Here is a 56,053-nt window from a genome sequence, read left to right as displayed (position 1 = left end):
CGACTCCGAAGATGTCGAAGACCTTGCGCGCGCCCTGCGTGGTGAGCTGTTCTCGCGGCGCTACGGTGATGCGGTGCGTCTGGAAGTCGCCGACACCTGCCCGAAACACCTCTCGGACTACCTGCTCAAGCAGTTCAACCTGAGCGAAACCGAGCTGTATCAGGTCAACGGCCCGGTCAACCTGACCCGCCTGTTCAGCATCACCGGTCTGGACAGCCACCCGGAGCTGCAATACACGCCGTTCACCCCGCAGATCCCGAAACTGCTGCAGAACAGCGAGAACATTTTCAGTGTCGTCAGCAAGCAGGACATCCTGTTGCTGCACCCGTTCGAGTCGTTTACCCCGGTGGTCGACCTGCTGCGCCAGGCGGCGAAAGACCCACATGTATTGGCTGTGCGCCAGACCCTGTACCGCTCCGGCGCCAACTCGGAAATCGTCGATGCGCTGGTGGACGCCGCGCGCAACGGCAAGGAAGTGACGGCGGTCATCGAACTGCGTGCGCGCTTCGACGAAGAGTCCAACCTGCAACTGGCCAGCCGTCTGCAAGCGGCCGGTGCGGTGGTGATTTACGGCGTAGTCGGCTTCAAGACCCACGCCAAGATGATGCTGATCCTGCGTCGTGAGGCCGGCGAGATCGTGCGTTACGCGCACCTCGGCACCGGTAACTACCACGCCGGCAACGCCCGTCTGTACACCGACTACAGCCTGCTGACCTCCGACGATGCCCTGTGCGAAGACGTCGGCAAACTGTTCAGCCAGTTGATCGGCATGGGCAAGACGCTGCGCATGAAGAAGCTGCTGCATGCGCCGTTCACCCTGAAAAAGGGCATGCTCGACATGATTGCCCGGGAAACCCAGTTCGCCGTTGAAGGCAAGCCGGCGCACATCATCGCCAAGTTCAACTCGCTGACCGATCCGAAGATCATCCGCGCGCTGTACAAGGCCAGCCAGTCCGGCGTGCGCATCGATCTGGTGGTGCGCGGGATGTGCTGCCTGCGTCCGGGCATTGCCGGGGTTTCGCACAACATCCATGTGCGCTCGATCATCGGTCGCTTCCTTGAACACACCCGAGTGTTCTACTTCCTCAACGGCGGCGAGGAGCAGATGTTCCTCTCCAGCGCCGACTGGATGGAGCGCAACCTCGACAAGCGCGTCGAGACTTGCTTCCCGGTGGAAGGCAAGAAGCTGCTGACCCGCGTCAAGAAAGAGCTGGAGCTGTACCTGACCGACAACACCCACAGCTGGAGCCTGCAGTCGGATGGCCGTTACATCCGCAACACGCCAACCGGCAACCAGAACCCGCGCAGCGCGCAGGCGACGTTGCTGGAACGCCTGGGCAGCCCGATTTTGCCGGTGAGCAGCTAAGCCGCAAGCGCAATAAAAAAGGCGATCCCTCGGGATCGCCTTTTTTGTACCTGTCATTCACCCACCTGTGGCGAGGGAGCTTGCTCCCGCTGGACTGCGCAGCAGGCCCATGCTTTTAAAGAAAGGGCCGCTTCGCGCCCCAGCGGGAGCAAGCTCCCTCGCCACAAGGTTATCAGTGGACTGTCAGCACGATGCCCACCCGGGTCAGCCACTCGGCTTCGAGACCAAAGTCAGCCTGAGTCAGCTGATTCTCCTCCAGCCAGTGCTCTGGGAATTCCACGTCGAGGGTGTTGCCCTTGGCGTGCAGCACCACTTGCGGCATCGTTTGGGTGCCACGGATGTGGTGGAACAGGATCGCGAAGCGCAGCAGCACGCACAGGCGGATCAGCTTGTCGCCGTCGTCTCCGAATTCGGCGAACTTGTCCTTGGGAATGTTGCGGCGGTGGCCGCGCACCAGCAGGGCGAGCATTTGCTGGTCTTCGCGGGAGAACCCGGCAAGGTCCGAGTGTTCGATCAGGTAGGCTCCGTGCTTGTGGTAGTGGTAGTGCGCGATGTCGAGGCCGACTTCGTGGACCTTCGCCGCCCAACCGAGCAGTTCGCGCCAGATGCCGTCATCCAGCTCCCAGTCTGCAGCGACCTGATCAAAGGCGTGCAGCGCTTTGCGTTCGACGCGTGCCGCTTGTTCCAGGTCGACGTGATAACGCTCCATCAACGAGGTCAGGGTGCGTTCGCGCACGTCTTCGTGGTGATGGCGGCCAAGCAGGTCGTAGAGCACGCCTTCGCGCAGTGCGCCTTCGCAGTGATCCATGCGTTGCAGTTCGAGGGCGTCGAAGATCGCCTCGAGAATTGCCAGACCCGCGGGGAAGATCGCCCGGCGGTCAGGTTTGATGCCTTCGAAATCGATCTTGTCGACGTCACCCAGTTTGAACAGGCGACGCTTGAGCCAGGCCAGGCCTTCGGCATTCACTTCGCCGGTGCCATGCCCGCCGGCCTTCAGCGCCAGGCCGATGGCGCGGATGGTGCCCGAGGAGCCGATGGCTTCATCCCAGGTCAGGCGGTGCAGGGCGTGTTCGATGCTCATGATCTCCAGCCGCGCCGCCGTGTACGCCTGAGCGTAACGAGCCGGGGTGATCTTGCCGTCCTTGAAGTAGCGCTGGGTGAAGCTGACGCAGCCCATTTGCAGGCTTTCGCGCAGCAGCGGTTCAAACCGCTGCCCGATGATGAATTCGGTACTGCCGCCGCCGATGTCGGCCACCAGACGCTTGCCCGGGGTGTCGGCGAGGGTGTGTGACACGCCCAGATAAATCAGCCGCGCTTCTTCACGGCCGGAGATGACTTCCACCGGGTGACCGAGGATTTCTTCGGCGCGGTGGATGAATTCCAGACGATTGCGCGCTTCGCGCAGGGCGTTGGTGCCGACGATTCGCACGGCGCCCAGCGGCATGCCGTTGATCAGTTGGGCAAAACGCTTGAGGCAATCGAGCCCGCGCTGCATCGATTCCTCATTGAGATGGCGCTCGTCGTCGATGCCGGCGGCAAGCTGCACTTTCTCTCCGAGGCGCTCCAGAATGCGGATTTCACCGTTCTGGGCCTTGGCCACGACCATGTGGAAGCTGTTGGAGCCCAGGTCGATTGCGGCGATCAGGGACAGATTCTTGGCTTTGGATTGCGGCATGGTCAGGGGGTCTCGGTCGATAACCCCGCCATCGTGCCACGATCAAACGCTGGCGCCAACGCGCATGGTTCAAACCCTTGATCCAACACAGCTTCTGTGGCGAGGGAGCTTACTCCCGCTGGGCTGCGAAGCGGCCCTCAAGCCATTCACCTCGAGATTCAGGTAAATCGCGGTCGGCGGCTTTCACGACTGCTGCGCAGCCGAGCGGGAGCAAGCTCCCTCGCCACAGGAGCGTGCCGGCTCAGTTGGCGGCTTCAACGGTGCCAATGAAATTCGCCAGCTCCGCCGTCTGCGGATGGGCAAACAACACCTTCGGATCCCCCACTTCATGCACCTTGCCATGGTGCATGAACACCAGTTTGTCGCCGACTTCCCGGGCGAAACGCATTTCGTGGGTGACCATGATCAGCGTCATGCCTTCTTTCGCCAGCTGGCGCACCACGGCCAGCACTTCATTGACCAGTTCCGGGTCCAGCGCCGAGGTGATCTCGTCGCACAGCAGCACTTTCGGCGACATTGCCAGCGCCCGGGCAATTGCCACGCGCTGTTGCTGCCCGCCAGACAACCGATCCGGGAAGGCGTCGAACTTCTCCCCCAGGCCGACGCGTTCGAGCATCTTGCGCGCCAGTTCGGCCGCCTTGGCCTTCGGTACTTTCTGCACCACTTGCGGCGCGAGCATCACGTTCTCGCCGACGGTCAGGTGCGGGAACAGGTTGAACTGCTGGAACACCATGCCGACTTTCTGCCGCAGGCTGCGCAGGTCGGCGCGGGCGGCGTCGAGGTACTCGCCGTCGACTTCGATTACCCCGTCATTGATCGACTCCAGGCCGTTGAGCGTGCGCAGCAGGGTCGATTTGCCCGAGCCGCTGCGGCCGATGATCGCCACCACCTGGCCTTCCTCGACGCTCAGGTCGATGCCTTTGAGCACGTGGTGATCGCCGTAGTATTTATGCAGGGCGGAAATTCTAAGCAGAGGCATGCAGTCTCCTTTCCAGGTAGCGCGCACTGAGCGACAAGGGGTAGCAGAGCAGGAAGTAGCCGAGGGCGACGAGGCCGTAGACCATGAACGGTTCGAACGTGGCGTTGGCGAGCATGCCGCCGGTCTTGGTCAGCTCGGTGAAACCGATGATCGAGGTCACCGCCGTGCCTTTGACCACTTGCACCGAGAAGCCCACGGTCGGCGCCACCGCGATGCGCAACGCCTGCGGCAGGATCACGTAGCGCAGTTGCTCCAGCGGATTCAGCGCCAGGCTCGATGACGCTTCCCACTGACCGTGAGGGATCGCTTCGACGCAACCGCGCCAGATCTCCGCCAGATAGGCGCTGGTAAACAGCGTCAGGGCAATCGCCGCGGCCATCCACGGCGAAATTTCGATCCCGGCCAGCGCCACGCCGAAGAACACCAGGAACAGCTGCATCAGCAGCGGAGTGCCCTGGAACAGTTCGATCCAGGTGCGGGCAATGTTGCTCGGCAACGGGTTTTTCGAGATGCGCATGACCAGAATCAGCAACCCGACGATCCCGCCACCGATGAACGCCACCAGCGACAGCGCCAGCGTCCACTGCAGGCCGGTGAGCAGGTTGCGCAGGATGTCCCAGAAGGTGAAGTCGCTCATCGGCTGCTCCTCGCGATATAGCGGCGGCCGACCCAGTTCAGCAACTGGCGGATCAGCAGCGCCATGCACAGGTAAATCAGCGTGGTCAGCGCGTAGGTTTCAAAGGCGCGGAAGTTGCGCGACTGAATGAAGTTGGCAGCGAAGCTCAGCTCCTCGGTGGCGATCTGCGAACACACCGCCGAGCCGAGCATGACGATGATGATCTGGCTGCTCAGTGCCGGCCAGACCTTGCCCAGTGCCGGCAGCAGGACCACGTGGCGGAACGCTTCGAAACGGCTCATCGCCAGTGCGGCGGCGGCTTCCAGTTGCCCGCGCGGAATCGCCTGAATGCCCGCGCGGATGATCTCGGTCGAGTACGCGCCGAGGTTGATCACCATCGCCAGCACCGCTGCCTGCCACTCGGAAATCTGCACCCCAAGCGACGGCAGGCCGAAAAAGATGAAGAATAACTGCACCAGAAATGGCGTGTTGCGGATCAACTCGACGTAGACGCCGAAGAGTGCCGAGAACGGGCGAATGTTCCACGCCCGCACCAGCGCGCCGACGATGCCCACGCCGACGCCGAGCACTGCGCCAATGGCCGTCAGTTCCAGGGTGAACAGAGCGCCGCGCAGCAGCAGGTCGGTGTTTTGCACCACCGGCATGAAATCGAACTGATAAGCCATCAATTGTCTCCCGCGCGATCGATCAGAGATCGGCCGGCAGTGGCTCCTTGAGCCAGGTCTGCGAGTTTTTCTCCAGCGCGCCGTCGGCCTTGGCGGTGGCGAGAATCTCGTTGACCTTGCCCAGCAGCGCCGGCTCGTTCTTGTTCACGCCGACGTAGACCGGCGAATCCTTGAGCTTCACCTTCAGCGCCGGCACGCGTTTCGGGTTCTTCTCGCTGATCGCCACCATCACCACGTTGCCGCTGGCGATCAGGTCGACTTGCCCTGCGAGGTAGGCGGCGATGGTCGAGTTGTTGTCCTCGAAGCGCTTGATGGTCACGCCTTCGGGGGCGACCTTGGTCAGCTCGATGTCTTCGATCGCGCCACGGGTGACGCTGATGGTTTTGCCTTTAAGGTCGTCGAGCGTAGTGACGGCGGCATCAGGCGGGCCAAACACCGCGAGGTAGAACGGCGCGTAGGCGTGGGAGAAGTCGATGACTTTCTCGCGCTCCGGGTTCTTGCCGAGGCTGGAGATCACCAGATCGACCTTGCCGGTGGTGAGGAACGGAATGCGGTTGGTGCTGTTGACCGGGGTCAGTTCGAGTTTGACCTTGAGTTGCTCGGCCAGCAGTTTTGCCGTGTCGATGTCCAGGCCACGAGGTTTCATGTCCGGGCCGACCGAGCCGAACGGCGGGAAGTCCTGAGGCACGGCGACTTTCAGTGTGCCGCGTTTGACCACGTCTTCCAGGCCATCGGCGTGGGCGGGGGCCTGGCTCAGCATCAGGCTGGCAAATAGGGCGGTGAGGAGGGCGCTGTAACGCAGGCTCATGGCAAATCTCCGGATCGGCGGGAAGTGTTTTCTGCGATCGGACAGAGCATGCGCCGTGCCAACACCCGGTTTTATCCCCGGCAGGCCACGGGTTTGCCGGTTTTTTTCGGTCTTACTGGTCTGAACAGTCAGGTTGCTTTTCGCACCTCGATAGCGCATCGCGCCAAGGCGTCGAACCCCGCTGGGGCACGACTTGCCGGATCCGGCGAATAGCTTTACAACTAGCCGCACCTTGGCCTGGCTCGTCTGAACAACCATGAACTCGATCTCCCGCGCCGTACCCGAAGTGGCGCTGCAAGCCATACGCAAACTGATCACCGAACAGGGGTTCGGTGCGGGCGATGCGTTGCCGTCGCAGCGGGATCTGGCGGTGCAACTGGGGGTCAGCCGGGCGTCATTGCGTGAGGCGTTGTCATCGCTCAGTGCGCTGGGCGTGGTCAGCATCCAGCCGGGCAAAGGCGTGTTCGTGCAGGCACCGGTGGACATTGCGCCGGGTGACCATGCGCCGGGCTGGCCGTTCGCGGCGCAGGCTTCGCCGCTGGACATCTTTCAGTTGCGCTATGCGCTGGAGGGTTTTGCCGCCGGGCTGGCGGCGGTGACCTTGAGCACGATCGATCTGGATGCGCTGGAGGACAACGTTGCGGCGATGCGCGAGCAATTGAAGGCGGGGGACTTCGAGGCTGCGGCGAAACTCGACTTCGAATTCCACCGGCGCATTCTGTTGGCCAGCGGCAATCAGGCGATGCTGAGCATCCTCACCGCCAGCGCCGAGATCTTTCTGGAGAGCCAGAAGCTACCGTTCATCCGCGCCGAACGGGCGATGGAAACCTGGCAGGAACACCGCAAGATCCTCCGCGCACTGGCCCGCCGGGCATCCGCAGCAGCCCAGAAAGCCATGCAGGAGCACGTGCGCAACGCGGCGCTGCGCACCGGGATCGCCTTCATCGCCCCCGCCGCCGCGTGACTTGGGCTATACCCAGACTCATGGGGCGCCATAGCAAGACTCAATCAACTGCGGCTTCCTGAACAAGGGAAGGGCGGATATGATGGGCCACGTTTTTTTGCTTACAACCTGGAGAATTCCATGAGCAGCGATCTGATCAAACACGTTAGCGACGCCAGCTTCGAAGCCGACGTACTCAAGGCCGAAGGCGCTGTACTGGTCGACTACTGGGCTGAATGGTGCGGCCCTTGCAAAATGATCGCTCCGGTTCTGGACGAGATTGCCGAGACCTACAAAGGCAAGCTGACCGTTGCCAAACTGAACATCGACGAAAACCAGGAAACCCCGGCCAAGCACGGCGTGCGTGGTATCCCGACGCTGATGCTGTTCAAGAACGGCAACGTTGAAGCGACCAAAGTTGGCGCCCTGTCGAAGTCGCAACTGGCTGCTTTCCTCGACGCCAACATCTAAGCGTCGCTGTAAATCGCCGAAAAAAAGCCTCGCAATTTGCGGGGCTTTTTGCGTATTCAGGGCTAGACGCTCCGAAACTCAGGTGGTACATTCGGCCCCGCACTGGTTTCTCCACTGCCCCCTGCTAGCCGTCGCCGACGCACTCCTTTTCGAACAAGTTCGCGATCCTGTCGCCTTCTCCGCGGCGCGGCCTCATTAAGCCAAAAGCTTAATTTCCCCCCCTCCATAAATGATTACGTCATTCCTATATGAATCTGACTGAACTCAAGCAAAAGCCGATTACCGAACTGCTCGAATTGGCCGAACAGATGGGCATAGAAAATATGGCCCGTTCGCGCAAGCAGGACGTGATTTTCTCCCTGCTGAAAAAGCACGCGAAAAGCGGCGAGGAAATCTCCGGTGATGGCGTGCTGGAGATTCTCCAGGACGGCTTCGGCTTCCTGCGCTCCGCTGACGCTTCCTACCTCGCCGGCCCGGACGATATCTACGTCTCGCCGAGCCAGATCCGTCGTTTCAACTTGCGCACCGGTGACACCATCGTTGGCAAGATCCGCCCTCCAAAGGAAGGCGAGCGTTACTTCGCTCTGCTCAAGGTCGACACGATCAACTTCGATCGTCCGGAGAACGCGAAGAACAAGATTCTCTTCGAGAACCTGACCCCGCTGTTCCCGACCGTGCGCATGAAGATGGAAGCCGGTAACGGTTCCACCGAAGACTTGACCGGTCGTGTGATCGACCTGTGCGCCCCGATCGGCAAAGGCCAGCGTGGTCTGATCGTTGCACCGCCGAAGGCCGGTAAAACGATCATGCTGCAGAACATTGCCGCGAACATCGCGCGTAACAATCCTGAAGTTCACCTGATCGTGCTGTTGATCGACGAACGTCCGGAAGAAGTGACCGAAATGCAGCGCACCGTGCGCGGCGAAGTGGTTGCCTCGACCTTCGACGAACCGCCGACCCGTCACGTGCAGGTTGCCGAAATGGTGATCGAGAAGGCCAAGCGCCTGGTCGAACACAAGAAGGACGTGGTGATCCTGCTCGACTCCATCACCCGTCTGGCCCGTGCCTACAACACCGTGATCCCGAGCTCCGGCAAGGTGCTGACCGGTGGTGTCGATGCTCACGCCCTGGAGAAACCGAAACGTTTCTTCGGTGCTGCGCGCAACATCGAAGAAGGCGGCTCGCTGACCATTATCGCCACCGCGCTGGTTGAAACCGGTTCGAAGATGGACGAAGTGATCTACGAAGAGTTCAAGGGTACCGGCAACATGGAGCTGCCTCTGGATCGCAAGATCGCCGAGAAGCGTGTGTTCCCGGCTATCAACATCAACCGCTCCGGCACCCGCCGCGAAGAGTTGCTGACCGCCGATGACGAACTGCAGCGCATGTGGATCCTGCGCAAGCTGCTGCACCCGATGGACGAAGTGGCGGCCATCGAGTTCCTGGTCGACAAGCTGAAAACGACCAAGACCAACGACGAGTTCTTCCTGTCGATGAAACGCAAGTAACATCGCCTGTTGAAGCGGAAAAAGGCGCCCTCGCGGGGGCGCCTTTTTTTTGCATGAAATTTGTCCCGGCAATGAGCGATTCCTGATCTGTTAAGGTCTGTGATCGGGCAATACAACCAGCAGCGCTCGCGAGCCTCTTTTATTCAAATTCGCGCTGTACAAAAAACAACCACCTGATTGGCATTAAAGATTTTATGAGCACACTCGCTTATCGATGGGATATCGACGGCCTGCGCGCAGTCGCAGTGATCGCCGTGGTGCTGTTCCACTTTGGCGTTCCGGGGTTTACCGGCGGTTTTGTCGGCGTGGACGTGTTCTTCGTGATCTCCGGATACCTCATCACCTCGATCATCTGGAACCAGCGTCAGGCCGGGCGTTTCAGTTTCGTCGAGTTCTGGGCGCGGCGTGCGCGGCGGATTCTGCCGGCGCTGTTCGCGATGATCATTGCGGTGCTGGCGGTGGGCTGGTTCCTGCTGGCGCCCAAGGACTACGAAGAGCTGGGGCGTTCGGTGCGCTATCAGGTGACGTTTGTCTCGAACATCCTGTTCATGCGCCAGGACGGCTACTTCGACGTCGCCTCTGACCTGAAACCGCTGCTCCATACCTGGTCACTGGCGGTGGAAGAGCAGTTCTACATCTTCTTCCCGCTGCTGCTGACGTTGCTCTCGAGCCGGTTGAAACACTGGCGGCTGGCGCTGTTCGGCGTGCTGCTGGTGTCGTTCGGGCTGAGTGTGTGGGCGATCCAGCATCATCCGGAAAAGGCTTTCTTCCTGTTGCCGATGCGTGCCTGGGAGTTGCTCGCCGGGGCGATGCTGGCGATTGCGCCGAAACACGCCTGGCGTTTGAAACCGCTGGCCGCCCAGGCCTTGAGCCTGCTGGGCATGGGGTTGATCCTGCTGGCAGTGTTCGTCTACGACAAGTCGACGCCGTTCCCGGGAGCGACCGCGCTGCTGCCGGTGCTGGGCGTGGTGCTGCTGATTCTGGCCAACGGTCATCGCGAAACGCTGGTTGGTCAATTGTTGAGCAGTCGGGTGATGGTCGGCCTCGGCCTGATTTCCTATTCCTGGTACTTGTGGCACTGGCCGGTGTTCGTGTTTTCCAGCTACGCCAGCGTCGATGAGCCGGGCGCGCTCGACACGGCCGGGTTGATCCTGCTGACCCTGGTGCTGGGTTATCTGTCGTGGAAATTCGTCGAAACGCCGTTCCGCGAACGGCGTTTGCTCGCCGGTCGTCGGCAGATTCTGCTCGCCGGTTTCTGCGGCATCCTGGTGCTCGGTCTGGCCGGGCAATCGCTGCGCTGGACCGATGGCCTGCCATGGCGCCTGTCCGAGCAGGCGCTGCAATACGCCAAGGGGCGCGAGTGGCGGCCGGAGCTGATGGCGTGTCTGGCGGATGACAAGACCCCGGACGACAAGCTGTTCTGCCATTACGGCATGACGGACCTGCCGAGCCGCGCCATGGTCTGGGGCGACAGTCACGCCACGGCGCTGATCCCGGTGTTCGATGACGGTGCCAAAGCTCACGGTGTCAGCGTGATTCTGGCCAGTTCTCCGGGTTGCATTCCGGTCGATGGGCTGGAGCATGACGGGGTTTGTGCACGCTTCAACAAGCGGGTCGAGCAGGGGCTGAAAACCCAGGCGATCAGCGATGTAGTGCTGGTCGCGCGTTGGAGTCTGTATTTGTACGGTGACGCCAAGGGCGATCTGGGCCATGTGCTGCGAACGCCCGATGGCCGCTATGATCGTGCCGATGCCGAGCGGCGCTTTGCCGAGGGGCTGCATGCGCGGGTCACACAATTGCGGGCGGCCGGGCATCGCGTATGGCTGGTGAAAGAGGCGCCGTTGCAGGCGTTCAGCCCGCCGTATCGGCTGACGCGGCTGGCGATGCTCGATCGTCCGGTGGATGACGTCGGACTGGCCGTCGAGGCGCACCACAAGCGTCAGGTGTTCATCAGTCAGTTGTTCGCGCAGTTGGCGCAGGAGGATCCGGCGGTGCGCGTGGTCGATCCGGCGCCGCGACTGTGTGATGAAAACGGCCTGTGCCACGCCGAACTCGGCGGCTACTCGCTGTACACCGATGACAATCACCTGTCCGAAGTCGGTGCGCGGTTTGTGGCGCCGATCCTTGAGCCGCTGTTTATCGGCCTGCAAGCCCGGGAAAACCTTGGCAAAGCGCAGACGAATGCAGCCAAGTAAGCAGCGACAGGCTGCCACAGGGCTGCATAGCAGGTAGGATGTACGCCTATTTTGAGGGTGCCATCGTCAATGAAATTCAAGGATCTTCGGGATTTCGTGCAGCAGCTTGAGCAGCGCGGAGAGTTGAAACGCATCCAGATTCCCGTCTCGCCGGTGCTGGAAATGACTGAAGTGTGCGACCGCACACTGCGGGCCAAGGGCCCGGCCCTGCTGTTCGAGAAACCCACCGGCTACGACATTCCGGTGCTCGGCAACCTGTTCGGCACCCCTGAGCGGGTGGCGATGGGCATGGGGGCCGAGTCGGTCAGCGAACTGCGCGAAATCGGCAAGCTGCTGGCCTTCCTCAAGGAGCCGGAGCCGCCGAAGGGCTTGAAGGACGCGTGGTCGAAGCTGCCGATCTTCCGCAAGATCATTTCGATGGCACCGAAAGTCGTCAAGGACGCGGTGTGCCAGGAAGTGGTTATCGAAGGTGACGACGTCGACCTGGCGATGCTGCCGGTGCAGACCTGCTGGCCCGGCGACGTCGGTCCGCTGATCACCTGGGGCCTGACCGTCACCAAGGGCCCGAACAAGGAGCGCCAGAACCTCGGTATTTACCGTCAGCAAGTGATCGGCCGCAACAAGGTGATCATGCGCTGGCTCAGCCACCGTGGCGGTGCGCTGGACTTCCGTGAGTGGTGCGAGAAGCATCCGGGCCAGCCGTTCCCGGTCTCCGTGGCGCTGGGCGCCGACCCTGCGACCATTCTCGGCGCCGTGACGCCGGTGCCGGACAGTCTCTCCGAATACGCTTTCGCCGGCCTGTTGCGCGGCAATCGCACCGAGCTGGTCAAGTGCCGTGGCAACGACCTGCAAGTGCCGGCCACTGCCGAAATCATCCTCGAAGGCGTGATCCATCCGGGCGAAATGGCCGATGAAGGCCCGTACGGCGACCACACCGGTTACTACAACGAAGTCGACAGCTTCCCGGTGTTCACCGTCGAGCGCATCACCCACCGGATCAAACCGATCTACCACAGCACCTACACCGGCCGTCCACCGGATGAACCGGCAATTCTCGGCGTGGCGCTGAATGAAGTGTTCGTGCCGATCCTGCAAAAGCAATTCCCGGAGATCACCGACTTCTACCTGCCGCCGGAAGGCTGCTCGTACCGCATGGCCGTGGTGACGATGAAGAAGTCGTATCCGGGGCATGCCAAGCGCGTGATGCTCGGTGTCTGGTCGTTTTTGCGACAGTTCATGTACACCAAGTTCGTTATCGTCACTGACGACGATATCAATGCCCGCGACTGGAACGACGTGATCTGGGCCATCACCACGCGCATGGACCCCAAGCGCGACACGGTGATGATCGACAACACGCCGATCGACTACCTCGACTTCGCCTCGCCGGTCTCGGGCCTGGGCTCGAAAATGGGCCTGGATGCCACCCACAAGTGGCCGGGCGAAACCACTCGCGAGTGGGGCCGCGTAATCGTCAAGGACGACGCCGTCACCCAGCGGATCGATGCCATCTGGAATCAGTTAGGAATAGATTGATGCGTGTAACCCTGCAGCCCTCCGGAGCGGTGCTTGAGATACGGCCCGGTGAGCGGATTCTCGATGGTGCGCGGCGCCTGGGCTACGACTGCCCGCAAAGCTGCCGCAACGGCAATTGCCACGTGTGTGCGGCGCTGCTGGTGGAAGGCCGGGTCGAACAGGCCGGCAAGGTGCAGGACCACGGCGAGTTCTACACTTGCATAGCCGAGCCGCTGGAAGACTGCGTCCTGCTGTGGGATGGCGTGCTCGCGCTGGGAGAACTGCCGGTGCGCAGCCTGTCGTGTCAGGTCATCGAATGCCGGGACGTCGGCGGCGACACCTGGCGCGTGCGCCTGCGTGCGCCGGCCGGCAAGCCACCGCGTTATCACGCCGGGCAGTACCTGATGATCGAGCGCGAGAACGGTGAAAAGTCAGCGTTCTCCATGGCCTCGGCACCGCACGGCGGACGGGATCTGGAAATCCACGTGCTGGCCCGTGAGGCCAGTGCGCTGAGCCTGATCGAGCAACTGCAGCGCAACCCGCTGGTGCGCGTCGAACTGCCGTTCGGCGACACCCACCTCGCCGAATTGCCTGACGGGCCGCTGGTGCTGATCGCCGCCGGCACCGGCATGGGCCAGATTCACAGCCTGATCGAACACTGCCGCGCCAACGGCTTCAAGCACCCGGTGCATCTGTACTGGGGTGTGCGCCGCCCGGAAGATTTCTACGACATCGAGCATTGGGACGAATGGCTGAAGCTGCCCAATCTGTTCCTGCACAAAGTGGTCAGCGACCAGTGCGGTTGGGAAGGGCGCTGCGGGATGTTGCACCAGGCCGTGTGCGAGGACTTCGCCGATCTGAAGGCCCTGCACGTCTACGCCAGCGGCTCGCCGGCGATGGTCTACGGCACGCTGGATGCGCTGGTGGAAGCGGGCATGGATGCGCACCAGATGCGCGCGGACGTATTTGCCTACGCGCCGCGATCTTGAGCCCCGTCCCTAGAAACGTACACCGCTAGTCACCATCGCCGCATTGGCGCCGAGAAACACCAGCTCGGCAGCCAATGGGCCGTAGTGAGTCCCGACGGACGGAATGATCACTGGCGCAACGCCATAGCGGTTCAACGGGATCTTGTCCTTGTAATCACCGCGATAACCCTGCAACAGCCCGCCCGTGACTTTCAAATACACCGGATACTCAGGGCTGTCATAGCGCTTGCCGGCATAGGCGTAGTTCGAGCGCTGGCGGAACGAGTTACGGAAAGTTGCCCCGCCAAAGACCCAGCCCGAAGCCTGATTGCGTTCGATGCCGATCAAGTCCTGATGATTATTGTGCTCGGGGTCAGGCGAATAATGTCGGGTGTAGACGCTGGTCTGGGCATACCAGAAGCCCGTGTCCTGCGCATCGTCCGCGGCCAAAGCATGGCCGGTCTGAGTCATCAGCAATACGGTCAGAAGTCTTGGGATGTTCATTGTGCAGCCTCGGTTAAACGGGATGGCTTGCGCCAGAGGAAGGCCGTTATACGTAGGCGTTCAGCGACGGAGAAGAAAGAAAGTCCGACATTCTAGTAGGAAGTTTCCCGCGCCTTCATGAACGAAACCTGAACAAGCGAAGGCTTATGCATATTTCATTCGGGTATTTAAGATATTGCTGCAAGGGTATTAGGCTATATAAAACCGGATAACCGGGCAGATGATCCCGCATTATCGTTGTCAGGCGGGTCATACATCCTTTAGCACTTTTCGTTTTACAGTTACTGCTATATGTTCTATCAAGCGAATTGTGCTTACATCTTGTAATACTTGCGGGGCCGAACACTTCCGTCATGACAGCCATTGAATCTGCTTTTGTGAATCTGGCTTACCCTCCGCGGCTCGATCTGGGGCCGCAGCTGACCCACGAACAACTTCTCGTCTCGATGCAATCGACCATGGCGCGCCACAAGGGTGGGCCGGTGTGGCTGTTTGCTTACGGCTCGCTGATCTGGCGCCCGGAGTGCACGGCGGTAGAGCGGGTGCGCGGGCGAGTCCACGGTTACCATCGCGGCTTGTACCTGTGGTCGCATGAGCATCGTGGAACGCCGGAAATGCCCGGGCTGGTGTTCGGTCTGGATCGTGGCGGTTCATGCAGCGGCTTCGCCTATCGGCTGCCGGAAGAGAATCTCGACGCTGCGCTGTACGCGCTGTGGAAACGCGAGATGCCGTTCCCGTCCTATCGCCCGCACTGGCTGAACTGCCGGCTCGAAGATGGCAGTCAGGTTCAGGCGTTGGGGTTTGTTCTGGAGCGACACCTGCCCAGCTATGCCGGCAACTTGCCGGATCATGTGCTGAGTCAGGTGTTCGAAAGCGCTTGCGGGCGCTACGGCACCACTCGCGATTATGTCGAGCAGACCGCCCACGCCCTGCGCAGCCACGCCATGCCGGATCGAAATCTGGAGGCGCGGCTCAAGCGCTGTCAGGCAAAAGCCGATCAGGCGACGGCTTCGCGACTCTGACTGGCGACTTGCTTGTGCCATAGCGTCGGGGCCAGGAAGGCCATCGACAGCAGGCAAGCGCCCACCAGCAGGACAAAACCACCGTCCCAGCCGAAGTGGTCAACGGTATAGCCCATCGCCGCACTCGCCGCGACCGAACCGCCCAGATAGCCGAACAGACCGGTGAAGCCTGCTGCCGTCCCGGCGGCTTTCTTCGGTGCCAGCTCCAGCGCCTGCAGACCGATCAGCATCACCGGGCCGTAGATCAGAAAACCGATCGAGAACAGCGCGATCATGTCCACGGTCGGGTTGCCGGCCGGGTTCAGCCAGTACACCAGCGTCGCCACGGTCACGAGTGCCATGAACACCATGCCGGTCAGGCCGCGGTTGCCACGGAAGATCTTGTCCGACATCCAGCCGCACAGCAGCGTGCCCGGAATGCCCGCCCACTCGTAGAAGAAGTAAGCCCACGAAGTCTTGTCGACGTCGAAGTGCTTGGCTTCTTTCAGGTAGGTCGGCGCCCAGTCCAGTACGCCGTAGCGCAGCAGGTAGACGAAGACGTTGGCCATGGCGATGTACCAGAGCATTTTGTTGCGCAGCACGTATTTGACGAAGATTTCCTTGGCGCTGAATTCGTCTTCGTGGCTGGCGTCGTAGCCTTCCGGGTAATCGTTCTTGTACTTCTCGATCGGCGGCAGACCGACCGATTGCGGGGTGTCGCGCATGGTGATGAAGGCAAACACCGCTACGCCCAGCGCTACCGCTGCCGGGACGTAGAACGCTGCGTGCCAGTCATTGAACAGGCCCATGCCGATCAGGAACAGCGGGCCGATCAGACCGCCGCCGACGTTATGCGCCACGTTCCACACCGAGACCACGCCGCCCCGTTCCTTCTGCGACCACCAGTGCACCATGGTGCGCCCGCTCGGCGGCCAGCCCATGCCCTGGGCCCAGCCGTTGATGAACAGCAGGATGAACATCATGGTCACGCTGGACGTCGCCCACGGCGCGAAACCGAAAATGAACATCACCCCGGCCGACACCAGCAAGCCGAACGGCAGGAAATAACGCGGGTTGGAACGGTCGGAGACCAGGCCCATCAGGAACTTCGACAGACCGTAGGCGATGGCAATGGCCGACATCGCCAGACCCAGATCGCCACGGCTGTAGCCCTCGTCGATCAGGTACGGCATGGCCAGCGAGAAGTTTTTGCGCAGCAGGTAGTAACCCGCGTAGCCAAAGAAAATACCGGCGAAGATCTGCCAGCGCAGGCGTCGGTAAGTGCTGTCTATTTTTTCTTCAGGCAATGGAGCCTGATGTGCGGCAGGACGAAAGAAAGCAAACATTCAAGAGCTCCAGATTTCTTGTTTTGACTGCGGATGCGAATGTTACAGTTTCGTTACCGAAAATAGCACCGGTTCGCATCGGCAAAACAGCGGAAAATGTTGGAAGTCGCATGTTCTTTTACGAACCTGTCGCTCAGCTGTAAAAACAGGACGTTTTCACCACTTATCAACAGGGTGTGGCATAGACTCGCGGCCCGTTCAGCCAATTGATCAGCAGAGATAGGAAATGGCCCTGAAGGTTCGCATGTTGGTGCCGAGGTTCTTGGTGGCGGCGGGGCTCGCCGTTGTGCTGCTGACATTGATCGTCACCGATCATCCTTCCCATTCCGGCCTGCGCAACGCTACGGTGCTGATCATCCGTCATGCGGAAAAACCGGATACAGGATCGGTGCTCAATGCCCGAGGCGAGCAACGCGCGGCCGCCTACGTCGACTATTTCAATCCGCTGAAACTCGACGGCCAGACACTCACGCCCCAGCGTTTGATCGCTGCCGGCGACACCCCGGAGAGTTCGCGCTCGCGCCTGACCCTGACCCCGCTGGCCCAACGCCTGAACCTCGCGATCGAGCAGCCCTACGTCAATGGCGATCTGCATCAATTGGTCAAACTGTTGCGCAAGAGCAATCAGGCGCAAACGGTGCTGATCGCCTGGCACCACGGCCACATCAATAAACTGCTCAAGGCCTTTGGTGGCGATCCCACAGCGCTGATGGGCCAGGAAAAATGGCCGGATGAGGTCTTCGACTGGCTGATCGTTTTGCGCTTCGATGACAAGGGACGGCTGATTCCGTCTCGCAGCCTGAAGGTGCAGGAACATCTGTTGCCGGGCGACGCGGCAGCGACCAGCGGCGGCTAAACATCCGTCAGAAAATGTACCTGAAGCCCGTTGCGCAGGGCGTTCGCCTGTTTTCTTGTCAGGATCAGGAAATGTCCTGCATTCAATAGCGAAGCTGCGCCATTCAGTTAACAGGCAGTGCTCCGTAACCTTTCTGTTGTTGCCGGACAGGCATCTCAATCGGGAAGGGGCGAGATCATGCGGTGGTTCTTTGCTGGGCTTTTATTGACGATCTTCAGTCTTGCGCTGGCAGCGGAAGGGTTACTCATACCGGAAAACAATCCCAAGCCAATTTACCCGAAGCTGTTGCACAGGGCCGGGGTCGAAGGCGAAGTCAGGGTCAGTTTTGTCGTCAAGGCGGATGGTTCGGTCAGCGCGATCAGCATTGTGCAAAGTGATCACCCTGATCTGGCTGAGGCGGTCAAAGACGCGATAACACAGTGGCGCTTCAAGCCCTGGACGGCTGAAGACGGGCGGCCTGCAGAACAGCCCGTGGTGGCACCGATGCTCTTTCGACTGGGCCGGGACGAGCCGATCCACCTCAATCAGTGGCTGAAGTCAGTGAAGTGTCATGTCATCAATGGCAGTTTCAGGAACATGCCTGAGTACGCCTGGGTCGACGCGGACGTGTTTCATTACACCCGCGCTTACCTTTCGAACGCGATCCACAAGAGTCAGTTGGCCGATGATCAACGGCTGGCAATCATCGCCAGGATGAATCGGCGCGTACCGATGATCGTCAGAGGCTGCCGGGAGGCCCCCATGCGGAGATACATGAGTTTTCTGCCGGGAGAGGTTCGTGAGTTGCTTTGATAACCAGCGCCACTGAGAGTGAAGCTGTGTTGCTGCCTGGCGCAATCCGGGCCGGCTCCAAGGGGCGCCGGCCGGGAAAAACTCAGCGCACCTGCACCACCACCTTGCCCACCGCCTTGCGCTGCCCCAGATCGTTGATCGCCTGCGCCGCGTTGCTCAGCGGGTACACCTGCGACACCAGCGGTTTCAGCTTGCCTTCGGCGAACCAGCCGAACAGTTGCTGGAAGTTCGCTGCGTTGTCCTGTGGCTGGCGCTGGGCGAAGGAGCCCCAGAACACGCCGAGCACGGCTGCACCTTTGAGCAGCGCGAGGTTGACCGGCAGTTCGGGGATGCGTCCGCTGGCGAAGCCGACCACCAGCAGGCGGCCGTTCCAGGCGATGGCGCGAATGGCCTGGTCAAACAGGTCGCCGCCGACCGGGTCGTAGATCACGTCGGCGCCCTGGCCGTCGGTGAGGCGTTTGATTTCGTCCTTGAGGCTGGTTTCGCTGTAGTTGATCAGTTCATCGGCACCGGCGGCCTTGGCCACGGCGAGTTTTTCCGCGCTGCTGGCGGCGGCAATGACCCGGGCGCCCATGGCTTTGCCGATCTCCACTGCCGCCAGGCCGACGCCGCCCGAAGCGCCGAGTACCAGCAAGGTCTCGCCCGGTTGCAGGTTCCCCCGTTGCTTGAGGGCGTGCATCGAAGTGCCGTAGGTCATGCTGAACGCGGCGGCGGTGTTGAAATCCATCGACGGCGGGATCGGCAGCACGTTGTAGCCCGGCACCGCGACCTGTTCGGCGAAACTGCCCCAGCCGGTCAGGGCCATGACCCGGTCGCCCACTTTCAGATGGCTGACCTTTTCACCGACAGCACTGACCACCCCAGCCGCTTCGCCCCCGGGGGAAAACGGGAACGGCGGCTTGAACTGGTACTTGCCCTCGATGATCAGCGTGTCCGGGAAGTTGACCCCGGCGGCGTGCACCTCCAGCAAGATTTCGTTCTTCTTCGCGACAGGACTGGCGACGTCTTCCAGCACCAGCGATTCGGCAGGGCCGAAGGCTTTGCACAGCACGGCTTTCATCAGGGCTATTCCTTTGGGAGTGATGGCCGATAAGTGTAGGTATGTCAGTCAACGGGTCAACGAGCATGCCCGGCCCTGATAGTCAGCCATAAGCTTGTGCTTGCGCGGCGGGTCGTTATGCTAGGCCGCAAACCGGATAAGGAGCGAATTGTGAAAGCGTGGATCATGTTGTTGCTGGCCCTGTCTCTGCCTGTGGCAGCGCTGGCCGAAGAAGCCAAAGAAGGCGAGGCGCCGAAAGTCAATTACATCACCCTGAGCCCGCCGTTCGTGGGCAATTACGGGCTGGACGGCACGCCGAAGCTGAAGGTCTACAAGGCCGACGTGGCGCTGCGTGTGACCGGTGAAGAGGCGACCAAACTGGTCAAGGCCAACGAGCCGCTGATCCGCAATCAACTGGTGGCGCTGTTCACTCAGCAGACCACCGAGGCGATGGGCAGCATCGAAGGCAAGGAAAAGCTGCGTCAGGAAGCCCTGAAGCAGACCCAGCAAGTGATGAATGACGAGACCGGCAAGCCGGTGGTTGAAGATCTGCTGTTCAACAACCTGATCATTCAGTAACCACGCTGGCGGCTGTTCAGGACGCCAGGCTCTTGCGAAAGCGTGCCAGCGCAATGAGGAAGAACAGCAGGCCGATGGCCGTCAGCGCCAGCAAGTCCGGCCAGACCACGCTCAGCCCGGCGTCGCGAAACAGAATCGCGGCGCTGAGGCTGACAAAATGCGTGGACGGCGAGCCCTGCATCACCCACTGCAACCATTGCGGCATGCTGTCCAGCGGTGTGCTGCCGCCCGACAGCAGCAACATCGGGATGATCACTGGAATCGCCAGCAGGCCGAACTGCGGCGTCGAACGCGCCAGCGTCGCCAGAAAGATGCCCAGCGCGGTGCTGGCAAACAGATAAACCGCGGTCACCAGCAAAAACAGGCTCATCGAGCCAGCCAACGGCACATCCAGCAGGCCTTTGACCACCACTTCCAGCGACAACCAGGTGCACAGCACCACCACCAGCAGGTTGCTCCAGATTTTCGCCAGCATGATTTCCAGCGCCGTCAGCGGCAGCACCAGCAAATGGTCGAGCGTGCCGTGTTCGCGTTCGCGCAGCAGCGCCGTGCCGGTGAGGATGATCGCCAGAATGGTGATGTTGTTGACGATCTGAATCACCGCCAGAAACCAGCCACCCTCCAGATTGGTGTTGAACAGCGCGCGAGTAGTCAGTAGCAGCGGCGCCTTGGTCGCTGCTTCACCCTGACCTGCATAGTCGAGTAACTCGCGTTGAAAGATCCGGCCAATGTAGCCAGCGCCCATGAATGCCTGGCTCATGGCCGTGGCGTCGACATTGACCTGAATCGCCGGTTGCCGCGCCGCCAGCAGATCGGTTTGAAAGCCCGCCGGGATGTTGATGACGAAGGTGTATTGACCGCTGTCCATCACCTGGTCCAGCTGAGGGTAAGGCAACAGCACCGGCGTCTGGAACTCCGGCGGCTGCAGGGCTTGGGCCAACTGGCGCGAGAGGGCGCTGTGGTCTTCGTCAACGATCGCCACGCTGGCGTTGTGCACGCCGATCACCGAGCCGGCGGCGGGCATGTAAATCGCCACGGTGAAGGCGTAGAACAGGAACAGCAGCAACACGCTGTCATGGCGCAGGCTGGTCAGTTCCTTGAGGCCCAGGCGCAGGATGTGCGCGAACTTGTGCATCAGGCCTCCTGCTTTTTCAGCATGATCAGGCTCAGCCCGGTGAACCCGACAAAGAACCCGAACAGCGCCAGGCACTGCGGCCACAGCTGACGCACGTCCAGCGCTTTGGTGAACGTGCCCACCGCGATGTCGAGGAAGTGCCCCGCGGGAAACAGCATACCCATCACCGCAGCCGCACCCTCCAGCGACGAGCGCGGCACGATCAGCCCGGAGAACTGGATGGTCGGCAAGCTGGTGATGATCATGGTGCCGAGGATCGCGGCGATTTGTGTGCGGGTGAACGCCGAAATCAGCAGGCCCATGCTGGTGGTCGCCAGCACGTACAGCAGGCCGCCGAATGCCAGCGTCAGCAGGCTGCCCTTGAACGGCACGCCGAACAACCAGCGATTCATCGCCACCAGCACCGCGAGGTTGACCAGACTGACCAGCAGGTACGGCGCCTGCTTGCCCAGCAGAAACTCCAAACGGGTCAGGGGCGTGGCGTAGAAATTGGTGATCGAGCCCAACTCCTTTTCGCGCACGATGCCCAACGCCGTCAGCATCGCTGGAATGAAGGCGAGGATCAGCGCCATGACCCCGGGGCCGATGGCGTTGACGCTGACCACGTCCTGGTTGTAGCGAAAGCGGGTTTGCAGACTGGCGGCCGCCGGGTGGGCCAGTGCGGGGCTGCTTTGCTCGGCCAGTTGTTGCAGATTGGCCAGGTGCACGGCTTCAACATAGTTGCGGCTGGTTTCGGCGCGAAACGGCATGCCGCCATCCAGCCACGCCGCCACAGCGGGTTGGCGCCCGGCGTACAAATCGCGGCCGAATCCGGGGGGGATTTCCAGTGCCAGTTTGATTTCCGAGCGTTGCAGGCGCCGGTGCAGCTCCTGTGGATCGTGAATGGCCGGCTGTTCGTCGAAGTAGCGGGAGCCGCGAAACGCCTCAAGATAAGCCCGGCTCTGCGGCGTCTGATCCTGGTCGTACACGGCGAACGCGAGGTTTTCCACGTCCAGGGAAATCCCGTAGCCGAAAATCACCATCATGAAAATCGCCCCCGCCAGTGCGAACGCCATGCGCACCTTGTCGCGCAGCAGTTCCTTGCCTTCGCGACGGGCCACCGCCAGCAGGCGACCGAGGCTGAAACCGTGGCGGGGCAGCGGGGTTGTCGCTGCGGTCGGCGGCGCCATCTGCGGCTCGGTTAAAGGCGCCGATGCCTGAGCGCCCTGAGCCTGTTCCAGGCAGGTGACGAAGGCCGCTTCCAGCGTCTCTCCAGCGAACTGGCGTTGCAGTGCCGCCGGGGTATCGCACGCGAGAACCTTGCCGGCGTGCATCAGTGAGATGCGGTCGCAGCGCTGCGCTTCGTTCATGAAGTGCGTGGAGAGGAAGATCGTCACGCCTTGTTCACGGGACAACTCGATCAACAGTCGCCAGAAGTCATCGCGGGCTGCCGGATCGACGCCGGAGGTCGGCTCGTCGAGGATCAGCACTTCCGGGCGGTGCAGCACTGCCACCGCCAGCGACAGACGCTGGCGCAGGCCCAATGGCAATGCCCCGGATGGCTGGTCGGCGACCGCGAGCAGATTGAAGCGCTGAATCAATGCCTCGATGCGCTGTGCGCTCTCGGTTTTGGGCAGGTCGAACAGCCGCGCGTGCAGTTCGAGGTTCTGTCGCACACTGAGTTCGCCATACAGCGAAAAGCTCTGCGACATGAACCCGACCCGCTTGCGCGTGGCCAGATCCTTGGCGTTCACCGGGTTGCCGAGCAGCGTTGCACTGCCTTCACTGGCCGGCATCAGCCCGGTCAGGACTTTCATGGTGGTGGTCTTGCCGCAGCCGTTGGAGCCAAGAAAACCGAAAATCTCGCCACGCCCAATGGCAAAACTGACGTGATCCACGGCGGTGAAATCGCCGAAGCGCAGCGTCAGGTCGTGGGCTTGAATGGCGATGTCGTTGCTGTTGCCGGTGCGCGGTGGAATCACCAGCGGTTGAGCGTCGTGCTGGCTGTCACCCTGGAAATGGGTAAAGGCGTCATCGAGTTTGCCGCTGGGGGTGACGGCCGCCAGCTCGCGGCTCAGGCCGGTGGCGATCAACTGGCCGGCGTCGAGCATCAGGCAATGCTCGAATTGCTCGGCTTCTTCCATATACGCCGTGGCGACCAGCAGCGTCAGTTGCGGGCGCTGGCTGCGCACATCGTCGACCAGCTCCCAGAAACGCCGGCGCGAGAGCGGGTCGACGCCAGTAGTCGGCTCATCGAGGATCAACAGGTCGGGCTCATGGATCAGCGCGCAGCACAGCCCGAGTTTCTGCTTCATGCCGCCGGACAACTTGCCGGCGGGGCGCTCGGCAAATTTCAGCAGATCCGTGGCGAGCAGCAGGCTGTGCATGCGTTGCTCGCTTTCAGCCCTGGACAGGCCGAACAGCGTCGAGAAGAACTGGATGTTCTCGCGGATCGACAGCTCGGGGTACAGGTTGCCGCCCAGGCCCTGCGGCATGAAGGCGATGCGTGCATAGAGTGTGTCGCGATGCCGGCGATCCTGGATCGCGCCTCCGAGCACTTGCAGTTGCCCTTGTTGCAGGGTTTTCACGCCGGCGATCAACCCCAGCAGGCTGGACTTGCCCGCGCCATCGGGGCCGATCAACCCGCAGCGGGTTCCGGCGGGCAGGCTGAAGGCGATCTCCTTCAGCGCTTGCTGTTTGCCGTAGCGGTGGGCGATACCGTTCGCTTGAACCGCAAGGCTGCTCATTGCAGATTGGCCGGCCATTCGACAGGTGCGATCCGCACATAGCCGGCGCCGGGCATGCCGGGCTTGGCCTGTGGCACGGCGCTGGGCTGGGTCAGGCGCAACTTGACGCGGAACACCAGTTTTTGTCGCTCGTCGCGGGTCTCGACTTCTTTGGGGGTGAATTGCGATTTGGCCGCGACGAAACTGATTTTTGCCGGCAGCGGTTTATCGGGCAAGGCATCAAGCAACACGCGCGCCTCGTCGCCCACGGCCAGGCGCCCGGCCACCGCAGCTGACAGATAGAGGTTCATGTACTGGTCGTTGGGATCGATCAGCAACAAGACCCGGCCGCCGGCACCCAGCACTTCGCCGGGTTCGGCCATGCGTAGCTGGATCACGCCATCAATCGGCGCGCGCAGAAGGCTGTCGTCGATTTCGCTGGTCAGCTGCGCCACCTGCGCCTGCGCTGCGCCGATTGTTGCGCTGACGGCAGATACCTGGGCGCGGGCTGCGGTCACCGCAGCGTTGCCGGTGCCAATTCGCGACTGCAGTTGATCGATGATCTGCGCGCTGACGTAACCGTGCTTGAACAGTGACTGCGAGCGGCCGAGCTCTTGCTGGGCCAGCAGCAGCTCACTCTGACGCAACTGCACATTGGCCTGAGCGGCGTTGAGATTCTCCCGGGCGCGCAGGACTTCGGCTTCGGCCTGATTGCGCTGGGCTTCGAGGGTGCGGGTGTCCATGCGCGCCAGCAGTTGTCCTTTGCTGACCTTGTCGCCTTCATCCACCAGCACCTCGGCCAGGCGCCCGGGCGTCTTGCTGGCGATCTGCACCTCGGTGGCTTCCAGGCGCCCGTTGCCCATCGACAACCCCTCGACCAGCCGGCTGCTGATCGACATCCAGTAACCGAGGCCACCCGCGGCGGCGAGTAACACCAGGAGCGAACCGGCATATAGAAGTGAAGAACGGCTGTGCGTCGACATGGGGGCATCCTGCGGCTGTGGCGTCCAGTCTGACTGTTCAAGCGTTTCACTCGCTTGATGTCAGTCAAATGAGCGCCAAGCCTAGCCCTTTTTTCGGATAAAAAACCGTGACCGGAGAGTTCTCAGCGCAAACCGAGCACGACGGCCCACTGTTCGGCGGTTACCGGCATGACCGAAAGACGGCTGCCTTTTTGCACCAGCGGCATCTCGGCCAATGCGGTCTGCTGCTTCAGATAATCCAGTTTCAGCACCCGGACAAAGGTCTCGACGTGTGCCACATCGATTGCACTCCAGGCGTTTTTCTCGGGCGTGGCTTTCGGGTCGAAGTAATGGCTTTCGGGGTCCAGTGCGGTGGGATCCGGGTACGCTGCCTGAATAATCCTGCCGATCCCGGCAATCCCCGGCTCCGGGCAACTGGAGTGGTAGAAAAAGAACTCATCCCCGACCGCCATCGCCCGCAGGAAATTGCGCGCCTGATAGTTGCGAACCCCGTCCCAGCGCGCTTTCCCGAGTGTCTCCAGGCCTTTGATCGAGAGTTCGTCCGGCTCGGATTTCATCAGCCAATAGGCCATGTCTTTTGCTCCTCAAGCGGTGATTGGACAGGTTGTCGGGCAATTTTATGACAAACCGACGGTCGGTTGACGTCAGCATTTGCGCCCGGGTTCACGTTGTCGCAAAATGCCGGCCTTTAAAGCTTGACGCTGCTGCACGGCCTACGAACGGAAACCGCTGCTGTCATCGTGATGATGTGCCTTGAGGGGGGCAATCGATGAAACGCAAACCGGATTTGCTATGGACTTTGGTTATTTTGTTCGGCCTCGGCGTCGTAACCACCGGTTATGCGCAAAGTCTGTGGACGAGCAAGACCGATGCACCGATTGAAGTCGCGCAACAGGTCCAACAGTCGACCGCGTTCAAACGCTGAAACAGCCTTCCCGACGCCGCTGACCTGCGCGGCGTCTATCCTGCGAAATACCACGCCTTATCGGTGACCGTGCCCTGCAACGGTACATCCCAGCTGGCCTGTGCCAGGCGTTCGACCTTCTGACATTCATGGGCCAGCCCCAGCAACGTCGGCTTGCGCCAGTTTTTGCGCCGGGCCAGGTAGGCCAGACTGCGGTCGTAGAATCCGCCGCCCATCCCCAGCCGTCCGCCGACATCGTCAAACCCAACCAGTGGCAACAGCACCAGATCCAGGGTCCAGATCCTGCGTTGCTGAGCCAGATTGGCCCGTGGTTCGAGAATGCGGAAGCGATTGGGATTGAGCTTTTCTCCGGGGCGAATCCGCTGGAACACCATTTTGGTTCGCGGCCAGGCACTGAGCACCGGCAGGTAGGTGGCCTTGCCGCGCCGCTGGGCTTCACGCAGCAGCAAACGCGGGTCGATTTCACCGTCGGTGGGCAAGTACAGGGAAATGTGTCTGGCCCGGCGAAAGTGCGGGTCTTGCGCCAGTTGGCGGAACAGGCCTTTGGCGGCCTGGCGTTGTTCGCCCGGGGTCAATGCGCGGCGCGCCTTGCGCAGCAGGCGACGGAGTTGCGGGCGGGGCAGCAGCGCAGGTTCGGTCATGGTTCGGCTTCGGCAGGTGAGGGCGAAAACGCACGCATAAAAAATCCGATGCCGGCAAAAACCGGCATCGGATTCGAATCAGGCTCCCCGGATGAACCGCTGTCAACTTAGCCCTTGAACCCGAAAGTTCAAGGTGGAGGATGCAGTAGACTTTAAGGCTTTCCGTCTGGCGGACATGCACACCAGCCCAACGTGCAACCTCCAGGGTAGTGCAAATCGGCTCAGGGACATCGTCAACTGGCAAGCACCCCAGGGAGTGCCGCGAGTATACCTCAAGCGGCCCGGCGAATCAGCCCTTGGTGACGTCCGGATCGGTCGCCAGCACCAGATCGACACGATCGAGCAAGTCGCGCACCTGTTCACGGGTCGAGCCGCTGGCCTGGATGTCCGGGCGCTCTTCTTTGTGCAAGAGGTCGTGGGTGATATTCAGCGCGGCCATCACGGCGATACGGTCGGCGCCGATGACTTTGCCGCTGCTGCGGATCTCGCGCATCTTGCCGTCCAGGTAGCGGGCGGCGCTGACCAGATTGCTGCGTTCTTCCTGGGGGCAGATGATCGAATATTCTTTATCGAGGATCTGCACGGTAACGCTATTGCTTGAACTCATGAGTCTTGCTCCAGGGCCTTGAGGCGCGAAATCATCGATTCGACCTTACGCCGGGCGATTTCGTTTTTTTCAATGAGGTGAGCGCGTTCCTCGCGCCAGGTCTTTTCCTGAGCTAGTAAGAGTGCGTTTTGACTCTTAAGTTGCTCCACTCGACTAATCAGCAGTTCGAGTCTGGCCATCAGCGCTTGCAGGTCGGTGTCTTCCATTGTGTCCACTGAGTCGGAGTCTGTCTGATGGGATAGCTGGCGGACAGCCTTTAATAGTCTTGGCGAGTCTGTCGATGTAGGATACAAGGCCTTCATTCTAGACATAGCGCCGTCTGGCGCCTAGCTGCCCATGACCATTGCGAATTCCCCGTACCAAGCCTTTGCCACCCTGCTGACTGCCAGCGGCCACAACGTCTCGCCTGCCGAACTGCATGGCCTGCTGCTCGGCCGCAGCTGCGCCGGCGCCGGCTTCGATAACGAAGGCTGGTTGATCGACGCCGCCGAACTGCTCGAAGGCGATATCCAGGACAACGTCCGCAACGCCCTGATCGGCCTGCAAGAAATGGTCAAGGGTGAGTTGACCGGCAGCGACGTGACCGTCGTCCTGCTGCTGCCGACCGATGACGCGCCGCTGGCCGACCGCGCTGCTGCACTGGGCCAATGGTGCCAGGGCTTCCTCAGCGGTTTCGGCCTGAACTGCCGCGACAGCAGCATGCTCAGCACCGAAGCTACCGAAGTGCTGCAGGATCTGGCGGCGATTTCCCAGGTGCAAGATGCCCTGGAAGAGTCCGAAGACGGCGAAACCGACTACATGGAAGTCATGGAGTACCTGCGCGTCGCGCCGCTGCTGCTGTTCTCGGAAACCAAAAAAGCCGACGTGCCGCCAGCCGCCAAGCCGTCGCTGCATTAATCGCGTGCCAGGGAAAGCCATCTGCCCATGACCCATATCCCCAAAGCGGAATACAGCCGTCGCCGCAAGGCCCTGATGGCGCAGATGGAACCCAACAGCATCGCGATCCTGCCCGCCGCCGCGGTGGCGATCCGCAACCGCGACGTCGAGCATGTCTATCGTCAGGACAGCGACTTTCAGTACCTCAGCGGTTTCCCCGAACCGCAGGCGGTCATCGTCCTGATGCCCGGCCGCGAGCATGGCGAGTACGTGCTGTTCTGCCGTGAACGCAACGCCGAGCGCGAGTTGTGGGACGGTCTGCGCGCCGGGCAGGAAGGTGCAATCCGTGATTACGGCGCGGACGACGCGTTCCCGATTACCGACATCGACGACATCCTGCCGGGCCTGATCGAAGGCCGCGATCGGGTGTATTCGGCGATGGGCAGCAACCCGGAGTTCGACCGGCACCTGATGGACTGGATCAACGTGATCCGCTCCAAGGCGCACCTCGGCGCTCAGCCGCCGAACGAATTCGTTGCCCTGGATCACCTGCTGCACGACATGCGCCTGTATAAATCGGCGGCAGAAGTGAAGGTGATGCGCGAAGCCGCACGGATCTCCGCTCAGGCCCACATCCGGGCGATGCAGGCCAGCCGGCCGGGTTTGTACGAGTACAGCCTTGAAGCCGAACTCGATTACGAATTCCGCAAGGGCGGGGCGAAGATGCCGGCTTACGGCTCGATTGTCGCCGCCGGACGCAACAGCTGCATCCTGCATTACCAGCAGAATGACGCGCTGCTCAAGGACGGCGATCTGGTATTGATCGACGCCGGTTGCGAAATCGACTGCTACGCCAGCGACATCACTCGCACCTGGCCGGTCAACGGCAAGTTCTCGCCAGAGCAAAAAGCGATTTACGAGTTGGTGCTGGCCTCGCAGGAAGCCGCATTCGCTGAAATCGCCCCGAACAAAAACTGGAATCAGGCGCACGAAGCCACGGTTCGGGTGATTACCACGGGGCTGGTAAAACTTGGATTGCTGCAAGGCGAGGTCGACGAATTGATCGCGACCGAAGCTTACAAAGCGTTTTACATGCACCGTGCCGGGCACTGGCTGGGCATGGATGTACACGACGTCGGCGAATACAAGGTCGGCGGCGAATGGCGGGTGCTGGAGGTCGGCATGGCGCTGACCGTGGAGCCGGGGATCTACATCGCCCCGGACAACCAGAACGTAGCAAAGAAATGGCGCGGCATTGGCGTGCGCATCGAGGATGACGTGGTAGTGACCAAGACCGGTTGTGAAATATTGACCAGCGGCGTACCGAAAACCGTCGCCGAGATCGAAGCGCTGATGGCGCAAGCACGGACCCACGCGGCATGAGTCGAGTCAATCTGGCAATCATCGGCGGCGGTCTGGTCGGCGCCAGTCTGGCGTTGGCCTTGCAGGTCGGGGCCAAGGCGCGCGGCTGGAAAATCGTCCTGATCGAACCGTTCGCCCCCGGCGACAGTTGGCAGCCTAGCTACGACGCCCGTTCATCGGCGCTGTCCTTCGGTTCACGGCAGATCTATCAGCGGCTGGGCGTGTGGCAGGAGATTTCCCGCCGCGCCGAGCCGATCAAACAGATTCACGTCTCCGATCGGGGTCGCTTCTCCACCGCCCGTCTGTCGGCGATGGAAGAGGGCGTGCCGGCGCTCGGTTATGTGGTGGAGAACGCCTGGCTCGGCCAGTGCCTGTGGCAGCATCTGGATAAAGACGTGATCAGTTGGCGTTGCCCGGCGGAGGTTACGCGCATGGAGCCGCTGCCCGACGGTTATCGCCTGACCCTCAACGATGAAACCAGCATCGAGTGCGATCTGGCCGTGCTCGCCGATGGTGGCCGTTCCGGTTTGCGCGAACAACTGGGCATCAACGTGCGCAAGCGTCCGTACAACCAGAGCGCGCTGATCGCCAACATCACCCCGAGCGAAGCGCACAACGGCATGGCCTTCGAGCGTTTCACCGACGAAGGGCCGATGGCCTTGCTGCCGCTTCCGGACAACCGCTGTGCGCTGGTCTGGACCCGCCTGGGCATGGACGCGCAGCGTTTGGCAGACTTGAGCGAGCGCGATTTCCTCAGCGAACTGCAGGGCGTGTTCGGCTACCGCCTCGGCACCTTGAAACAGGTCGGTGCGCGGCATCTGTACCCGCTGTCGCTGGTCGAGGCCGAGGAGCAAGTGCGCTCGCATCTGGCGGTGCTCGGCAACGCTGCACACAGCCTGCACCCGATTGCCGGGCAGGGTTTCAACCTGTCCTTGCGCGATGCCGATGCATTGGCCGCCGCACTGCTCGCCAGTGACCAGCCGCTGGGCGACTTCGCCACGTTGCAGGCCTATCGCGAGCGCCAGCGCCTCGATCAGGAACTCACCGTGGGCTTCTCCGATCAGGTCACCCGCCTGTTCGGCAGCACCCAGCCGCTGGTGTCGCTGGGACGCAACATTGGCTTGCTCGGTCTCGATCTGCTGCCACCGGCCAAGCGCTGGTTTGCCCGTCAGGCCATGGGGCTGGGGACGCGGCCGGATGCTTGAGCGGCGGGTCGGCACTTTCACTTTCAGCAGCGCGCCGCTAACTGGCGCGCTCGCTAAAACCCTTTACGGGCGGCGCATGCCGCCAGCGAGACAGGCTTAAAGCATGGAAATGCGCGCAGATCTGCTGATTGTCGGAGCCGGAATGGTCGGCAGCGCCCTCGCGTTGGCGCTGCAGGACAGTGGCCTGGAAGTGTTGCTGCTCGACGGCAGCCCGCTGAGCGTCAAACCGTTCGATGCCGCCGCGCCGTTCGAGCCGCGAGTGAGCGCCTTGTCGGCGGCCAGCCAGCGGATTCTCGAACGCCTTGGCGTCTGGGACGGCATCGCCAAACGCCGCAGCAGCCCCTACACCGACATGCATGTGTGGGACGGTAGCGGCACCGGGCAGATTCATTTTTCGGCGAGCAGTGTGCACGCCGATGCGCTGGGGCATATCGTCGAAAACCGTGTGGTGCAGGATGCCTTGCTCGATCGTTTGCACGATTGCGATCTTGGTATGCTGGCCAACGCACGGCTGGAACAGATGCGCCGCTCCGGTGACGACTGGCTGCTGACCCTGGCCGACGGTCGCCAGTTGCGTGCGCCGCTGGTGATCGCGGCGGATGGCGCCCATTCGGCGGTGCGCCGGCTGACCGGCGTTGCCACCCGAGAGTGGGATTACCTGCACCACGCCATCGTCACCAGCGTGCGCAGCAGCAAGCCGCACCGGATGACCGCGTGGCAGCGTTTCACCGATCACGGGCCGCTGGCGTTTCTGCCGCTGGAGCGTGACGGGCAGCAAGACTGGTGCTCGATCGTCTGGTCGACCACGCCGAGTGAAGCCGAACGCCTGATGGCGCTGGATGAAGGCGCGTTCTGCCGTGAGCTGGAACGTGCGTTCGAAGGTTGCCTGGGCGAGGTGATCAGCGCTGATCCGCGCCTGTGCGTGCCGTTGCGTCAACGCCACGCCAAACGTTACGTGGCCGAAGGCCTGGCACTGATCGGCGATGCGGCGCACACCATTCACCCGTTGGCCGGGCAGGGTGTGAACCTTGGTTTCCTCGATGCGGCGGTGCTGGCTGAAGTGCTACTGCAAGCCGCGGAACGCGGCGAGCGCCTGGCGGACGTGAAGGTGCTGAGCCGTTACGAGCGTCGACGCATGCCGCACAACCTCGCGTTGATGGCGGCGATGGAGGGCTTCGAACGCTTGTTCCAGGCCGACCCGTTGCCGGTACGCTGGTTGCGCAACGCCGGGTTGAAGCTGGTGGAGCAGATGCCGGAGGCCAAGGCTTTGTTTGTGCGTGAGGCCCTAGGCCTGACGGGCGACCTCCCGGCCTTGGCCAAACCCTGAAGGCAATTATTTCTTTGTGGCGAGGGAGCTTGCCCCCGCTGGGCTGCGAAGCGGCCCCAAAAGCCATTTTGGCAGAATTGGGAGTCCTTCGGCCTCCAGCGGGAGCAAGCTCCCTCGCCACAGATGCCAGCAATTTAGAGGTCGTGCAACATCTGGTAACTCCTTGGAAAAGAGTTCGATTGAGGTGGTAAATGTGAGTCCTTATCATTTGGCCCACATTTTCCGACCGAGAGATCACTCCCATGTTGGCACCCAAGCGTCTTCTGACCGCACTGGCCCTGACCCTGATCGGCAGCACCACTGCCCAGGCCGCCGACGAGGTGGTGGTCTACTCATCGCGTATCGACGAGCTGATCAAACCGGTGTTCGACGCCTACACCGCGAAAACCGGGGTGAAGATCAAGTTCATCACCGACAAGGAAGCGCCGCTGATGCAGCGGATCAAGGCCGAAGGCGAAAACGCCACCGCCGACCTGCTGCTGACCGTCGATGCCGGCAACCTCTGGCAGGCCGAGCAGATGGGCATTCTGCAGCCGTTCACCTCGAAGACCATCGACGCCAACATTCCTGCGCAATATCGCTCCTCGACCCACGCCTGGACCGGCCTGAGCCTGCGCGCGCGGACCATCGCCTATTCCACCGAAAGGGTTAAACCGGGCGAGTTGACCACCTACGAAGCGCTGGCCGACAAGAACTGGGAAGGACGCCTGTGTCTACGCACGGCGAAGAAGGTCTACAACCAGTCGCTGACCGCGACCATGATCGAAGTGCACGGCGCCGAGAAGACCGAGAAGATCCTCAAGGGCTGGGTCAACAACCTGTCCACCGATGTGTTCTCCGACGACGTCGCGGTGCTGGAAGCGATCAACGCCGGGCAGTGCGACGTCGGCATCGTCAACACCTACTACTACGGTCGCCTGCACAAGCAGAAACCGGACCTGCCAGTGAAACTGTTCTGGCCGAATCAGGCCGATCGCGGCGTGCATGTCAACCTGTCCGGTATCGGCCTGACCCAACATGCACCGCACCCGGAGGCAGCCAAGGCGCTGGTCGAATGGATGACCACACCTGAAGCACAGAAAATCTTCGCCGACGTGAACCAGGAGTTCCCGGCCAACCCGGCGGTGGCACCTTCGGAAGAAGTGGCAGCGTGGGGCAAGTTCGTCGCTGACACCTTGCCGGTGGAAGTGGCGGGCAAGCGACAGGCTGAAGCGATCCGCATGATGGATCGGGCGGGCTGGAACTGAGTCTGTAATTTTCCAGGCCATAGTGGCGAGGGAGCTTGCTCCCGCTGGGGCGCGAAGCGGCCCCATGGCGCCCTTGTGTCTGGCATGAATTGATCTGGTAACCTCCTGCGACTGCTTCGCAGCCGAGCGGGAGCAAGCTCCCTCGCCACAAAATGTGCTCGACGTCGAATGGGCGTTGGCCCACTTCCAGAGAACCCCCTTGGCCCACCCCGCCCAACGCCGCTGGTACCCCATCGTCCTCGCCATTGCCGCGCTGGTGCTGTTGCCCCTGAGTGTCCTGCTGCTGTCGTGGCAGACCATTGATCAGCAGATCTGGTCGCACCTGTGGCAAACCCAGATGCCGCGCCTGCTCGGCAACACCCTGACGCTGGTGCTGGGCGTCGGCGTCGGCGTGACACTGCTCGGTGTCAGCCTGGCGTGGCTCACCAGCCTCTGCGAATTCCCCGGGCGGCGCTGGCTCGACTGGGCGCTGATGCTGCCGTTCGCCATCCCGGCCTACGTGCTGGCGTTCGTCTTCGTCGGTCTGCTGGACTTCGCCGGCCCGGTGCAAACCCTGTTGCGTGAGTGGTTCGGCAGCGGCCTGCGCCTGCCGCGCGTGCGCTCCACCGGCGGGGTGATTGTGGTGCTGGTGCTGGTGTTTTATCCCTACGTTTATCTGTTGGCGCGCACCGCGTTTCTCGCGCAGGGCAAAGGCCTGATGGAAGCGGCGCGGGTACTCGGGCAATCGCCCTGGCAGGCATTCTGGCGGGTGGCGTTGCCGATGGCGCGGCCGGCGATTGGTGCCGGTGTGGCGCTGGCGCTGATGGAGACATTGGCGGATTTCGGCGCGGTGTCGGTGTTCAATTTCGACACCTTCACCACCGCCATCTACAAGACCTGGTACGGCTTCTTCAGCCTGCCCAGCGCGGCGCAACTGGCCAGTCTGTTGCTGCTGGTGGTGATGCTGGTGCTGTACGGCGAGCGGCGCGCGCGCGGCGCCAACCGGACGAGCAACGAGCGGCCCCGGGTCAAGGCGTTGTATCACCTGCGCGGGATCAAGGCGTTCGCGGCGACCGGCTGGTGCGCTTTGGTGTTTGCCTGCGCATTCGTGATTCCAGTCCTGCAACTGATTGTCTGGTTCTGGCAGCGCGGGCGCTTCGATCTCGATGAGCGTTACGCCGGGCTGATCCTGCACACCCTGTATCTGGGCGGCACGGCGGCGTTAATCACCGTCAGCGTCGCATTGCTGCTGGCCTTCGCCCGACGACTGGCGCCGACCCCGGCGATCCGTTCCGGGGTCAGTCTGGCCAATCTCGGTTATGCATTGCCCGGCTCGGTGTTGGCAGTGTCGATCATGCTGGCGTTCAGTTATCTCGACCGCGAACTGGTGATCCCGCTCTCAGGCTGGCTCGGCGGCGCCGGCAAGCCGCTGCTGCTGGGCAGTCTGGCGGCGTTGCTGATGGCCTATCTGGTGCGTTTCATCGCGGTGGCGTACGGGCCGCTGGAAAACAGTCTGGCGCGTATACGGCCTTCATTGCCCGAAGCAGCACGTAGTCTGGGGGTCAGTGGGCCGCGACTGTTTTTCAAAGTGTATCTGCCGCTGTTGCTGCCCGGCACGCTGAGTGCGGCGCTGCTGGTGTTCGTCGATGTGCTCAAGGAAATGCCCGCGACCCTGCTGATGCGCCCGTTTGGCTGGGACACGCTGGCGGTGCGGATCTTCGAAATGACCAGTGAGGGCGAGTGGGCGCGGGCGTCGCTGCCGGCGCTGACCCTGGTATTGGTCGGTCTGTTGCCGGTCATCGGCCTGATCCGCCGCTCGGCGCACCGAAACACTTAGTAGTGAGAGCTGAATCATGCGGCTACAATGCGCGGCATTCGGTGCGGTTCGTCTGACAGACCCGTTCGCTGAAATCGGCTGAAAGCCTTCTATTTAGCGGCTTTCACCCCGTGCAGCGGCTGTCCGCACCTTCGCCACGCCCGGAAGGAGAAACCCATGGGACAGCGTACGCCTCTGTATGACCTGCATCTCGCCCTCGGCGCGAAGATGGTCGATTTTGGCGGTTGGGACATGCCACTGCATTACGGCTCGCAGGTCGAGGAACACCATGAGGTGCGCCGCGATTGCGGGGTGTTCGATGTTTCCCACATGACCGTGATCGATGTCACCGGTGTCCAGGCCAAGGCCTGGCTGCAGCATTTGCTGGCCAATGACGTCGAGCGCCTGCACCGCCCCGGCCGCGCGCTCTACAGCACGATGCTCAACGAGCGTGGCGGCATCGTCGACGACATGATCGTCTATCGCCTCGAAGACCGTTATCGTCTGGTATTCAACGCCTCCACTCGCGACCAGGATCTGGCCTGGATGCAGGCGCAGGTTGCCGGTTACGACGTGCAATTGCATGAGCGTCAGGATCTGGCGATGCTCGCCATTCAAGGCCCGCAGGCCCGGCAGAAAATTGCCGAGCTGGTGACCCAGTCCCGCGCCGAACTGATCAAACATCTCAAACCGTTCGAAGCTCACGTCGATGGCGATTGGTTCATTGCGCGCACTGGCTACACCGGTGAGGATGGCCTGGAAATCGCCTTGCCGGCCGAGCAGGCGCCGGGATTTTTCAACGATCTGGTCGGTGCCGGCATTTCGCCGATCGGCCTCGGCGCCCGCGATACGTTGCGGGTCGAGGCCGGGATGAACCTCTACGGCCAGGACATTCATCAGGATGTCTCGCCGCTGGCATCCAATATGGCCTGGAGCATTGCCTGGGAACCGACCTCGCGGCAGTTCATCGGGCGTGCTGCGCTGGAAGCGGAAAAAGCCGCCGGCGTTGCGCACAAACTGGTGGGACTGGTGCTTGAGGAGCGCGGTGTTTTACGTGCCCATCAGGTGGTTCGTATCGCCGATGTTGGCGAAGGAGAGATCACCAGTGGTAGTTTCTCTCCTACGCTAAGTAAATCGATTGCCCTGGCGCGTGTACCGATGGCCACCGCCGACCGCGCCGAAGTGGAAATCCGTGGCAAGTGGTATCCGGTACGAGTGGTCAAACCGACCTTCGTGCGCCATGGCAAAACCTTGATCTGACCTTTTCCGGCGGGCCTGACCGCTGACAATTTCTTGAGGACACCGAGCATGAGCAATATCCCCGCTGAACTGCGTTTTGCCGAAAGTCATGAGTGGGCGCGTCTGGAAGCCGACGGCACCGTTACCGTGGGCATCAGCGATCACGCGCAGGAAGCGCTGGGCGATGTGGTGTTTGTCGAGTTGACTGAAGTGGGCAAGGTGTTTGCTGCTGAGGATCAAGCTGGCGTGGTTGAGTCGGTGAAAGCGGCCTCCGATATCTACTCGCCGATTGCCGGCGAAGTCATCGCCGTCAACGAAGAGCTGAGCGGCTCGCCGGAACTGCTGAACTCCGATCCGTACGGGGCGTGGATCTTCAAGCTCAAGCCAGCCAACGCTGCTGATCTGGACAAGCTGCTGGACGCCGCCGGCTACAAGGCTGCAATCGGCGAATAATCTTCGCCCCTGTAGGAGCTGCCGCAGGCTGCGATCTTTTGACTTTGTTCTTAAAGACAAGATCAAAAGATCGCAGCCTGCGGCAGCTCCTACATTAAGAGCGCTTCAGGGCTTCAATACTGCTTTCACCGCCGCCACCGACCGCTCGACATCTTCCTTGGTCATGGTGTTGAACATCGGCAACGACACAATCAGTCGCCCGACGCGCTCGGCCACCGGCAACATCCCTTCCTTGAAACCGCGCTCGCGGTACAGACTCAGCAAATGAATCGGCGGGTAGTGATAGCCGATGCCGATGCCGTGTGCCTGCATCTGTTCCATGAACGTAGCGCGGGCCGGCAAGCCGTCCTTGCGCTCCGGCAGGACCAGCTGAAACAGGTGCCAGTTGCTGTGAGTGAAATCCGCGGGCGGCAATTGCGCGCCATAGATCGCTTCGAAGTCATCGCCAAAACATTTGAAGTAATGACGGGCCAGTTCCTGACGATGGGCGGTCAGCGCCTCGATATGGGCGAATTGACCCAGACCGATGGTCGCGGCGACGTCGGTCATGTTGAACTTGCCGCCGAGCACATCAACGTCGAGACCGTCGAAGCCGTTGCGGGTCACGCCTTGCAGGCGATATTTCTCCGCCAGCCGCGCTTCTTCCGCAGTATTCAGCACCAGACAGCCGCCCTCGGAACAGGTCACGTTCTTGTTGGCCTGGAAACTGAACGACACGAAGTCGCCAGTGGCGCCGATGCGCTGGCCATTCCAGCTCGAACCCAACGCCTGCGCGGCGTCTTCGACGATGCGCAGATTGTGTTTGTGCGCGATGGCATATAGCCGATCCATGTCCACCGGCAGGCCGGCGAGGTACACCGGAATCAGCGCTTTGGTGCGTGGGGTGATCGCTGCCTCGAGCTTGTCCAGATCAATGTTGCGGGTCACCGGGTCGATATCGGCGAACACCGGAGTGGCGCCGACTTCGAGGATCACGTTGGCGGTGGCGACCCAGGAAATCGGCGTGGTGATCACTTCGTCACCCGGGCCGATACCGGCGATGCGCAGGGCGATTTCCATGGTGCAGGTGCCGGAGTTGAAGGTGCGCACCGGGCGCCCGCCGAAATATTCCGACAACTGCGCTTCAAAGGCCTGGACCTTCGGCCCGCTGGTGATCCAGCCGGAGCGCAGCACATCGCCGACGGCGGCAATCGTGGCTTCATCAATGACAGGTTTGGAAAACGGCAGGAACGGCAGTTGGCTCATGAGGGTTCGATCATCCGAAAGTGGGACGCCTGATGCAGGTGCTACAGCATGCCCCGGAACCCCGCTGCCGCCAAGCCGTGCGCGTCGGTATCGGCTGCTATGCTGGTTTGACCGTGTTGCATTGACGCCGAGCAGCCAAGAGAGAGCCCGTCATGTCCCAGTTGCCATCCTTGAGCCAGTTACGTGACCCCGAAGCCTTCCTGCGCCGCCATTTGGGGCCCGACGCTGCCGAGCAACAGGCGATGCTCGACAGCCTCGGTCTCGGCAGCCGGGTCGAACTGATCGAGCAGACGGTGCCGCCGGGCATTCGGTTGAACCGGGCGCTGGATTTGCCGCCGGCCCTTGATGAGCAAGCGGCGCTGGCCAAGCTGCGCGGTTATGCCGAGCAGAACCAAGTGTGGACCAGCCTGATCGGCATGGGTTACCACGGCACGCTGACGCCCACGGTCATCTTGCGCAATGTGCTGGAAAATCCCGGCTGGTACACCGCCTACACCCCGTATCAACCGGAGATCGCTCAGGGCCGTCTCGAAGCGCTGCTGAATTTTCAGCAACTGACCATCGACCTCACCGGACTGGAGCTTGCCAATGCTTCGTTGCTCGACGAGGCAACGGCTGCGGCGGAGGCCATGGCGCTGGCCAAACGTGTGGCGAAGTCGAAGAGCAATCTGTTTTTCGTCGATGAGAACTGTCATCCACAGACTCTTTCCGTGGTGCAGACCCGCGCCGAAGGCTTCGGCTTTGAGCTGATCATCGACGCTGTGGATAACCTCGGCCAGCATCAGGTATTCGGCGCATTGCTGCAGTATCCCGACACCCACGGCGAGATTCGTGATTTGCGTCCGGTCATCGATCAACTGCACGCGCAGCAGGCGCTGGCCTGCGTGGCCACGGATCTGCTGAGCCTGTTGCTGCTGACGCCACCGGGTGAACTGGGCGCGGATGTGGTGTTCGGTTCGTCCCAGCGCTTTGGCGTACCGATGGGCTACGGTGGCCCGCATGCGGCGTTTTTTGCCAGCCGCGAAGAGTACAAACGAGCGATTCCGGGGCGGATCATCGGCGTGTCGAAAGACGCTCGTGGCAATGTCGCGTTGCGCATGGCCCTGCAAACCCGCGAGCAACATATTCGCCGCGAGAAGGCCAATTCGAACATCTGCACCGCGCAGGTGCTGCTGGCCAACATCGCCAGTTGCTACGCGGTGTATCACGGGCCGCAAGGCTTGAAACGCATCGCCCAGCGCGTGCACCGCTTGACCTGCATCCTGGCGGCGGGCCTTGAGCGCCATGGTATTGCGCGGGTTAACGGGCAGTTTTTCGACACCCTCACGCTGGAGGTTGGCGGCGCGCAGAGCGCGATCATCGACAGCGCCAAGGCTGCGCAGATCAACCTGCGGATTCTCGGCCGTGGTCGAGTCGGGTTGAGTCTTGACGAGACGTGCGATGAAAGCACGGTGGCCAAACTGTTCGACGTGCTGCTCGGTGCCGATCATGGTTTGAACGTCGAGCAACTCGATACAGAAACGTTGGTTTCAGGCATCCCCGACAGCCTCCAGCGCAAGACGCCTTACTTGCGCCATCCGGTGTTCAACGCGCATCACAGCGAAACCGAGATGCTGCGCTACCTCAAGCAACTGGAGAACAAGGATCTGGCGCTCAACCAGTCGATGATCCCGTTGGGTTCCTGCACCATGAAGCTCAACGCCACCAGCGAGATGATCCCCATCACCTGGCCGCAGTTCGCCAACCTGCACCCGTTCGCGCCTCGGGAGCAGGCAGTCGGTTACACCTTGATGATTGAAGAACTGGAGCGCTGGCTGTGCGCGATCACCGGGTTCGATGCGATCTGCATGCAGCCCAACTCCGGGGCTCAGGGCGAGTACGCCGGGCTGCTGGCGATTCGCAAATATCACGAGAGCCGGCATCAGGGCGCGCGGGATATCTGCCTGATCCCGTCCTCGGCCCACGGCACCAACCCGGCCTCGGCGCAGATGGCCGGGATGCGCGTGGTGATCGTCGAATGCGACGAGGCCGGCAACGTCGATCTGGACGACCTGAAAACCAGGGCGGCCGAGGCGGGGGACAAATTGTCGTGCCTGATGGCGACCTATCCGTCGACCCATGGTGTTTACGAGGAGGGCATCAGCGAAATCTGCGAAGTTATCCACCAGCACGGCGGGCAGGTGTACATGGACGGCGCCAATCTGAATGCGCAGGTCGGGCTGGCGCGGCCGGCGGACATCGGCGCCGACGTGTCGCACATGAACCTGCACAAGACGTTCTGCATTCCCCACGGCGGCGGCGGGCCGGGCATGGGGCCGATCGGCATACGCGCGCACCTGGCGCCGTTCGTCGCCAATCATCCGGTCGTGCCGATTGACGGCCCGCTGCCGCAGAACGGCGCGGTCAGCGCGGCGCCGTGGGGCAGTGCGAGCATTTTGCCGATCAGCTGGATGTACATCGCGATGATGGGGCCGCAACTGGCGGATGCCAGTGAGGTGGCGATCCTCGCCGCGAACTATCTGGCGCAGCATTTATCCGGCGCATTTCCGGTGCTGTATACCGGGCGCAACGGGCGGGTGGCCCATGAATGCATTCTCGATCTGCGGCCGTTGAAGGCGCAGACCGGGATCAGCGAAGAAGACGTCGCCAAGCGCCTGATGGACTACGGTTTCCATGCGCCAACCATGTCTTTTCCGGTGCCGGGGACGTTGATGGTCGAGCCGACCGAGAGCGAATCCAAGGCCGAACTGGACCGGTTTATCGGCGCCATGCTGAGCATCCGTGCGGAAATCACCGAAGTGCAGAACGGCAACTGGCCGGCGGAAGACAACCCGCTCAAGCGTGCTCCACATACCCTGGCGGATGTCACCGGAGTCTGGGAGCGGCCTTACAGCATCGAGCAGGGCATCACCCCGGATGCGCACACCAAGGCGCACAAGTATTGGCCGGCGGTGAATCGGGTGGATAACGTTTATGGGGATCGCAATCTGTTTTGTGCTTGCGTCCCGGTGGACGATTACCGCTGAAGAGCAAAAGATCGCAGCCTTCGGCAGCTCCTACACTGATCCCTGTAGGAGCTGCCGAAGGCTGCGATCTTTTGCTTTTTGCTTAAAAAATGCCGCTCGATCGAGCGGCATTTTTGTTGGCGCCTGGCTTACTCGGAGGCCACTGCGTTCTTCGCCAGAATCGCATTCGCCAGTTCCATGTCCGTGGCCTGCAGGCCCGGATTGTCGGCGCGGACTTTCTGCATCGCTGCTTCCAGGTACGGCCCACGGATGCCGCCATCGCTGGCAACGAAGCTGCCGGCATCGTCCTGTGCGGCAACGATCAGCTTGTGATCCTTGAAGGTCAGGTAGGTCGAACCGGTGGTGGCGCCGGACGAAATGACGTTACGCCAAAAGCTGTCGGCCATCGCTGAACCAACGGGAAGGGACAGCAAGGCAAGGGTGGCGACAGCAAGTTTGAGACGCATGATTGAGTGACTCCTGGGGGTTAACTACGGCGTTGGATAACGATTCGCCAATCCGGTTCCGTAGTGGCCTATTTCTGCTCGCTTTGCGGCGTCACCCGCAGCACTTCTTCGAGGGTGGTCAGCCCCGCCGCGACCTTCTGCGCACCCGACAGGCGCAGGCTGCGCATGCCTTCCTTGAAGGCTTGCCGTCGGATGGCGGTAAGGTCGGTGTCCGGGGTGATGAGGGTTTTGAGGCTGTCGCTCAGTTGCATGATTTCGTAAACCCCGGCGCGCCCGCGATAACCGGTGTCGCGGCACTCCAGGCAGCCGATCGCCCGTTGCGCATTGCCCGGCAGCGGCGCCTGCCAGGGGCGGGTTAGTGTCTGCCAGTCCTCCTCTTCCAGCGTCAGCGGCGCCTTGCAGTGCGGGCACAAGGTACGCACCAGACGCTGGGCCATGACCCCGAGCACCGTGGCCTTGATCAGGTAGTGCGGCACGCCGAGTTCGAGTAACCGGCTGATAGCGCTGGGGGCATCGTTGGTGTGCAGGGTCGACAGCACCAGGTGGCCGGTGAGCGCCGCCTGAATCGCCATTTCCGCGGTTTCCAGGTCGCGAATCTCGCCGATCATGATGATGTCCGGGTCCTGTCGCATCAACGCACGCACCCCAGCGGCGAAACTCAGCTCGATGTTGTGCTGCACCTGCATCTGATTGAAGGCCGGCTCGACCATTTCGATCGGGTCTTCGATGGTGCAGAGGTTGATCTCCGGCGTCGCCAGTTTCTTCAGCGTGGTGTAGAGCGTGGTGGTCTTGCCCGAACCGGTCGGCCCGGTGACCAGGATGATGCCGTTGGGCTGGCGGGTCATGTCCTGCCAGCGGCGCAGGTCATCGGCGGAAAAGCCCAACTGATCGAAGTCCTTGAGCAGCACTTCCGGGTCAAAAATCCGCATGACCATTTTTTCGCCAAACGCGGTGGGTAGCGTTGAAAGCCGCAACTCGACTTCGCCACCGTCCGGGGTTTTGGTTTTGACCCGGCCGTCCTGGGGTTTGCGCTTCTCGGCGACGTTCATCCGCCCGAGGCTTTTCAGGCGGCTGACGATCGCCATGGTCACTTGCGGCGGGAATTGATAGACGTTGTGCAGCACGCCGTCGATGCGGAAACGCACGGTGCCCTGTTCGCGGCGCGGTTCGATGTGGATATCGCTGGCGCGCTGCTGGAAGGCGTACTGGAACAGCCAGTCGACGATGTTGACGATGTGCGCATCGTTGGCGTCCGGCTCCTGATCGCTGGCGCCGAGGTTGAGCAGTTGTTCGAAGTTGCCGAGGTTGCCGCTTTGCTGATCGGCATTGCTGGCGCCGCTGACCGATTTGGCCAGGCGGAAGAACTCGACGCTGAAGCGCTGGATGTCCACCGGGTTAGCGACCACCCGTTTGATCGGCAGCTTCAGCACGTGAGTCAGGTCGGCTTCCCAAGCGGTGACGTAGGGCTGGGCACTGGCCACGACCACGGCGTCGCGGTCGACCGCCACCGCAAGAATCCTGTGCCGCTGGGCAAAGGCGTAGGACATCAGCGGGGTGATGGCGGCGACGTTGATCTTCAACGGGTCGATGCGCATGTACGGTTGGCCGGCCTGCTGCGCCAGCCACAGGGTCAGGCTTTCCAGATCCAGATGTTTACCCGGACGGCTGAGGTCATCCAGTTGCTGGCTGGCGATGAACTCCAGCGGATGTTGCTGGCCGTGGGTCGCATGGCGGCGCCGGGCGTTGAGCGCCTGCTCCGCCGAGTCCTGGCTGATAAAGCCTTGGGCGACCAGCTCACGCAACACATCGTTGAGATCCAGCCAGCGGTCCTGAGTGGCGAGTTGAACGGACATGCGGGCTCCTTTTGAACGACTGTGCGCAAAGGATAGTCGTGGCCCCGCAGACCGTTGGGCCACTACCCGACAAAGCCGTTGCCGGATTTTTCAGCCAACCGCTTGCGCGGGCGTATCCCACGCCGCGTCGGCGTTTTGCAGGTTGACCGAGCAGACGCTGATCAGGTTACGAAGTTTTTCCGCAATCACCTGGGCGCGATGCCAGCTCAGACCATCAATGACGATATCGATCGACAGCAGATCGTCGAGCCGCTCGACGTGGACCTGTTGCGGCGTGAGGAATTGCAGCGCAAACAAATTCAGCACCCGCACCAACAGATCCGGCTCGGCTTCGGCGAGGATCTGATACTGCGCCAGGCAATGGCTGTTGTTGACGTTCCAGACATCGGCCCGGGTTGGAGCGGTATTCACGGCTTCGAGGTGCGGCATGGCGAGTCTCCAAAAAACACTGGAGAAATTTTTACATTCGGTGCCGGGCATTTCTTGGCTAAGATCGATGTTATTGGCGAATGATCGACCGGTTTGATTCGCATGAATTCATATTTGAGGTTTTTCTATGCACAGCGAGCTGGACAGCTACGACCGCAGGATTCTCGCCCTGCTGCAAGAGGACGCTTCCTTGTCCAGCGCACAGATCGCCGAGCAGGTGGGCCTGTCGCAGTCACCGTGCTGGCGGCGCATTCAGCGGATGAAGGAGGAGGGCATCATTCGCGGTCAGGTGACCTTGCTTGATCGCAAGAAGATCGGCCTGAACACGCAGATCTTCGCCGAGATCAAGCTCAACGCCCACGGGCGTTCGAACTTTACCGAATTCACCGAGGCGATTCGCGGTTTTCCGGAAGTGCTGGAGTGTTATGTGTTGATGGGCGCGGTGGACTTTCTGTTGCGCATTGTCGCGGCGGACATCGAGGCGTATGAGCGATTCTTCTTCGAAAAGCTGTCGCTGGTGCCGGGGATCCAGGAAGTGAATTCGATTGTGGCGCTGTCGGAGATCAAGTCCACCACCAGCCTGCCGGTCTAGCGCGGATGGCCTTTGTGGCGAGGGAGCTTGCTCCCGCTGGGCTGCGAAGCGGCCCCAAAATCCGCAATTGCAGGAATTGGGAGTCCATCGGCCTCCAGCGGGAGCAAGCTCCCTCGCCACAGTTTTCAGGTATTGCTGAGCATCACATGCGCAGCAGCATTTTCCACGCACGATTCTGATAAACCGCAATCGCCTGCTGCTTGCGCGCATCGAGCAGTTCGTCAGTGATGGTCGGTTCGTTGGCCAGTTGCGCCAGTTTGTTCAGCTCGCCGTACAGGCGATCCATTTCCGCAATCTCCAGCACGTTGCGCGCGTGGTGCAGCCAGACCTGGATGCGCTCGATGCGCGGCAGTTGCTCGGCCAGATCTTCCGGTTGCTGCTGATAGCGCTGCAATTGCAGGGACGTGGCTTCCTCGCCCAGCAGGCGCGGCAGCCAGCTGTGCAGTTGCGCGGCGCCTTGGCGGTTGCCGCGGGTGTTGCGCTCGGCGGTCCAGGCGCGGGCCAGCAGCCAGCGTGATGCGGTCAGCGAGAACAGGCCCCAGCGCGGGTCTTCCAGTTCTTCGAGGAATTGCTCCGGCGCCGCCTTGCGCACGTCTTCGTCTTCGATGCCGACCTGAACCAGCGGGCGCCAGTCTTCGAGCAATGCGTCCAGCGCCACGCGCAGGTCGTGAGTGGCCGGACGCGGTGCCGCCTGGCCGAGGCTGCTGAGCAGGGCGCGCATTTCCGCGAGGTTCTCGACCCAGTCCTGAAGTAGGCGCCAGTGGCCATTGAAGCGATATTGTTCGGCCAGACGCTGGCTGCTGCCGAGCAAGTGCCAGGCTAGAGCGGCAAAGGCGTCATCGAGTTGGGTTTCCGGGGTCAGTTGCGGCGCCGGCAGGCTCAGCGAGTAGCTGTTGGCGTCGTACAGACGGTAGCCGCGCTCGGCCTTGCTGATGTCGCACGGCATCAGGGCCAGGGTTTCGGCCAGTTCGGCGGCCAGTTCCAGCAGTGCGGCCGGCTCGCCTTCGCGCAGCTCCAGTTCCAGCTCGCAGATTTCTTCTTTCTGTTTGCCGACCACCACGTGACCGAGGTCCAGCGCAGCTTCGATGACCACTTTGGCCTTGCCGCGGCCCCAGGCGATTTCCGCACGCTCGCGGACGAAATCGGTGGTGAAGATCGGTTTCAGGGTTTTCTTGTCCAGCTCGGCCAGCGACTCGGGCCAGCATTCGCCGTCGAGTTTCTTCACGTCGAGCTTGGCTTTGGGCAACTTCCAGTCGTACTCGTTACGCTCGGACAGACCGGCAACGCTCTGGCCGCGGGTCTTGAGGGTCTGAATCACTTCGTCACCGTCCTTGCGCAGGCGCAGGGCGACTTTGGCTTGGGCCAGGTCGCGCTCGGGGGTGTCGAAGTACTGGTTCATCAACTCACGGCGTTCCCAGCCATTTTTGTTGCGTTTTTTCAGTAGCGGGTGCTCGCGCAGGGCAGCGAGGGTTTCGCGGCTGACGCGGAGTTTGATTTCGGTTTCTTTCTGCATGGCCGGAAAATCCAGGATCGGGAGCGCAGCCGGGGGAATGTGTGGCTGCCAAGGCCGTGCAGTGTACAGGACTCAAACTTCCTACGCCCTGCGGCGGTTTATTCCTGGCGCCGGATGGCTCTATGATGGACTTCAAATCGGAGTTGGAGTCAGCGATGCCTTTGCCGTCCATGCAAGACCAGTTCGCTGCACTGATCGCCGCACCGTCGGTCAGTTGCACCCAACCGGGCCTGGATCAGTCCAACCGGGCGGTGATCGATTTGCTCGCCGGATGGCTGGGTGATCTGGGCTTCAGCTGCGATATCCAGCAGGTCAGCCCCGGCAAATTCAACCTGCTCGCCAGTTACGGCAGCGGCCCCGGCGGTCTGGTGCTGGCCGGGCACAGCGATACCGTGCCTTATGACGATGCGCTGTGGCAGACCGATCCGCTGAAGCTTACCGAAGTTGACGGCCGCTGGGTCGGGCTGGGCAGTTGCGACATGAAGGGCTTTTTCGCGCTGATCATCGAGGCCGTGCAGCCGCTGCTCGACCAACCGTTCAAGCAACCGCTGCTGATTCTCGCCACCTGTGATGAAGAAAGTTCGATGTCCGGTGCTCGTGCGCTGGCCGAGGCCGGCAAGCCGCTGGGCCGTGCGGCGGTGATCGGCGAGCCGACCGGGCTCAAGCCGATCCGCATGCACAAGGGCATCATGATGGAGCGCATCGATATCCTCGGGCAGAGCGGCCATTCGTCGGATCCGCGTCTGGGCCACAGCGCCCTCGAGGCGATGCACGATGCCATCGGCGAGCTGCGCGGTTTGCGCCTGCTGTGGCAGCGTGAATTCAACAATCCGCAGTTCAGCGTGCCGCAACCGACGATGAACTTCGGCTGTATTCATGGCGGAGATAACCCCAACCGCATCTGCGGCCAGTGTTCGCTGGAGTTCGACCTGCGCCCGCTGCCGGGCATGGACCCGAAAGTCCTGCGCGCGGAAATCCTGCGCAAGCTCAACCCGGTGGCTGAGCGGCATCAGGTGAAGATCGATTACAAACCGTTGTTCCCGGAAGTGCCGCCGTTCGAACAGGCCGAAGACGCCGAATTGGTGCGCATCGCAGAAAAGCTCACCGGCCATCGTGCTGAAGCAGTGGCGTTTGGCACCGAAGCGCCTTATCTTCAGCGCCTTGGCTGCGAAACCATCGTGCTCGGCCCCGGCGACATCGCCTGTGCCCACCAGCCCGGCGAATACCTCGAAATGTCACGTTTGCAGCCTACCGTGCACCTATTGCGGCAGTTGATTGAACATTACTGCCTGACAGCTGACGAACGATGATCAACCCCTGTGGGAGCGAGCCTGCTCGCGAAAGCGCCATTCCAGACACCTCAATGTCGACAGATATACCGCTTTCGCGAGCAGGCTCGCTCCCACAGGAGGTATGTGTTTTATCTGATCAAACGCTGTAAATTGCCAGCATCCCAACCCGTATTCATGAGGAGAGCGCGCGTGTCGCCAAGCCTGTTCCGACGATAACCATCAGCCCGCTGTGCGTTTTCCGTTTCGCCCTTTTTTCCGGCTGCTATTTATTACAGGCCCAGGTTCATGCCCGAATACGTCAATTGGCTTCGTCACGCGTCCCCTTACATCAACGCTCACCGCGACTGCACGTTCGTCGTCATGCTGCCCGGCGACGGCGTGGAGCATCCGAACTTCGGCAACATCGTCCACGACCTGGTGCTGTTGCACAGCCTCGGCGTGCGCCTGGTGCTGGTCCACGGTTCGCGCCCGCAGATTGAAACCCGCCTCGCTGCGCGCGGCCTGACCCCGCACTACCACCACGGCATGCGCATCACTGATGCGGCGACGCTGGAGTGCGTGATCGACGCGGTCGGTCAGCTGCGCATCGCTATCGAAGCACGGCTGTCGATGGACATGGCCTCGTCGCCGATGCAGGGCTCGCGTCTGCGGGTGGCCAGCGGCAACCTCGTGACCGCGCGGCCGATCGGCGTGCTCGAAGGCGTCGACTATCACCACACCGGCGAAGTGCGTCGGGTCGACCGCAAAGGCATCAATCGTCTGCTCGACGAGCGTTCGATCGTGCTGCTGTCGCCGCTGGGCTACTCGCCGACCGGGGAAATCTTCAACCTCGCCTGCGAAGACGTCGCCACCCGCGCTGCCATCGACCTCGGTGCCGACAAACTGTTGCTGTTCGGCGCTGACCTCGGTCTGATCGACGAAAACGGCAAACTGGTGCGCGAACTGCGGCCACAACAGGTGCCTGCGCATCTGGCGCGTCTGGGCAACAACTATCAGGCCGAACTGCTGGATGCCGCCGCCGAGGCTTGCCGTGGCGGTGTCGCGCGCAGCCATATCGTTAGCTACGCCGAAGACGGCGCGCTGCTGACCGAACTGTTCACCCGCGATGGTGGCGGTACGCTGGTGGCTCAGGAGCAATTCGAATTGGTGCGCGAGGCGGCGATTGAAGACGTCGGCGGTTTGCTCGACCTGATCAGCCCGCTGGAAGAACAGGGGATTCTGGTGCGTCGCTCGCGTGAAGTGCTGGAGCGCGAGATCGAGCAGTTCAGTGTGGTTGAGCGTGAAGGGATGATCATTGCCTGTGCGGCGCTGTACCAGATTGCCGATTCGGACGCCGGTGAGCTGGCGTGCCTGGCGGTGAATCCGGAGTACCGCCATGGTGGTCGCGGCGATGAACTGCTGGAGCGCATCGAGACCCGTGCCCGGGCGCAAGGGTTGAAAACCCTGTTCGTCCTCACCACCCGTACCGCGCACTGGTTCCGCGAACGTGGCTTCGAGCCTAGCAGCGTCGAGCGCCTGCCGGCGGCGCGGGCGTCGCTGTACAACTATCAGCGCAATTCGAAGATCTTCGAAAAGACTCTCTGAAGATTAGCGGGTGATTCTTGTGGTGAGGGAGCTTGCTCCCGCTGGGCTGCGAAGCGACCCAAACCGGTGTTTGCCGGAATTGGGAGTCCTTCGGCCTCCAGCGGGAGCAAGCTCCCTCGCCACCTATGTATCTTTATTCGGTTACAAACTTCGCGCTGACGTACGGCGAATAATCCGGCAGCACCGTCTCGACCTTGCCCTGTTCCTTCAAAAACTTCGCCGTCTCACCTATCGCCTTGGCCGTGCCGCCATCCAGCAGTGAGGTGGTTTGCTGCGCCTTGGCATCCGGGAAGGCCGAACCGGCCAGCAGCTCCGGCACGTCGGCCGCATTGGCACCGGTCAATTTGGCGATTTTCTGCACCGGCGCCGAGTCCGCCGTCCAGCTGTCTTTATGGCTGGCGTAATCGGCAAATGCGTCTAGAGTGACCTTGGCAAACTTGGCCACCACCTCAGGATGCTTCTCGGCGTAGTCCTTGCGCGCGACCCAGACTTCGAAGGTCGGTGCGCCCCATTGGCCGACTTGTGCGGCATCGGTCAGGGTCTTGCCGGTCTTGCGGATTTCCCCCAGCGCCGGCGACCAGACAAACGCGCCGTCGATGTCCCCACGCTTCCACGCCGCTGCGATTTCTGCGGGCTGCAGGTTCACCACTTTGACTTTCGAGGTGTCCAGGCCCCAGTGCTTGAGTGCGCCGAGCAAGCTGTAGTGGGAGGTGGAAACGAAAGGCGTGGCGATGGTCTTGCCGACCAGGTCCTGCGGGGTATTGATCCCGCTGCCATTGCGCACCACCAGCGCCTCGGCGGCGTTGATCTGCGCTGAAACAATGAAAGCGACGATCGGCAGATTGCGAGAAGCGGCCGCTGCCAGAGGGCTGGAGCCAAGGTTGCCGATCTGTACGTCGCCCGATGCAAGGGCTGTCACAACTTCCGGGCCGCTATTGAAGCGACGCCAGTCGATTTTCTCGCCGATGATCTTCTCGTAGACGCCGTCGGCCTGAGGGACTTTGCTCGGGTCGATACCGGTTTGATAGCCAACGGTGAGGTTGGCGGCATGGACGGAAAAAGAAATCAGCGCTGATACACAAACTGTAACAAATTGACTAGATAGTGCGCGTTTGGCCATCATGGCGTCGCCTTTTCGATAGGGTTTGACGAATCGGGGTTGCGCCAAAGCTAATCGATATAAAAAAAGGCTAACAAATACCATTTAGGAATGAGCTTAGTCGCCGATACGCTGTTTCCCGGCGGAGGTGGCACGATACTGGCCATATTTCGAAATGATATGAAAAAGAATGAATAAATTCTTTTTGGGTTTATTAGGAAATCTTTACTCTGCACGGACCAAATCACTGCGATTAGACCTTGGTCGTAGACACACAAGGTTACGATTGACTTGTCAGTCACGGTCTGGCGCTAATCGCGCATCTTAGGATCCAGGGCATCAGACCCCGGGCCAGGAACACAAGAATTAGAAACGAGAGGAGCTTTACATGAACAAGTCCACCTTGGCCCTGGCTGTGGCCGTAGGGGTTTTGGCGCAGCAGGCAGGCGCCGCCGGTTTCATCGAAGACAGCAAGGCCACCTTGGGGCTGCGTAACTTCTACATCAACACCGACAACCGTGATGGCGCTGGTGCGAACAAGAACGAAGAGTGGGGCCAAGGCTTCGATCTGCGTTTCATCTCCGGCTACACCCAAGGCACCGTGCAGTTCGGTGTTGACGCGATCGGCCTGTACGGCGTGCGTCTGGATTCCAGCCCGGCCACCAGTGGCAACTCCGCCGGTACCGCGTCGGGCGGCACCGTGTTCCCAAGCGATGGCAACCGTGCCGTGCATGACTTCGCCAGCCTGGGCGTGACCGGCAAGGTCAAGATCTCTCAGACCGAACTGAAAGTCGGTACCCTGATGCCGAACAACCCGGTCATCAAGTACAACGACGGCCGTCTGCTGCCGCAAACTTTCCAGGGTGAAGCGATCACCTCGAACGAGTTCAAGGATCTGACCCTGACTGCCGGTCAGGTCGAGGCCGTGAAAGGTCGTAACTCCAGCAACAACGAGAACATGTCGATTGCCGGTGCGAACGCTGGTTCGAACTATGACAAAGGCGTGTTCAGCAACAAGTTCTACTACGGTGGTGCGGACTACAAGGTCACCAAAGACCTGACCGCTTCGTACTACTACGGTGAGCTGAAAGACTTCTACTCGCAGAACTTCCTGGGTCTGGTACACAACTGGGCAATCGGCCCGGGCGTACTGAAAAGCGACCTGCGTTACTACCGCAGCCGCGACAACGGTGCCAACGGCGATACCGCTGCCTACTACACCAGCGGTTACTACGGTGGCAAAACCGTCAAGGGCAAAGTCGACAACGATCTGTACAGCTACCTGGCCCTGTACTCGGTTGAAGGTCACACCTTCGGTGCCGGTTACCAGTACACCAAAGGCGACAGCGACTTCCCTTGGCTGAACCAGGGTGACGGCTCGTCGAACAGCACCATCACCGACATGCAGATCCAGAAGTTCGCCCGTGCTGGCGAGCGTACCTGGCAGGCTCGCTACGGCTACGATTTCGCCAAGATCGGCGTTCCTGGCCTGACCGCCAACGTGATCTACCTGCGTGGCAACAACATCGACACTCCGCTGGGCGAAAAAACCGAGTGGGAACGTGACCTGACCATCGGTTACGTGATTCCGGAAGGTCCGCTGAAGAACCTCGGCGTTGCCTGGAAAAACGCGATGTGGCGTACCGACCTGGCGAACACCCGTTCCCAGGACGAAAACCGCCTGATCGTCAGCTACTCGATCCCGCTGCTGTAATAGCGCGCTCAAGCGGCTGATGTAAAAAAGCCCCGTCCGGCATTGCGCCGGACGGGGCTTTTGCATTTTCGGGTCAGTCTCACCCCCGTAAGCCTGTCCCGAAATTTCCCTCTTTTGCAGCTACTCAAGGCCTTCTCGAACCTTGGGGTCGATGTTCGTCGCGATGGCGGCGAGCGTCCAGTGAACGATGTTTAATATTCCTCTAGGTGCTAGATATCTAGTTATTTATTCTTTTTCATGATGGCAAATCCCAAGCTACAGTTGAGTTCTCCAACAACTCATCAGGAGCAGCACCATGAGCCTCAGACTCGGCGACATCGCCCCCGATTTCGAACAGGATTCCAGCGCCGGCAAGATTCGTTTTCACGAGTGGCTGGGCGATAGCTGGGGTGTGTTGTTCTCCCACCCGGCCGACTTCACCCCGGTGTGCACCACCGAGCTGGGCTTCACCGCCAAGCTCAAGGATGAGTTCAGCAAGCGCGGCGTCAAAGCCATTGCGCTGTCGGTGGACCCGGTGGACTCGCACCACAAGTGGATCGAAGACATCAACGAAACCCAGAACACCATCGTCAACTTCCCGATCCTGGCCGATGCCGATCGCAAGGTGTCCGATCTCTATGATCTGATCCACCCGAACGCCAACGACACGCTGACCGTGCGTTCGCTGTTCGTCATCGATCCGAACAAGAAGATCCGCCTGACCATCACCTACCCGGCGAGCACCGGACGCAACTTCCACGAGATCCTGCGGGTGATCGATTCGCTGCAGCTTACCGACAACTACAAGGTGGCCACCCCGGCCAACTGGCAGGACGGTGAGGAGGTGGTGATCGTGCCGTCGCTCAAGGATGAGGAAGAGATCAAGCGGCGCTTCCCCAAAGGCTATCGTGCGGTGAAACCCTACCTGCGCCTGACGCCGCAGCCGAATAAGTGAATCCAGTGAGATATTTCTTGTAGCTACCGGCGCTTTCGTCGGAACGCCGCCCGGAGCAGGCTCGCTCCCACATTTGAAATGCAGTCTCCCTGTGGGAGCGAGCCTGCTCGCGAAGGCGTCAGTCCGGGCAGTACAGAATTCAGAACCACAAAGCAGGGGATTTCAGGCCGTTTTCACGGCCTGTTTTTTTGCCCGGAACAAAGCAAACCTCATATCTCTTAAATGCATAACCAAATGAATAAATATGATTTATGGATATATAAATCAGCTGGTAAGGTCACTCCATCGAAGCGAGATCGCAACCCGCGAATCGCCTGTAACGCGCAAGGAATTGTCTGAATGCTGGTCGTCTCACTCGGTGGCAGTCCCAGCCAGCGCTCCCGTTCCGGGGTGTTGCTGGAGCGCTCGCAACGCTGGTTGCAGGAGCAGGGGGTGGAAGTGGTGAGTTATCAGGTGCGGGACTTCCCGGCCGAAGACTTGCTTCACGCCCGCTTCGATAGCCCGAAGGTGCTCGACCTGCTGGCGCAGATTGAAAACGCCGACGGTCTGCTGATCGCCACGCCGGTGTACAAGGCGTCGTTTTCCGGCGCACTGAAGACCGTGCTCGATCTGCTCCCGGAACGCGCCCTGAACCACAAGATTGTGCTGCCGATGGCCACGGGCGGCAGCATCGCCCACATGCTGGTGGTCGATTACGCCCTCAAGCCCGTGCTGTCGGCATTGAAAGCCCAGGAAATGCTCCAGGGCATTTTCGCCGAGGACAGCCAGATCGCTTACGGCGAAGGCAGCGCCCAGGCGCAACTGGCGCCAGCGCTGGAACAGCGTCTGCATGAAGCACTGGATCAGTTTGTCAGTGCCATGGCCCGCCGGCCGAAACCGCTGGAGCCGGGGCTGTTGAATGAACGTTTGTTGAGTGCTCGCTGGAGCATTTAAGCCTTACCCGAATTTGCTCCACTCACCTTACTCAGCCGCTAACGGCCAAGCAGGTGCAGCCAAAACCCAACAGCAAAAAGGAGAGCGCTATGCGCACTGTATTTTTGCGTCGTGGTCTGGTCGCTCTGTTTGCTGCGGCTGTGTCCTTCGGCGCCATTACTCAAGCTCAGGCCGAGACTCTACGGATCGGTTATCAAAAATACGGCACGCTGGTGCTGCTCAAAGCCAAAGGCACTCTGGAAAAGCGTCTGGCCGCGCAAGGCGTGGACGTGCAATGGACTGAATTCCCCGGCGGCCCGCAACTGCTCGAAGGCCTGAACGTCGGCTCGATCGACTTCGGTGTTACCGGCGAGACCCCACCGGTATTCGCTCAGGCTGCCGGTGCTGACCTGCTCTATGTCGCCTACGAGCCGCCAGCGCCGAACAGCGAAGCGATCCTCGTACCGAAAGACTCGCCGATCAAATCGGTCGCCGATCTGAAGGGCAAGAAAGTCGCGCTGAACAAAGGCTCCAACGTGCACTACCTGCTGGTGCGCGCCCTTGAAGATGCCGGCCTCAAATACGCTGATATCCAGACCGTATTCCTGCCGCCGGCCGATGCCCGCGCCGCGTTCGAACGCGGCAGCGTCGACGCCTGGGTAATCTGGGATCCGTACCAGGCTGCTGCCGAGCAACAGCTGCAAGCGCACACCCTGCGTGACGGCAAAGGCATCGTCGACAACCATCAGTTCTACCTCGCGACCAAACCCTACGCGCAGAAAAATCCCGAGGTGATCAAGACCCTCGTCGAAGAAGTGCGCGCCGTGGGCGAGTGGTCCAAAGCCAATCCTGAAGACGTGACCCAACAGGTCGCGCCACTGCTCGGCCTGCCGGCGGACATCACCCTGACCTCGGTGAAACGCCAGGGCTACGGAGCGCTGTTCCTGACCCCGGAAGTGGTCGCCGCGCAACAGAAAATCGCCGACACCTTCTACCAGCTCAAGCTGATTCCCAAGCCGTTGAGCATCAAGGATGTGATCTGGACCCCACCGGCCGCTGTGGCCCAGAGCTCGGTTACCCAAGCCCAGTAAATCGAATCCCCAAGGAGACCACTCCATGAGCCTCAACATCTTCTGGTTCCTGCCTACCCACGGCGACGGCCATTACCTTGGCACCGCCGAAGGCGCCCGCGCCGTTGACCACGGTTATCTGCAACAGGTCGCGCAAGCGGCGGATCGTCTGGGTTTTGGCGGCGTGCTGATTCCCACCGGCCGTTCGTGCGAAGACTCGTGGCTGGTGGCCGCGTCGCTGATCCCGGTGACCCAGCGTCTGAAATTCCTTGTCGCCCTGCGCCCCGGGATCATTTCCCCGACAGTGGCGGCGCGGCAGGCAGCGACCCTGGATCGTCTGTCCGGCGGTCGCGCGCTGTTCAACCTGGTGACCGGTGGCGACCCGGAAGAGTTGGCCGGTGATGGTCTGTTCCTCAACCACGAAGAGCGTTATCAAGCCTCGGTGGAATTCACCCGCATCTGGCGTCGTGTGCTGGAAGGCGAAACCGTTGATTACGACGGCGAACACATCAGCGTGAAGGGCGCCAAGTTGCTCTATCCGCCGATCCAGCAACCGCGTCCGCCGCTGTACTTCGGTGGCTCTTCGGAAGCAGCGCAGGATCTGGCTGCCGAACAGGTCGAGATGGTCCTGACCTGGGGCGAGCCGCCAGCGGCGGTGGCCGAGAAGATTGAGCAGGTGCGCGCCAAAGCCGCCAGGCTCGGACGTACCGTGCGATTCGGTATTCGTCTGCATGTGATCGTGCGCGAAACCAACGCCGAAGCCTGGCAAGCAGCCGACCGGCTGATCTCGCATCTGGACGACGACACCATCAAACGTGCGCAAGCATCGCTGGCGCGCTTCGACTCGGTTGGTCAGCAACGCATGGCCGCGCTGCACGGCGGCAGTCGCGACAACCTCGAAGTCAGCCCGAACCTGTGGGCCGGCGTCGGTCTGGTGCGCGGCGGCGCCGGTACCGCGCTGGTCGGCGATGGTCCGACCGTGGCCGCCCGCGTGAAGGAGTACGCGGATTTGGGGATCGATACGTTCATCTTCTCCGGTTATCCACACCTCGAAGAGTCGTACCGCGTCGCTGAGCTGCTGTTCCCGCACCTCGACATCGAGCGTCCGGAGCTGCCGAAAAGCGCCGGTTATGTCAGCCCGTTCGGCGAGATGGTGGCTAACGACATTCTTCCCAAAGCCGCGTCGCAGAGCTGAGGCGCGCCATGAAGAAACTTATCCACAACCTCGCGCCCTGGGCGTTGCCGGTGCTGTTGCTGGCGGTGTGGCAGTTGTCGGTGTCGGCCGGTTGGTTGTCGACGCGGATTCTGCCTGCACCGGTGGCGGTGATCGAGGCCGGTGTCAGCCTGGTGCGCAGCGGCGAAATCTGGACGCACCTGGCAATCAGCGGCTGGCGCGCGGCGCTGGGTTTCACCATCGGCGGCAGCATCGGCCTGGTGCTGGGCTTCATCACCGGCCTGTCGAAGTGGGGCGAACGCCTGCTCGACAGTTCGGTGCAGATGATTCGCAACGTGCCGCACCTGGCGCTGATTCCGCTGGTGATCCTGTGGTTCGGCATCGACGAGTCGGCGAAGATTTTCCTGGTGGCGTTGGGCACGTTGTTCCCGATCTACCTCAACACTTATCACGGCATCCGCAACGTCGATCCGGCGTTGGTGGAGATGGCGCGCAGTTATGGCTTGAGCGGTTTCAGCCTGTTCTGGCAGGTGATTTTGCCGGGCGCGCTGCCTTCGATTCTGGTCGGCGTGCGCTTTGCGCTGGGCTTCATGTGGTTGACGCTGATCGTTGCCGAAACCATTTCCGCCAGCTCCGGCATCGGCTATCTGGCGATGAATGCCCGGGAGTTTTTGCAGACCGATGTGGTGGTGCTGGCGATTCTGCTTTACGCGGTGCTCGGCAAACTCGCCGACCTCGCGGCCCGTGGACTTGAACGTGTGTGGTTGCGCTGGCACCCGGCTTATCAGGTTGCCAAGGGAGGTGCGGCATGACTGCTCAACAA

Annotated in this window: 52 protein-coding genes and 1 other RNA gene (2 of these 53 running past the window's edge); 31 read left to right on the top strand and 22 right to left on the bottom strand. The window is 61.5% G+C overall.

Going from position 1 to position 56,053, the window contains the following annotated elements; translation table 11 throughout:
* Nucleotides 1-1,366, top strand: the 3' portion of a protein-coding gene (gene ppk1 / locus B1722_RS10135) for a polyphosphate kinase 1 (protein ID WP_041072035.1). It extends 860 nt beyond the left edge of the window; the window shows 1,366 of its 2,226 coding nt (coding positions 861-2,226); the start codon falls outside the window, past its left edge; the stop codon is at nt 1,364-1,366.
* A gap of 172 nt (nt 1,367-1,538) precedes the next feature.
* On the opposite strand, the gene ppx is transcribed toward ppk1, so the two are convergent.
* From ppx to B1722_RS10110, 5 genes are all read right to left on the bottom strand, one after another.
* Nucleotides 1,539-3,041, bottom strand: a complete 1,503-nt coding sequence (gene ppx / locus B1722_RS10130; RefSeq protein ID WP_086792372.1) for an exopolyphosphatase — start codon at nt 3,039-3,041, stop codon at nt 1,539-1,541.
* Between the two features lie 241 nt (nt 3,042-3,282).
* Complete coding sequence (locus B1722_RS10125; RefSeq protein ID WP_007968440.1) at nt 3,283-4,020, bottom strand: amino acid ABC transporter ATP-binding protein; 738 nt, start codon at nt 4,018-4,020, stop codon at nt 3,283-3,285.
* Nucleotides 4,007-4,657 (bottom strand): amino acid ABC transporter permease, encoded by a 651-nt coding sequence (locus B1722_RS10120; protein WP_041072041.1) that lies wholly within the window; start codon nt 4,655-4,657, stop codon nt 4,007-4,009. Before B1722_RS10120 ends, B1722_RS10125 begins: the two co-directional genes overlap by 14 nt.
* On the bottom strand, nt 4,654-5,322 hold the full coding sequence (locus B1722_RS10115; RefSeq protein ID WP_041072042.1) for an amino acid ABC transporter permease: 669 nt from the start codon (nt 5,320-5,322) through the stop codon (nt 4,654-4,656). Before B1722_RS10115 ends, B1722_RS10120 begins: the two co-directional genes overlap by 4 nt.
* Nucleotides 5,323-5,344: 22 nt before the next feature.
* Nucleotides 5,345-6,130 (bottom strand): transporter substrate-binding domain-containing protein, encoded by a 786-nt coding sequence (locus tag B1722_RS10110; RefSeq protein WP_086792370.1) that lies wholly within the window; start codon nt 6,128-6,130, stop codon nt 5,345-5,347.
* 256 nt (nt 6,131-6,386) lie between these two features.
* On the opposite strand from B1722_RS10110, the gene B1722_RS10105 reads away from it, so the two are divergent.
* The 6 genes from B1722_RS10105 (at nt 6,387) to B1722_RS10080 (ending at nt 13,751) form a co-directional block, all read left to right on the top strand.
* Nucleotides 6,387-7,094 (top strand): FadR/GntR family transcriptional regulator, encoded by a 708-nt coding sequence (locus B1722_RS10105; protein WP_041072046.1) that lies wholly within the window; start codon nt 6,387-6,389, stop codon nt 7,092-7,094.
* Nucleotides 7,095-7,214: 120 nt separating this feature from the next.
* Complete coding sequence (gene trxA, locus B1722_RS10100; protein WP_003206727.1) at nt 7,215-7,544, top strand: thioredoxin TrxA; 330 nt, start codon at nt 7,215-7,217, stop codon at nt 7,542-7,544.
* Between the two features lie 248 nt (nt 7,545-7,792).
* A complete protein-coding gene (gene rho, locus B1722_RS10095; RefSeq protein WP_003229334.1) occupies nt 7,793-9,052 on the top strand; it encodes a transcription termination factor Rho in 1,260 nt (419 codons plus the stop codon).
* A 194-nt stretch (nt 9,053-9,246) separates the two neighbouring features.
* Nucleotides 9,247-11,247 carry an acyltransferase family protein gene (locus B1722_RS10090; protein ID WP_086792368.1) on the top strand — a complete coding sequence of 667 codons (2,001 nt, stop codon included), beginning with the start codon at nt 9,247-9,249 and terminating at the stop codon, nt 11,245-11,247.
* Between the two features lie 69 nt (nt 11,248-11,316).
* A complete protein-coding gene (gene ubiD, locus B1722_RS10085; protein WP_007968427.1) occupies nt 11,317-12,783 on the top strand; it encodes a 4-hydroxy-3-polyprenylbenzoate decarboxylase in 1,467 nt (488 codons plus the stop codon).
* Entirely contained in the window at nt 12,783-13,751 is a 969-nt protein-coding gene (locus B1722_RS10080; RefSeq protein WP_041072054.1) for a CDP-6-deoxy-delta-3,4-glucoseen reductase, read from the top strand. Before ubiD ends, B1722_RS10080 begins: the two co-directional genes overlap by 1 nt.
* 9 nt (nt 13,752-13,760) lie before the next feature.
* On the opposite strand, the gene B1722_RS10075 is transcribed toward B1722_RS10080, so the two are convergent.
* Nucleotides 13,761-14,234, bottom strand: a complete 474-nt coding sequence (locus tag B1722_RS10075) for a hypothetical protein (RefSeq protein WP_041072056.1) — start codon at nt 14,232-14,234, stop codon at nt 13,761-13,763.
* 353 nt (nt 14,235-14,587) lie between these two features.
* Here B1722_RS10075 and B1722_RS10070 point away from each other — a divergent pair, with 353 nt between their 5' ends.
* Entirely contained in the window at nt 14,588-15,256 is a 669-nt protein-coding gene (locus B1722_RS10070) for a gamma-glutamylcyclotransferase (RefSeq protein WP_041072057.1), read from the top strand.
* Here B1722_RS10070 and glpT read toward each other — a convergent pair.
* Nucleotides 15,232-16,581: a glycerol-3-phosphate transporter gene (gene glpT, locus B1722_RS10065; protein ID WP_003229323.1), complete on the bottom strand. Its 1,350-nt coding sequence runs from the start codon at nt 16,579-16,581 to the stop codon at nt 15,232-15,234. The two genes, B1722_RS10070 and glpT, sit on opposite strands and share 25 nt — an antisense overlap.
* 226 nt (nt 16,582-16,807) lie before the next feature.
* On the opposite strand from glpT, the gene B1722_RS10060 reads away from it, so the two are divergent.
* Nucleotides 16,808-17,437, top strand: coding sequence for a flagellar basal body-associated protein FliL (locus tag B1722_RS10060; RefSeq protein WP_086792366.1), 630 nt, complete (start codon nt 16,808-16,810; stop codon nt 17,435-17,437).
* A 177-nt stretch (nt 17,438-17,614) separates the two neighbouring features.
* On the top strand, nt 17,615-18,229 hold the full coding sequence (locus B1722_RS10055; RefSeq protein WP_086792365.1) for an energy transducer TonB: 615 nt from the start codon (nt 17,615-17,617) through the stop codon (nt 18,227-18,229).
* Between the two features lie 82 nt (nt 18,230-18,311).
* On the opposite strand, the gene B1722_RS10050 is transcribed toward B1722_RS10055, so the two are convergent.
* Nucleotides 18,312-19,289 carry an NADPH:quinone oxidoreductase family protein gene (locus B1722_RS10050; protein WP_086792362.1) on the bottom strand — a complete coding sequence of 326 codons (978 nt, stop codon included), beginning with the start codon at nt 19,287-19,289 and terminating at the stop codon, nt 18,312-18,314.
* Nucleotides 19,290-19,439: 150 nt separating this feature from the next.
* Here B1722_RS10050 and B1722_RS10045 point away from each other — a divergent pair, with 150 nt between their 5' ends.
* Nucleotides 19,440-19,847 (top strand): flagellar basal body-associated protein FliL, encoded by a 408-nt coding sequence (locus B1722_RS10045; protein ID WP_027610485.1) that lies wholly within the window; start codon nt 19,440-19,442, stop codon nt 19,845-19,847.
* Nucleotides 19,848-19,863: 16 nt separating this feature from the next.
* Here B1722_RS10045 and B1722_RS10040 read toward each other — a convergent pair whose 3' ends face one another.
* The 4 genes from B1722_RS10040 to B1722_RS10025 all read right to left on the bottom strand — a co-directional run bounded on the left by B1722_RS10040 (nt 19,864) and on the right by B1722_RS10025 (nt 25,242).
* The gene (locus B1722_RS10040) at nt 19,864-20,982 is read right to left on the bottom strand and encodes an ABC transporter permease (RefSeq protein WP_041072065.1); all 1,119 of its coding nucleotides are present in this window, start codon (nt 20,980-20,982) and stop codon (nt 19,864-19,866) included.
* Nucleotides 20,982-23,708, bottom strand: coding sequence for a ribosome-associated ATPase/putative transporter RbbA (rbbA, locus tag B1722_RS10035; protein ID WP_041072067.1), 2,727 nt, complete (start codon nt 23,706-23,708; stop codon nt 20,982-20,984). The genes B1722_RS10040 and rbbA overlap by 1 nt, the downstream gene beginning before the upstream one ends.
* Nucleotides 23,705-24,670 (bottom strand): HlyD family secretion protein, encoded by a 966-nt coding sequence (locus B1722_RS10030; RefSeq protein WP_041072069.1) that lies wholly within the window; start codon nt 24,668-24,670, stop codon nt 23,705-23,707. Before B1722_RS10030 ends, rbbA begins: the two co-directional genes overlap by 4 nt.
* Before the next feature lie 122 nt (nt 24,671-24,792).
* Nucleotides 24,793-25,242 carry an EVE domain-containing protein gene (locus B1722_RS10025; protein WP_041072071.1) on the bottom strand — a complete coding sequence of 150 codons (450 nt, stop codon included), beginning with the start codon at nt 25,240-25,242 and terminating at the stop codon, nt 24,793-24,795.
* A 197-nt stretch (nt 25,243-25,439) separates the two neighbouring features.
* Between B1722_RS10025 and B1722_RS29570 the strand changes: the two genes are divergently transcribed.
* Nucleotides 25,440-25,595 (top strand): hypothetical protein, encoded by a 156-nt coding sequence (locus B1722_RS29570; protein ID WP_086792358.1) that lies wholly within the window; start codon nt 25,440-25,442, stop codon nt 25,593-25,595.
* Nucleotides 25,596-25,630: 35 nt separating this feature from the next.
* Here B1722_RS29570 and B1722_RS10015 read toward each other — a convergent pair whose 3' ends face one another.
* The 4 genes from B1722_RS10015 to B1722_RS10000 form a co-directional block, all read right to left on the bottom strand.
* Nucleotides 25,631-26,236, bottom strand: a complete 606-nt coding sequence (locus tag B1722_RS10015; protein WP_041072073.1) for a 5-formyltetrahydrofolate cyclo-ligase — start codon at nt 26,234-26,236, stop codon at nt 25,631-25,633.
* 80 nt (nt 26,237-26,316) lie between these two features.
* Nucleotides 26,317-26,495, bottom strand: a non-coding RNA gene (ssrS, locus tag B1722_RS10010) — 6S RNA.
* Nucleotides 26,496-26,525: 30 nt separating this feature from the next.
* The gene (locus tag B1722_RS10005) at nt 26,526-26,843 is read right to left on the bottom strand and encodes a cell division protein ZapA (RefSeq protein ID WP_008055229.1); all 318 of its coding nucleotides are present in this window, start codon (nt 26,841-26,843) and stop codon (nt 26,526-26,528) included.
* Entirely contained in the window at nt 26,840-27,049 is a 210-nt protein-coding gene (locus B1722_RS10000; RefSeq protein WP_025112001.1) for a TIGR02449 family protein, read from the bottom strand. The genes B1722_RS10005 and B1722_RS10000 overlap by 4 nt, the downstream gene beginning before the upstream one ends.
* 130 nt (nt 27,050-27,179) lie before the next feature.
* Between B1722_RS10000 and B1722_RS09995 the strand changes: the two genes are divergently transcribed.
* The 8 genes from B1722_RS09995 (at nt 27,180) to gcvH (ending at nt 36,347) form a co-directional block, all read left to right on the top strand.
* On the top strand, nt 27,180-27,740 hold the full coding sequence (locus B1722_RS09995; protein WP_041072076.1) for a YecA family protein: 561 nt from the start codon (nt 27,180-27,182) through the stop codon (nt 27,738-27,740).
* A 27-nt stretch (nt 27,741-27,767) separates the two neighbouring features.
* On the top strand, nt 27,768-29,102 hold the full coding sequence (gene pepP / locus B1722_RS09990) for a Xaa-Pro aminopeptidase (RefSeq protein ID WP_041072078.1): 1,335 nt from the start codon (nt 27,768-27,770) through the stop codon (nt 29,100-29,102).
* Nucleotides 29,099-30,286 carry a 2-octaprenyl-6-methoxyphenyl hydroxylase gene (gene ubiH / locus B1722_RS09985; protein WP_086792356.1) on the top strand — a complete coding sequence of 396 codons (1,188 nt, stop codon included), beginning with the start codon at nt 29,099-29,101 and terminating at the stop codon, nt 30,284-30,286. Before pepP ends, ubiH begins: the two co-directional genes overlap by 4 nt.
* A gap of 109 nt (nt 30,287-30,395) precedes the next feature.
* Entirely contained in the window at nt 30,396-31,613 is a 1,218-nt protein-coding gene (locus tag B1722_RS09980; RefSeq protein WP_174377001.1) for a 2-octaprenyl-3-methyl-6-methoxy-1,4-benzoquinol hydroxylase, read from the top strand.
* 242 nt (nt 31,614-31,855) lie between these two features.
* On the top strand, nt 31,856-32,860 hold the full coding sequence (locus B1722_RS09975) for an extracellular solute-binding protein (RefSeq protein ID WP_041072084.1): 1,005 nt from the start codon (nt 31,856-31,858) through the stop codon (nt 32,858-32,860).
* A 199-nt stretch (nt 32,861-33,059) separates the two neighbouring features.
* Nucleotides 33,060-34,676: an iron ABC transporter permease gene (locus tag B1722_RS09970; RefSeq protein ID WP_086792352.1), complete on the top strand. Its 1,617-nt coding sequence runs from the start codon at nt 33,060-33,062 to the stop codon at nt 34,674-34,676.
* Nucleotides 34,677-34,832: 156 nt separating this feature from the next.
* Nucleotides 34,833-35,915: a glycine cleavage system aminomethyltransferase GcvT gene (gcvT, locus tag B1722_RS09965; RefSeq protein WP_086792350.1), complete on the top strand. Its 1,083-nt coding sequence runs from the start codon at nt 34,833-34,835 to the stop codon at nt 35,913-35,915.
* 48 nt (nt 35,916-35,963) lie between these two features.
* Nucleotides 35,964-36,347 (top strand): glycine cleavage system protein GcvH, encoded by a 384-nt coding sequence (gene gcvH / locus B1722_RS09960; RefSeq protein WP_041072090.1) that lies wholly within the window; start codon nt 35,964-35,966, stop codon nt 36,345-36,347.
* Between the two features lie 105 nt (nt 36,348-36,452).
* Here the strand turns inward: gcvH and B1722_RS09955 are convergent, their stop codons facing one another.
* Nucleotides 36,453-37,592 (bottom strand): DegT/DnrJ/EryC1/StrS aminotransferase family protein, encoded by a 1,140-nt coding sequence (locus B1722_RS09955; protein WP_041072092.1) that lies wholly within the window; start codon nt 37,590-37,592, stop codon nt 36,453-36,455.
* Between the two features lie 152 nt (nt 37,593-37,744).
* Between B1722_RS09955 and gcvP the strand changes: the two genes are divergently transcribed.
* Nucleotides 37,745-40,618, top strand: a complete 2,874-nt coding sequence (gene gcvP, locus B1722_RS09950; protein ID WP_041072094.1) for an aminomethyl-transferring glycine dehydrogenase — start codon at nt 37,745-37,747, stop codon at nt 40,616-40,618.
* A gap of 128 nt (nt 40,619-40,746) precedes the next feature.
* On the opposite strand, the gene B1722_RS09945 is transcribed toward gcvP, so the two are convergent.
* The 3 genes from B1722_RS09945 to B1722_RS09935 form a co-directional block, all read right to left on the bottom strand.
* Nucleotides 40,747-41,067, bottom strand: coding sequence for a DUF2388 domain-containing protein (locus B1722_RS09945; RefSeq protein WP_169843014.1), 321 nt, complete (start codon nt 41,065-41,067; stop codon nt 40,747-40,749).
* Nucleotides 41,068-41,132: 65 nt separating this feature from the next.
* Complete coding sequence (locus B1722_RS09940; RefSeq protein WP_041072096.1) at nt 41,133-42,917, bottom strand: GspE/PulE family protein; 1,785 nt, start codon at nt 42,915-42,917, stop codon at nt 41,133-41,135.
* Nucleotides 42,918-43,007: 90 nt separating this feature from the next.
* A complete protein-coding gene (locus B1722_RS09935) occupies nt 43,008-43,346 on the bottom strand; it encodes a hypothetical protein (RefSeq protein WP_041072098.1) in 339 nt (112 codons plus the stop codon).
* Nucleotides 43,347-43,473: 127 nt separating this feature from the next.
* Between B1722_RS09935 and B1722_RS09930 the strand changes: the two genes are divergently transcribed.
* Nucleotides 43,474-43,938, top strand: coding sequence for an Lrp/AsnC family transcriptional regulator (locus B1722_RS09930; protein WP_027610503.1), 465 nt, complete (start codon nt 43,474-43,476; stop codon nt 43,936-43,938).
* Between the two features lie 142 nt (nt 43,939-44,080).
* On the opposite strand, the gene B1722_RS09920 is transcribed toward B1722_RS09930, so the two are convergent.
* Nucleotides 44,081-45,451, bottom strand: a complete 1,371-nt coding sequence (locus tag B1722_RS09920) for an inorganic triphosphatase (RefSeq protein WP_086792346.1) — start codon at nt 45,449-45,451, stop codon at nt 44,081-44,083.
* 155 nt (nt 45,452-45,606) lie between these two features.
* Between B1722_RS09920 and argE the strand changes: the two genes are divergently transcribed.
* Together argE and argA are read left to right on the top strand one after the other, a co-directional pair.
* Nucleotides 45,607-46,761, top strand: a complete 1,155-nt coding sequence (gene argE, locus B1722_RS09915; RefSeq protein WP_086792555.1) for an acetylornithine deacetylase — start codon at nt 45,607-45,609, stop codon at nt 46,759-46,761.
* Between the two features lie 267 nt (nt 46,762-47,028).
* Entirely contained in the window at nt 47,029-48,327 is a 1,299-nt protein-coding gene (gene argA, locus B1722_RS09910) for an amino-acid N-acetyltransferase (RefSeq protein WP_007967974.1), read from the top strand.
* Nucleotides 48,328-48,460: 133 nt separating this feature from the next.
* On the opposite strand, the gene tauA is transcribed toward argA, so the two are convergent.
* Nucleotides 48,461-49,450: a taurine ABC transporter substrate-binding protein gene (gene tauA, locus B1722_RS09905; protein ID WP_086792344.1), complete on the bottom strand. Its 990-nt coding sequence runs from the start codon at nt 49,448-49,450 to the stop codon at nt 48,461-48,463.
* A 364-nt stretch (nt 49,451-49,814) separates the two neighbouring features.
* Here tauA and B1722_RS09900 point away from each other — a divergent pair, with 364 nt between their 5' ends.
* From B1722_RS09900 to ssuB, 7 genes are all read left to right on the top strand, one after another.
* A complete protein-coding gene (locus tag B1722_RS09900) occupies nt 49,815-51,140 on the top strand; it encodes an OprD family porin (protein ID WP_041072104.1) in 1,326 nt (441 codons plus the stop codon).
* A 295-nt stretch (nt 51,141-51,435) separates the two neighbouring features.
* Entirely contained in the window at nt 51,436-52,074 is a 639-nt protein-coding gene (locus tag B1722_RS09895) for a peroxiredoxin (protein WP_041072107.1), read from the top strand.
* Between the two features lie 339 nt (nt 52,075-52,413).
* Entirely contained in the window at nt 52,414-53,007 is a 594-nt protein-coding gene (gene ssuE, locus B1722_RS09890; protein WP_027610508.1) for an NADPH-dependent FMN reductase, read from the top strand.
* An 89-nt stretch (nt 53,008-53,096) separates the two neighbouring features.
* Nucleotides 53,097-54,077, top strand: a complete 981-nt coding sequence (locus B1722_RS09885) for a sulfonate ABC transporter substrate-binding protein (RefSeq protein ID WP_086792342.1) — start codon at nt 53,097-53,099, stop codon at nt 54,075-54,077.
* Nucleotides 54,078-54,102: 25 nt separating this feature from the next.
* Nucleotides 54,103-55,251 (top strand): FMNH2-dependent alkanesulfonate monooxygenase, encoded by a 1,149-nt coding sequence (ssuD, locus tag B1722_RS09880; RefSeq protein WP_047596660.1) that lies wholly within the window; start codon nt 54,103-54,105, stop codon nt 55,249-55,251.
* Between the two features lie 8 nt (nt 55,252-55,259).
* A complete protein-coding gene (gene ssuC, locus B1722_RS09875; RefSeq protein ID WP_086792340.1) occupies nt 55,260-56,042 on the top strand; it encodes an aliphatic sulfonate ABC transporter permease SsuC in 783 nt (260 codons plus the stop codon).
* Nucleotides 56,039-56,053 carry the beginning of an aliphatic sulfonates ABC transporter ATP-binding protein gene (ssuB, locus tag B1722_RS09870; protein ID WP_086792338.1) on the top strand. Its footprint extends 792 nt past the window's final position, so only the first 15 of its 807 coding nucleotides appear in the window; its start codon is at nt 56,039-56,041; its stop codon lies beyond the right edge, outside the window. Before ssuC ends, ssuB begins: the two co-directional genes overlap by 4 nt.

Source organism: Pseudomonas sp. SCPG-7 (assembly GCF_002156405.1).
Classification (GTDB): Bacteria; Pseudomonadota; Gammaproteobacteria; order Pseudomonadales; family Pseudomonadaceae; genus Aquipseudomonas; species Aquipseudomonas parakoreensis.
The sequence above is the reverse complement of the archived record's forward strand: the minus strand, read 5'-3'. Positions and strand labels throughout refer to the sequence as shown.

Excerpts from the sequence above, each read along its gene's own strand:
- B1722_RS10105 (WP_041072046.1), top strand. The coding sequence starts at position 6,387 with ATGAACTCGATCTCCCGCGCCGTACCCGAAGTGGCGCTGCAAGCCATA.
- B1722_RS10080 (WP_041072054.1), top strand. The coding sequence starts at position 12,783 with ATGCGTGTAACCCTGCAGCCCTCCGGAGCGGTGCTTGAGATACGGCCC.
- ppx (WP_086792372.1), bottom strand. The coding sequence starts at position 3,041 with ATGCCGCAATCCAAAGCCAAGAATCTGTCCCTGATCGCCGCAATCGAC.
- rho (WP_003229334.1), top strand. The coding sequence starts at position 7,793 with ATGAATCTGACTGAACTCAAGCAAAAGCCGATTACCGAACTGCTCGAA.
- B1722_RS09935 (WP_041072098.1), bottom strand. The coding sequence starts at position 43,346 with ATGCCGCACCTCGAAGCCGTGAATACCGCTCCAACCCGGGCCGATGTC.
- B1722_RS10115 (WP_041072042.1), bottom strand. The coding sequence starts at position 5,322 with ATGGCTTATCAGTTCGATTTCATGCCGGTGGTGCAAAACACCGACCTG.
- B1722_RS09975 (WP_041072084.1), top strand. The coding sequence starts at position 31,856 with ATGTTGGCACCCAAGCGTCTTCTGACCGCACTGGCCCTGACCCTGATC.
- glpT (WP_003229323.1), bottom strand. The coding sequence starts at position 16,581 with ATGTTTGCTTTCTTTCGTCCTGCCGCACATCAGGCTCCATTGCCTGAA.
- B1722_RS09995 (WP_041072076.1), top strand. The coding sequence starts at position 27,180 with ATGACCATTGCGAATTCCCCGTACCAAGCCTTTGCCACCCTGCTGACT.
- ubiD (WP_007968427.1), top strand. The coding sequence starts at position 11,317 with ATGAAATTCAAGGATCTTCGGGATTTCGTGCAGCAGCTTGAGCAGCGC.
- B1722_RS10055 (WP_086792365.1), top strand. The coding sequence starts at position 17,615 with ATGCGGTGGTTCTTTGCTGGGCTTTTATTGACGATCTTCAGTCTTGCG.
- B1722_RS10060 (WP_086792366.1), top strand. The coding sequence starts at position 16,808 with ATGGCCCTGAAGGTTCGCATGTTGGTGCCGAGGTTCTTGGTGGCGGCG.
- B1722_RS10125 (WP_007968440.1), bottom strand. The coding sequence starts at position 4,020 with ATGCCTCTGCTTAGAATTTCCGCCCTGCATAAATACTACGGCGATCAC.
- B1722_RS10040 (WP_041072065.1), bottom strand. The coding sequence starts at position 20,982 with ATGCACAAGTTCGCGCACATCCTGCGCCTGGGCCTCAAGGAACTGACC.
- B1722_RS09885 (WP_086792342.1), top strand. The coding sequence starts at position 53,097 with ATGCGCACTGTATTTTTGCGTCGTGGTCTGGTCGCTCTGTTTGCTGCG.
- B1722_RS10075 (WP_041072056.1), bottom strand. The coding sequence starts at position 14,234 with ATGAACATCCCAAGACTTCTGACCGTATTGCTGATGACTCAGACCGGC.
- B1722_RS09920 (WP_086792346.1), bottom strand. The coding sequence starts at position 45,451 with ATGCAGAAAGAAACCGAAATCAAACTCCGCGTCAGCCGCGAAACCCTC.
- ssuC (WP_086792340.1), top strand. The coding sequence starts at position 55,260 with ATGAAGAAACTTATCCACAACCTCGCGCCCTGGGCGTTGCCGGTGCTG.
- rbbA (WP_041072067.1), bottom strand. The coding sequence starts at position 23,708 with ATGAGCAGCCTTGCGGTTCAAGCGAACGGTATCGCCCACCGCTACGGC.
- B1722_RS09955 (WP_041072092.1), bottom strand. The coding sequence starts at position 37,592 with ATGAGCCAACTGCCGTTCCTGCCGTTTTCCAAACCTGTCATTGATGAA.
- ubiH (WP_086792356.1), top strand. The coding sequence starts at position 29,099 with ATGAGTCGAGTCAATCTGGCAATCATCGGCGGCGGTCTGGTCGGCGCC.
- gcvP (WP_041072094.1), top strand. The coding sequence starts at position 37,745 with ATGTCCCAGTTGCCATCCTTGAGCCAGTTACGTGACCCCGAAGCCTTC.
- B1722_RS10030 (WP_041072069.1), bottom strand. The coding sequence starts at position 24,670 with ATGTCGACGCACAGCCGTTCTTCACTTCTATATGCCGGTTCGCTCCTG.
- B1722_RS10050 (WP_086792362.1), bottom strand. The coding sequence starts at position 19,289 with ATGAAAGCCGTGCTGTGCAAAGCCTTCGGCCCTGCCGAATCGCTGGTG.
- ssuD (WP_047596660.1), top strand. The coding sequence starts at position 54,103 with ATGAGCCTCAACATCTTCTGGTTCCTGCCTACCCACGGCGACGGCCAT.
- B1722_RS10000 (WP_025112001.1), bottom strand. The coding sequence starts at position 27,049 with ATGGAAGACACCGACCTGCAAGCGCTGATGGCCAGACTCGAACTGCTG.
- B1722_RS10025 (WP_041072071.1), bottom strand. The coding sequence starts at position 25,242 with ATGGCCTATTGGCTGATGAAATCCGAGCCGGACGAACTCTCGATCAAA.
- B1722_RS10120 (WP_041072041.1), bottom strand. The coding sequence starts at position 4,657 with ATGAGCGACTTCACCTTCTGGGACATCCTGCGCAACCTGCTCACCGGC.
- B1722_RS10015 (WP_041072073.1), bottom strand. The coding sequence starts at position 26,236 with ATGACCGAACCTGCGCTGCTGCCCCGCCCGCAACTCCGTCGCCTGCTG.
- B1722_RS10070 (WP_041072057.1), top strand. The coding sequence starts at position 14,588 with ATGACAGCCATTGAATCTGCTTTTGTGAATCTGGCTTACCCTCCGCGG.
- B1722_RS09980 (WP_174377001.1), top strand. The coding sequence starts at position 30,396 with ATGCGCGCAGATCTGCTGATTGTCGGAGCCGGAATGGTCGGCAGCGCC.
- B1722_RS09930 (WP_027610503.1), top strand. The coding sequence starts at position 43,474 with ATGCACAGCGAGCTGGACAGCTACGACCGCAGGATTCTCGCCCTGCTG.
- B1722_RS10110 (WP_086792370.1), bottom strand. The coding sequence starts at position 6,130 with ATGAGCCTGCGTTACAGCGCCCTCCTCACCGCCCTATTTGCCAGCCTG.
- trxA (WP_003206727.1), top strand. The coding sequence starts at position 7,215 with ATGAGCAGCGATCTGATCAAACACGTTAGCGACGCCAGCTTCGAAGCC.
- gcvT (WP_086792350.1), top strand. The coding sequence starts at position 34,833 with ATGGGACAGCGTACGCCTCTGTATGACCTGCATCTCGCCCTCGGCGCG.
- tauA (WP_086792344.1), bottom strand. The coding sequence starts at position 49,450 with ATGATGGCCAAACGCGCACTATCTAGTCAATTTGTTACAGTTTGTGTA.
- ssuE (WP_027610508.1), top strand. The coding sequence starts at position 52,414 with ATGCTGGTCGTCTCACTCGGTGGCAGTCCCAGCCAGCGCTCCCGTTCC.
- argE (WP_086792555.1), top strand. The coding sequence starts at position 45,607 with ATGCCTTTGCCGTCCATGCAAGACCAGTTCGCTGCACTGATCGCCGCA.
- B1722_RS09895 (WP_041072107.1), top strand. The coding sequence starts at position 51,436 with ATGAGCCTCAGACTCGGCGACATCGCCCCCGATTTCGAACAGGATTCC.
- B1722_RS10005 (WP_008055229.1), bottom strand. The coding sequence starts at position 26,843 with ATGAGTTCAAGCAATAGCGTTACCGTGCAGATCCTCGATAAAGAATAT.
- argA (WP_007967974.1), top strand. The coding sequence starts at position 47,029 with ATGCCCGAATACGTCAATTGGCTTCGTCACGCGTCCCCTTACATCAAC.
- B1722_RS29570 (WP_086792358.1), top strand. The coding sequence starts at position 25,440 with ATGAAACGCAAACCGGATTTGCTATGGACTTTGGTTATTTTGTTCGGC.
- gcvH (WP_041072090.1), top strand. The coding sequence starts at position 35,964 with ATGAGCAATATCCCCGCTGAACTGCGTTTTGCCGAAAGTCATGAGTGG.
- B1722_RS09940 (WP_041072096.1), bottom strand. The coding sequence starts at position 42,917 with ATGTCCGTTCAACTCGCCACTCAGGACCGCTGGCTGGATCTCAACGAT.
- pepP (WP_041072078.1), top strand. The coding sequence starts at position 27,768 with ATGACCCATATCCCCAAAGCGGAATACAGCCGTCGCCGCAAGGCCCTG.
- B1722_RS10090 (WP_086792368.1), top strand. The coding sequence starts at position 9,247 with ATGAGCACACTCGCTTATCGATGGGATATCGACGGCCTGCGCGCAGTC.
- B1722_RS09900 (WP_041072104.1), top strand. The coding sequence starts at position 49,815 with ATGAACAAGTCCACCTTGGCCCTGGCTGTGGCCGTAGGGGTTTTGGCG.